Source organism: Tianweitania sediminis, from assembly GCF_017813335.1.
Classification (GTDB): Bacteria; Pseudomonadota; Alphaproteobacteria; order Rhizobiales; family Rhizobiaceae; genus Tianweitania; species Tianweitania sediminis.
The window spans coordinates 1-57671 of record NZ_JAGIYY010000013.1 but is presented as its reverse complement, the minus strand read 5'-3'; the positions used below and the strand labels follow the sequence as shown (position 1 = coordinate 57671).

At 61.7% G+C, this 57671-nt stretch carries 49 protein-coding genes (1 of these 49 running past the window's edge); 29 read left to right on the top strand and 20 right to left on the bottom strand.

Going from position 1 to position 57671, the window contains the following annotated elements; translation table 11 throughout:
- Both J5Y06_RS22100 and pimC read right to left on the bottom strand, forming a co-directional pair.
- Positions 1-813: the 5' portion of an acyl-CoA dehydrogenase family protein gene (locus tag J5Y06_RS22100; RefSeq protein WP_209337373.1), read on the bottom strand. The gene continues 327 nt to the left of window position 1, outside the view; only the first 813 of its 1140 coding nucleotides appear in the window; the start codon lies at positions 811-813; its stop codon lies beyond the left edge, outside the window.
- A 15-nt stretch (positions 814-828) separates the two neighbouring features.
- Entirely contained in the window at positions 829-2031 is a 1203-nt protein-coding gene (pimC, locus tag J5Y06_RS22095; RefSeq protein WP_209337372.1) for a pimeloyl-CoA dehydrogenase large subunit, read from the bottom strand.
- A gap of 147 nt (positions 2032-2178) precedes the next feature.
- Between pimC and J5Y06_RS22090 the strand changes: the two genes are divergently transcribed.
- The 9 genes from J5Y06_RS22090 (at position 2179) to J5Y06_RS22050 (ending at position 12824) form a co-directional block, all read left to right on the top strand.
- Positions 2179-4293, top strand: coding sequence for a 3-hydroxyacyl-CoA dehydrogenase NAD-binding domain-containing protein (locus J5Y06_RS22090; RefSeq protein ID WP_209337371.1), 2115 nt, complete (start codon positions 2179-2181; stop codon positions 4291-4293).
- A 304-nt stretch (positions 4294-4597) separates the two neighbouring features.
- Positions 4598-5461 (top strand): branched-chain amino acid ABC transporter permease, encoded by an 864-nt coding sequence (locus J5Y06_RS22085; RefSeq protein WP_209337370.1) that lies wholly within the window; start codon positions 4598-4600, stop codon positions 5459-5461.
- Positions 5461-6480: a branched-chain amino acid ABC transporter permease gene (locus J5Y06_RS22080; RefSeq protein ID WP_209337369.1), complete on the top strand. Its 1020-nt coding sequence runs from the start codon at positions 5461-5463 to the stop codon at positions 6478-6480. The genes J5Y06_RS22085 and J5Y06_RS22080 overlap by 1 nt, the downstream gene beginning before the upstream one ends.
- On the top strand, positions 6473-7252 hold the full coding sequence (locus J5Y06_RS22075; protein WP_209337368.1) for an ABC transporter ATP-binding protein: 780 nt from the start codon (positions 6473-6475) through the stop codon (positions 7250-7252). The genes J5Y06_RS22080 and J5Y06_RS22075 overlap by 8 nt, the downstream gene beginning before the upstream one ends.
- A complete protein-coding gene (locus J5Y06_RS22070; RefSeq protein ID WP_209337367.1) occupies positions 7239-7946 on the top strand; it encodes an ABC transporter ATP-binding protein in 708 nt (235 codons plus the stop codon). Before J5Y06_RS22075 ends, J5Y06_RS22070 begins: the two co-directional genes overlap by 14 nt.
- 46 nt (positions 7947-7992) lie before the next feature.
- Complete coding sequence (locus J5Y06_RS22065; RefSeq protein WP_209337366.1) at positions 7993-9156, top strand: ABC transporter substrate-binding protein; 1164 nt, start codon at positions 7993-7995, stop codon at positions 9154-9156.
- Positions 9157-9219: 63 nt separating this feature from the next.
- Complete coding sequence (locus J5Y06_RS22060; RefSeq protein WP_209337365.1) at positions 9220-10452, top strand: TetR/AcrR family transcriptional regulator; 1233 nt, start codon at positions 9220-9222, stop codon at positions 10450-10452.
- Positions 10453-10494: 42 nt separating this feature from the next.
- Positions 10495-11733, top strand: a complete 1239-nt coding sequence (locus J5Y06_RS22055) for an acyl-CoA dehydrogenase family protein (protein ID WP_209337364.1) — start codon at positions 10495-10497, stop codon at positions 11731-11733.
- Positions 11733-12824 carry a phosphotransferase family protein gene (locus J5Y06_RS22050; protein WP_209337363.1) on the top strand — a complete coding sequence of 364 codons (1092 nt, stop codon included), beginning with the start codon at positions 11733-11735 and terminating at the stop codon, positions 12822-12824. The genes J5Y06_RS22055 and J5Y06_RS22050 overlap by 1 nt, the downstream gene beginning before the upstream one ends.
- A gap of 21 nt (positions 12825-12845) precedes the next feature.
- Here the strand turns inward: J5Y06_RS22050 and J5Y06_RS22045 are convergent, their stop codons facing one another.
- Positions 12846-14048, bottom strand: a complete 1203-nt coding sequence (locus J5Y06_RS22045; RefSeq protein ID WP_209337362.1) for an acetyl-CoA C-acyltransferase — start codon at positions 14046-14048, stop codon at positions 12846-12848.
- Between the two features lie 166 nt (positions 14049-14214).
- On the opposite strand from J5Y06_RS22045, the gene J5Y06_RS22040 reads away from it, so the two are divergent.
- The 5 genes from J5Y06_RS22040 to J5Y06_RS22020 all read left to right on the top strand — a co-directional run bounded on the left by J5Y06_RS22040 (position 14215) and on the right by J5Y06_RS22020 (position 20787).
- Positions 14215-14976 (top strand): SDR family NAD(P)-dependent oxidoreductase, encoded by a 762-nt coding sequence (locus tag J5Y06_RS22040; RefSeq protein WP_209337361.1) that lies wholly within the window; start codon positions 14215-14217, stop codon positions 14974-14976.
- Between the two features lie 36 nt (positions 14977-15012).
- The gene (locus J5Y06_RS22035; protein ID WP_209337360.1) at positions 15013-16758 is read left to right on the top strand and encodes a class I adenylate-forming enzyme family protein; all 1746 of its coding nucleotides are present in this window, start codon (positions 15013-15015) and stop codon (positions 16756-16758) included.
- Positions 16759-16836: 78 nt separating this feature from the next.
- Positions 16837-17889: an ABC transporter ATP-binding protein gene (locus J5Y06_RS22030; protein ID WP_209337359.1), complete on the top strand. Its 1053-nt coding sequence runs from the start codon at positions 16837-16839 to the stop codon at positions 17887-17889.
- Between the two features lie 115 nt (positions 17890-18004).
- The gene (locus J5Y06_RS22025; protein ID WP_209337420.1) at positions 18005-19015 is read left to right on the top strand and encodes a Fe(3+) ABC transporter substrate-binding protein; all 1011 of its coding nucleotides are present in this window, start codon (positions 18005-18007) and stop codon (positions 19013-19015) included.
- Positions 19016-19059: 44 nt separating this feature from the next.
- Entirely contained in the window at positions 19060-20787 is a 1728-nt protein-coding gene (locus J5Y06_RS22020; protein ID WP_209337358.1) for an ABC transporter permease, read from the top strand.
- An 82-nt stretch (positions 20788-20869) separates the two neighbouring features.
- Here J5Y06_RS22020 and J5Y06_RS22015 read toward each other — a convergent pair whose 3' ends face one another.
- A complete protein-coding gene (locus tag J5Y06_RS22015) occupies positions 20870-21367 on the bottom strand; it encodes a DUF4142 domain-containing protein (RefSeq protein ID WP_209337357.1) in 498 nt (165 codons plus the stop codon).
- Positions 21368-21532: 165 nt separating this feature from the next.
- Between J5Y06_RS22015 and J5Y06_RS22010 the strand changes: the two genes are divergently transcribed.
- Both J5Y06_RS22010 and J5Y06_RS22005 read left to right on the top strand, forming a co-directional pair.
- Entirely contained in the window at positions 21533-21709 is a 177-nt protein-coding gene (locus J5Y06_RS22010; protein ID WP_209337422.1) for a hypothetical protein, read from the top strand.
- Between the two features lie 3 nt (positions 21710-21712).
- Positions 21713-22180: a hypothetical protein gene (locus J5Y06_RS22005; RefSeq protein ID WP_209337356.1), complete on the top strand. Its 468-nt coding sequence runs from the start codon at positions 21713-21715 to the stop codon at positions 22178-22180.
- A gap of 15 nt (positions 22181-22195) precedes the next feature.
- Here the strand turns inward: J5Y06_RS22005 and J5Y06_RS22000 are convergent, their stop codons facing one another.
- On the bottom strand, positions 22196-25843 hold the full coding sequence (locus J5Y06_RS22000; RefSeq protein WP_209337355.1) for a hydantoinase B/oxoprolinase family protein: 3648 nt from the start codon (positions 25841-25843) through the stop codon (positions 22196-22198).
- 168 nt (positions 25844-26011) lie between these two features.
- Between J5Y06_RS22000 and J5Y06_RS21995 the strand changes: the two genes are divergently transcribed.
- Genes J5Y06_RS21995 through J5Y06_RS21975 form a run of 5 tightly spaced genes read left to right on the top strand, consistent with a single transcriptional unit; the run spans position 26012 to position 30363 of the window.
- The gene (locus tag J5Y06_RS21995; RefSeq protein ID WP_209337354.1) at positions 26012-26992 is read left to right on the top strand and encodes a TRAP transporter substrate-binding protein; all 981 of its coding nucleotides are present in this window, start codon (positions 26012-26014) and stop codon (positions 26990-26992) included.
- Between the two features lie 56 nt (positions 26993-27048).
- Positions 27049-27609, top strand: a complete 561-nt coding sequence (locus J5Y06_RS21990; RefSeq protein WP_209337353.1) for a TRAP transporter small permease — start codon at positions 27049-27051, stop codon at positions 27607-27609.
- 1 nt (position 27610) lies between these two features.
- Positions 27611-28915, top strand: coding sequence for a TRAP transporter large permease (locus J5Y06_RS21985; RefSeq protein WP_209337352.1), 1305 nt, complete (start codon positions 27611-27613; stop codon positions 28913-28915).
- Positions 28885-29427 (top strand): winged helix DNA-binding protein, encoded by a 543-nt coding sequence (locus tag J5Y06_RS21980; protein ID WP_209337351.1) that lies wholly within the window; start codon positions 28885-28887, stop codon positions 29425-29427. Before J5Y06_RS21985 ends, J5Y06_RS21980 begins: the two co-directional genes overlap by 31 nt.
- Positions 29428-29430: 3 nt before the next feature.
- Complete coding sequence (locus J5Y06_RS21975; protein ID WP_209337350.1) at positions 29431-30363, top strand: hypothetical protein; 933 nt, start codon at positions 29431-29433, stop codon at positions 30361-30363.
- Positions 30364-30375: 12 nt separating this feature from the next.
- On the opposite strand, the gene J5Y06_RS21970 is transcribed toward J5Y06_RS21975, so the two are convergent.
- From J5Y06_RS21970 to J5Y06_RS21935, 8 genes are all read right to left on the bottom strand, one after another.
- Positions 30376-31575 (bottom strand): phenylacetate--CoA ligase family protein, encoded by a 1200-nt coding sequence (locus J5Y06_RS21970; protein ID WP_209337349.1) that lies wholly within the window; start codon positions 31573-31575, stop codon positions 30376-30378.
- A gap of 25 nt (positions 31576-31600) precedes the next feature.
- Positions 31601-32437: an ABC transporter ATP-binding protein gene (locus tag J5Y06_RS21965; protein ID WP_209337348.1), complete on the bottom strand. Its 837-nt coding sequence runs from the start codon at positions 32435-32437 to the stop codon at positions 31601-31603.
- A gap of 68 nt (positions 32438-32505) precedes the next feature.
- The gene (locus J5Y06_RS21960; protein ID WP_209337347.1) at positions 32506-33819 is read right to left on the bottom strand and encodes an ABC transporter substrate-binding protein; all 1314 of its coding nucleotides are present in this window, start codon (positions 33817-33819) and stop codon (positions 32506-32508) included.
- 66 nt (positions 33820-33885) lie between these two features.
- Positions 33886-34962, bottom strand: coding sequence for a branched-chain amino acid ABC transporter permease (locus J5Y06_RS21955; RefSeq protein ID WP_209337346.1), 1077 nt, complete (start codon positions 34960-34962; stop codon positions 33886-33888).
- Between the two features lie 3 nt (positions 34963-34965).
- Positions 34966-35925 carry a branched-chain amino acid ABC transporter permease gene (locus tag J5Y06_RS21950; RefSeq protein ID WP_209337345.1) on the bottom strand — a complete coding sequence of 320 codons (960 nt, stop codon included), beginning with the start codon at positions 35923-35925 and terminating at the stop codon, positions 34966-34968.
- Positions 35926-35946: 21 nt separating this feature from the next.
- The gene (locus J5Y06_RS21945) at positions 35947-36768 is read right to left on the bottom strand and encodes an ABC transporter ATP-binding protein (RefSeq protein ID WP_209337344.1); all 822 of its coding nucleotides are present in this window, start codon (positions 36766-36768) and stop codon (positions 35947-35949) included.
- Positions 36765-38678, bottom strand: a complete 1914-nt coding sequence (locus J5Y06_RS21940) for an AMP-binding protein (RefSeq protein WP_209337419.1) — start codon at positions 38676-38678, stop codon at positions 36765-36767. Before J5Y06_RS21940 ends, J5Y06_RS21945 begins: the two co-directional genes overlap by 4 nt.
- Positions 38679-38899: 221 nt before the next feature.
- On the bottom strand, positions 38900-39559 hold the full coding sequence (locus tag J5Y06_RS21935) for a Crp/Fnr family transcriptional regulator (RefSeq protein ID WP_209337418.1): 660 nt from the start codon (positions 39557-39559) through the stop codon (positions 38900-38902).
- 335 nt (positions 39560-39894) lie between these two features.
- Between J5Y06_RS21935 and aztC the strand changes: the two genes are divergently transcribed.
- The 5 genes from aztC to J5Y06_RS21910 all read left to right on the top strand — a co-directional run bounded on the left by aztC (position 39895) and on the right by J5Y06_RS21910 (position 45614).
- Positions 39895-40821, top strand: a complete 927-nt coding sequence (gene aztC / locus J5Y06_RS21930; RefSeq protein WP_209337343.1) for a zinc ABC transporter substrate-binding protein AztC — start codon at positions 39895-39897, stop codon at positions 40819-40821.
- Positions 40822-42027: 1206 nt separating this feature from the next.
- Positions 42028-42723, top strand: coding sequence for a ZinT family metal-binding protein (locus J5Y06_RS23510; protein ID WP_385932515.1), 696 nt, complete (start codon positions 42028-42030; stop codon positions 42721-42723).
- 524 nt (positions 42724-43247) lie between these two features.
- Positions 43248-44519: a site-specific DNA-methyltransferase gene (locus tag J5Y06_RS21920; protein WP_209337342.1), complete on the top strand. Its 1272-nt coding sequence runs from the start codon at positions 43248-43250 to the stop codon at positions 44517-44519.
- 272 nt (positions 44520-44791) lie between these two features.
- On the top strand, positions 44792-45127 hold the full coding sequence (locus J5Y06_RS21915; protein WP_209337341.1) for a hypothetical protein: 336 nt from the start codon (positions 44792-44794) through the stop codon (positions 45125-45127).
- Entirely contained in the window at positions 45114-45614 is a 501-nt protein-coding gene (locus J5Y06_RS21910) for a hypothetical protein (protein ID WP_209337340.1), read from the top strand. The genes J5Y06_RS21915 and J5Y06_RS21910 overlap by 14 nt, the downstream gene beginning before the upstream one ends.
- Before the next feature lie 17 nt (positions 45615-45631).
- On the opposite strand, the gene J5Y06_RS21905 is transcribed toward J5Y06_RS21910, so the two are convergent.
- On the bottom strand, positions 45632-46072 hold the full coding sequence (locus J5Y06_RS21905; protein WP_209337339.1) for a hypothetical protein: 441 nt from the start codon (positions 46070-46072) through the stop codon (positions 45632-45634).
- Between the two features lie 94 nt (positions 46073-46166).
- On the opposite strand from J5Y06_RS21905, the gene J5Y06_RS21900 reads away from it, so the two are divergent.
- From J5Y06_RS21900 to J5Y06_RS21890, 3 genes are all read left to right on the top strand, one after another.
- Positions 46167-46376: a helix-turn-helix domain-containing protein gene (locus tag J5Y06_RS21900; RefSeq protein WP_209337338.1), complete on the top strand. Its 210-nt coding sequence runs from the start codon at positions 46167-46169 to the stop codon at positions 46374-46376.
- Between the two features lie 778 nt (positions 46377-47154).
- Complete coding sequence (locus tag J5Y06_RS21895) at positions 47155-48414, top strand: efflux RND transporter periplasmic adaptor subunit (protein WP_209337337.1); 1260 nt, start codon at positions 47155-47157, stop codon at positions 48412-48414.
- Complete coding sequence (locus J5Y06_RS21890) at positions 48411-51656, top strand: efflux RND transporter permease subunit (RefSeq protein WP_245248286.1); 3246 nt, start codon at positions 48411-48413, stop codon at positions 51654-51656. The genes J5Y06_RS21895 and J5Y06_RS21890 overlap by 4 nt, the downstream gene beginning before the upstream one ends.
- Positions 51657-52590: 934 nt before the next feature.
- Here the strand turns inward: J5Y06_RS21890 and J5Y06_RS21885 are convergent.
- From J5Y06_RS21885 to J5Y06_RS21860, 6 genes are all read right to left on the bottom strand, one after another.
- The gene (locus J5Y06_RS21885; RefSeq protein WP_245248284.1) at positions 52591-54084 is read right to left on the bottom strand and encodes a multicopper oxidase family protein; all 1494 of its coding nucleotides are present in this window, start codon (positions 54082-54084) and stop codon (positions 52591-52593) included.
- 45 nt (positions 54085-54129) lie between these two features.
- Complete coding sequence (cueR, locus tag J5Y06_RS21880) at positions 54130-54585, bottom strand: Cu(I)-responsive transcriptional regulator (protein WP_209337336.1); 456 nt, start codon at positions 54583-54585, stop codon at positions 54130-54132.
- Positions 54582-55793: a 2Fe-2S iron-sulfur cluster-binding protein gene (locus J5Y06_RS21875; protein WP_245248282.1), complete on the bottom strand. Its 1212-nt coding sequence runs from the start codon at positions 55791-55793 to the stop codon at positions 54582-54584. Before J5Y06_RS21875 ends, cueR begins: the two co-directional genes overlap by 4 nt.
- Before the next feature lie 30 nt (positions 55794-55823).
- Positions 55824-56648: an NADPH-dependent FMN reductase family protein gene (locus tag J5Y06_RS23505; protein WP_209337335.1), complete on the bottom strand. Its 825-nt coding sequence runs from the start codon at positions 56646-56648 to the stop codon at positions 55824-55826.
- 116 nt (positions 56649-56764) lie between these two features.
- Complete coding sequence (locus J5Y06_RS21865; RefSeq protein WP_209337334.1) at positions 56765-57031, bottom strand: glutaredoxin family protein; 267 nt, start codon at positions 57029-57031, stop codon at positions 56765-56767.
- 66 nt (positions 57032-57097) lie between these two features.
- A partial coding sequence (locus J5Y06_RS21860) for an HAD-IC family P-type ATPase (protein ID WP_209337333.1) occupies positions 57098-57671 on the bottom strand: 574 nt, incomplete at its 5' end.

The window sequence follows — 57671 nt, the reverse complement described above, 5'->3', positions numbered from 1 at the left end:
CGGCACGCCGAACTGCTTTCGCGTCTTGAGGTACTCCACCGTCAAGCCGCTGATCGCAGACATCGCGCCCACCGCTTCGGCGCAAAGGGCTGCGATCGCTTCATCGGTCACCGCCTGGAGCAGGGCGAAGCCGGTTTCGGGACCTGCGATCAAGTTGTCTTGCGAGACCCGCACATTGCGGAACTGAATTTCTGCCGCACGCCGCCCGTCTTGGGTGGCGTAGCCGTTGCGCGTGACGCCCTCTGCCTTCGCATCCACAAGCAGGAGGACAATGCCCCCTTCGTCGCGCCGTTCGCCATTAAGGCGTGCTGTCACCACCAGTGCATCCGCGCTGTCGCCGGCCAGAACGAGCGATTTGTCGCCGTCGAGGACGTAGTGGTCGCCATCGAGCCGCACCCGCGTGGCGACGTCGCTTAGCGTAAAGCGGGCTTGCCGCTCGGCATGGGCGAGCGACAGCAGCGTAGTCCCGGCAATCACGCCTTCGAGCCAGCGCTGTCGGAGACTTTCGGGCGCACGGCGCAGGATGCCCCCACCAAGGATCACGGTCGGCAGGTAAGGCTCCAGCGTCAGTTTGGCGCCCATCGCTTCGGCAACCAGCATGAGCTCTACCGGGCCGCCGCCCAGGCCGCCGTCTTCTTCCGAAAACGGGATGGCGAGAAGGCCGAGTTCTGCGAACTTCGCCCACATGGCGCGGCTCCAGCCTGGTTCATCCTGGCCATGCTGCTTGCGCGCTTCGAAATCGTACTGGTCCGCCAGCAGTCGTTCTGCAGACTGTCTGAGCAGGTTCTGTTCTTCGCTAAGGTCGAAATCCATCTTTGTTCTTTCTGCTCAGAGCCCCAGGATCGCCTTGGCGATGATGTTGCGCTGGATCTCGTTGGATCCGCCGTAGATCGAAACCTTGCGTGCGTTGAAATAGGTGGAAGCGGACAGCCCCGCCCATTCCGGTCCAATCGGAGGCTCGTTGCTTCCTTCTTCACGCTCCGGCTCATAGGCCAGCGCGTAGGGGCCCGCGATCTCCATCAGGAGCTCGGTTGTGCGCTGCTGGATTTGCGAGCCCTTCAGCTTCAAAATGGAGGACAGCGGGTTTGGCTTGCCCTTGCCTTCTGCACGCTCCGCCGCAAGCACCCGCATCTGGGTGATTTCCAGAGCTTTCAGATCGATCTCGACCTCAGCGATCTTCTCGGCAAAACGCGGATCGCTGATCAAGGGCGTGCCGTCGGAAGCATGTTCGCTGGCCGACAATTCGCGGATGCGCCGCAGCCGTTCCTTCGAGACACCGATCCGGGCGATGCCCACGCGCTCGTTGGACAGGAGGAACTTGGCGTAATCCCAGCCACGGTTTTCCTCGCCGACCAACTGGTCGGCGGGAACGCGAACATCATCGAAAAATACTTCGTTCACCTCGCGGCCGCCATCAATCGTCACGATTGGTCGCAGCGTGATCCCGGGCGACTTCATGTCGATCAGGAGAAACGAGATGCCGCTCTGCTTTTTGGCTTCCTTGTCGGTGCGCACGAGGCAGAAGATCCAGTCGGCATATTGGCCGAGCGTGGTCCAAGTTTTCTGGCCGTTGACGATGTAGTGGTCTCCATCGCGAACCGCCGTTGTGCGCACGGAAGCGAGGTCGGAGCCTGCGCCGGGTTCGGAAAAGCCTTGGCACCACCAGTCATCGAGATTGGCAATGCGCGGCAAGAACCGCTTCTTTTGTTCTTCCGACCCGTATTCGGCAATCACCGGTCCGACCATGTAAACGCCGAACGCCAAAGGTTCGGGCGCCGGTGCGCTCTGCAGTTCCTCGCGGAAGATATATTGCTTCACCGGCCCCCAGCCTGTTCCGCCCCATTCCTCCGGCCAATGGGGAACAGCCCAGCCCTTCTCGTTGAGGATGCGCTGCCAGTTCACGATGTCGTCGCGCGTGGGATGGTGGCCGCTTTGGAGGCGTTCGCGCGTTTCGGCCGGCAGGTTCGTCGCGATGAAGTCCCGCACTTCCTGGCGAAACGCCACCTCTTCATCGGTAAAGCGCAAATCCATGATCGTTCCTCCGGCCGCTTTCTTGTGCCCGGAGCTTAAGGGTCCTGCTATCATTTTGTAAAGGTGGAACGCTAAGCCAGGCCCGCGAAAGAGCTTGCGACGACGCTTTTAGAAGATATGGTACGGTTTCTTCAGGGAGGAGGCGACATGAGCGAGATGGTGAAGCTGGAGCGGAGTGGCAAGGTCGGCGTTCTTGTGGTCGACAATCCGCCGGTGAACGCGCTGGGTCAGGCGGTGCGCCAGGGCTTGCTTGATCGCCTGGCGGAAGCGGAAGCGGATCCAGAGATCGCCATCGTCGTGATCCTTGGTGCGGGACGCACCTTCATGGCAGGTGCCGATATTCGCGAGTTCGGGAAGCCGCCGATGCCGCCAGCTTTGGGCGATGTGGTTGATCGCATCGAGGCATCCAGAAAGCCTGTTGTGGCGGCAATCCACGGCACCGCCTTTGGCGGCGGGCTCGAGGTCGCCATGGGTTGCGACTACCGCGTTGCCATTGCCAGCGCCAAGGTCGGGCTGCCGGAAGTCACGCTCGGCATTCTGCCAGGCGCGGGTGGCACGCAGCGCCTGCCGCGCCTTGCGGGCGTCGAAGCAGCCATCGACATGATGACCACAGGCGCGCCGAAAAGCGCGAGGGAGGCGCTGGAACTCGGCATCCTGGATGAGGTTGTGGAAGGGGCCGACATCCGCGGTGTGGGTGTTGCTTTCGCCGAACGCGTTCTGGCGGAGGGGCGTCAGCGGCGCAGGACCGGCGATCTGGACGAGCGGCTTCAAGAAGCGCGCCGCGATCCCGGCATGATCGAAAAGGCGCGACAGGTCGTTGAAAAGCGCTCCCGCAATCTTGTTTCACCGCTACTCATTGTCGACGCCGTTGAAGCCGCGCTCTCTTTGCCGCTTCGCGAAGGCCTGAAGAAGGAGCGGGCACTTTTCGTGCGGGCTCTCGAAACGCCGCAGCGCCGCGGGTTGGTTCACGCCTTTTTCGCCCAGCGCGAGGCCGCCAAGGTGGCGGGGCTTTCGCCGGACGCGCGGCCACGTGACGTCGGGGAAGTGGCGGTGATCGGTGCCGGCACCATGGGCGGGGGCATTGCCATGTGCTTCGCCAATGTCGGAATCCCCGTGACGCTCCTTGAAAGCGAGCAATCGGCACTGGATCGCGGGGTTGCGACCATTCGCAGGAACTACGAGAGCACCGTCAAGAAGGGACGCTTGCAGAGTGCTGACATGGACAAGCGCATGGGGCTGATCCGGCCCACGTTGTCCTATGACGATCTTGCTCAGGCCGATCTCGTGATCGAAGCGATCTTTGAATCGATGGAGGCGAAGAAGGATGTTTTTGGCCGGCTGGACAAGGTGGCCAAGCCCGGCGCGATCCTGGCCACCAACACCTCGACGCTCGACGTGAACGAAATTGCCTCGGCAACCACAAGGCCGCAGGACGTGGCGGGGATGCACTTTTTTTCCCCGGCGAACGTCATGAAACTGCTTGAAAATGTCCGCGCCTCGCAAACGGCGCCGGATGTCCAGGCTACGATCATGGAAGTCGGCAAGCGGATCGGCAAAGTGCCGGTGATGGTTGGCGTTTGTTACGGCTTCGTTGGCAATCGCATGCTGCATCGCCGGACACGCGAAGCAATCGATCTGGTGGAAGAGGGCGCGAGCCCAGAGGCCGTGGACGCCGTTCTGACGGATTTCGGATTTCCCATGGGGCAGTTTGCCATGTCGGATCTGGCCGGGATCGATGTCGGCTGGCGAATCCGGCAAGAGCGACGCAAAGCAGGCGATCCGGACGCGCAAGCGCCGAACTGGCTGGATCGCCTCGCGGAGCAGGGGCGGTTCGGCCAGAAAACCGGAGGCGGCGTGTATGCCTACGAACCCGGTGATCGCACGCCGCGGCCCGATCCTGCCGTGGCAAAGCTGATCGAGGACTGGCGACGTGAGAAGAATGTGGCGCCTCGCATCGTCGAGGAGCAGGAGATCCTGGAGCGCTGCTTGTACGCGATGGTGAATGAGGGCGCCAAGATCCTGGACGAGGGCATCGCGGCCCGGCCTGGCGACATTGATACGATCTGGATCAATGGCTACGGCTTCCCGGCTTATCGGGGCGGACCGATGTTCTGGGCTGATGAAGTCGGGCTTCCCATCATTGTTGAGGCGCTCGAAAAATACGCCGCAAAGCTGGATCGCCCGCACCTTCAGCCTTCGCCCTTGCTCAGGCGACTCGCTTCGGAAGGCAAGGGTTTCGCCAGCCTCACAGCCCCTTCTTGAGGGCTGTTGCCGTGTCCGTACTGGGTTTTCGACAAACTGGGCGGCTAACCCGCTTGCGTTCACACAAATGGCAGAAAGCCCGGGCATTTCGCTGCTTGACGACGTCGCCTGCAGCATGCCATCGTCCCTAAATGCAGTTGGGAGTGCGCTGAGGAACGCGCTTCCAGGCAGGGAGGTTCATAGGTTCTGCGGCGGCCACGAGTGCCTGCATTCGCTTTTCGCCCCGCTGGTCGGAGCGCCTGGAGTGGGCCGCAGAACTGGAAACTGAATTTGGCAGCGCCTTAAAGGGAGGAGACGCGGCCCCATGAATATCTTTTTTCAGCAAGTGCTGAACGGCCTGACGCTCGGGAGTGTTTACAGCCTCGTGGCGCTCGGCCTGACGCTGGTTTACGGCATCCTGCACATTCCAAACTTCGCCCATGGCGCATTCTTTATGGTCGGGGCCTACATCTCGTTCTATGTAGCTGGCGATCTTGGCGCCAACTTCTGGGTGGCCATGATCGTTTCGGCGGCCGCGGTTGCCGTCATGGCGATGATATCGGAGCGCCTGATCTTCCATCCGCTCCGCAACTCGCCGGCCTTGCATGACATGATCGCGGCGATCGGCTTACTGCTGTTTCTGGAAGCGGTGGTTCAGGCGATCTGGGGTGCGGATTTCCACCGTCTGCCAGCGCCTTACACGACGATTCTGCGGTTCGCCGATTTGACGGCCCCTGCGCAGCGCGTCTTGATCATTGGTGCTGCGATCGTCCTGATGATCGGGCTGCAGATCTTCCTGCGCCGAACAACCACCGGCTCCACCATCGTCGCAACGGCGCAAAACCGCGAAGGCGCAGCCCTGGTCGGCATCAGCCCGCTCAAGGTTTCCTTGCTCACCTTCGCTATTTCAGGCGCCCTTGCAGCGGTTGCCGCAACCTTGTTTGCACCGATCAATCTGATCTACCCGGCCATGGGACACCTGGTGATCCTGAAGGCCTTCGTGATCATCATCCTCGGCGGAATGGGTTCCATACCCGGAGCCATTGTCGGGGGCATGGTGATCGGCTTCGCGGAGTCGTTCGGGGCGTTCTACATTTCTAACAACTACAAAGACATCATCGCCTTTGTGCTGCTCGTCTTCATTCTTTCGCTCCGCCCGCAGGGCCTGTTTCCAAGCGAGGTCCGTTGATGCGCGTCGATTATCGTATGGAATACGTCTTTTACGGAATCCTGCTCCTGGCAGCGGTGGCGTTTCCCTTTTTCGCCACCAACGAATACCAGGTCTATGTGATGGCGCTCGCCTTTATCTGGGCGATCTCCGCGATGGGGCTGAACCTGATCGCCGGGTATACGGGACAGCTCAACCTCGCGCATGCCGGCTTCATGGCGATCGGCGCATACACAGTGGGGCTGCTTACGGTAGACTACGGCGTTCCGTTCTGGCTCGCCTTTCTCCTGGCAGGCCCCATCGCAGCTGTTGTCGGCTTCTTCGCGGGCATCCTCTCCCTGCGCCTGAAAACGCACTTCTTTTCGATTTTCACGCTTTGCGTGGGCTACATCATCTACCTCTTGATCGAGAAGGGTGACAGCTTCACGCATGGACCCGTCGGCGTAATCGGCATTCCGGCCCCCTCCATCGGCCCGTTGGTGTTCGACACCACCACCTCCGTGTATTTTCTGGTGCTGGCCTTTCTGGTTCTCACAATCTGGGTGATGCGCCGGCTGGTGCGGTCGATCGTCGGGCGATCTTTTGTTGCGATCCGCAATTCCGATGATCTCGCCGAAGCCCTAGGCATCAACCTGATGCGCACGAAGGTTCTGGCGTTCACGCTGTCCACCTTCATTGCCGGCCTGTCCGGTGGGTTGTTTGCGGGGTTCGTCCGCTTCCTTGGACCGGATCTGGCGCGCGAGTACCACACCTTCGACCTGATCGCCTTTGTTCTGGTGGGCGGTATTGGAACCCTGATGGGGCCGGTGCTGGGCGCGGTCGCGCTCACCTGGGTCACCCAGTCCCTGCAGTTTCTTGAAAACTACAGGATGATCGTCTTCGGGCCGATGCTGATCCTTTTGGTGATGTTCTTCCCTCACGGCATCATCGGGACCTTCGGCATATGGATGGCACGCCGTCGTGCCAATGCCGGAAAAAGGAGCAACACACAGGCGGTTCTGCCTTCGAGGTCCGGCGAGGAGGCGCGCGCGAATGCCTGAGATCATCCTCGAAACAAAGGCCCTGACGAAGCGTTTCGGCGGCCTTGCGGCGGTCAAAGACGTCGATGCGAAGGTAGAGAAGGGGCGCATCACGGCCATCATCGGACCGAACGGGGCTGGCAAGACCACCTTCTTCAACCTGATCAGCGGAACCTTTCCCTCAACCTCCGGAGAGCTTTGGCTCGAAGGCCAGCGCGTTGAGCGCAAGCGCCCGGACCAGATGGCCCAGCTTGGCATTGCCCGCACGTTCCAGACCACCAGCCTGTTTGATGGTGCGACCGTGATGGACAACCTGATCGTCGGCCATCGACTGCGGACGTCATCCGGCTTGATGGACGCGATCTTCCAAACCAGCCGGCTCAAGGCCGACGAACGCAGTTGCCGTGCCAAGGCGGAAGAAGCCCTCGATTTCGTCGGCCTCACGCATGTCGCCAACCGGCTGGCGGCGGATGTGACACAGGAAGAGCGCAAGCGGATTGCCTTTGCGCTGGCGCTCGCGACCGATCCGAAGATCCTGCTGCTCGACGAGCCGGCCGGCGGCGTCAACCCGGAAGAGACCGTCGGTCTCGCCGACCTGATCCGCAAGATCTCGGCGACGGGTCTCACCGTCTGCTTGATCGAACACAAGATGGACATGGTGATGGGACTTGCGGACCACATCATCGTTCTCGACCACGGGGAAAAGATCGCGGACGGCACGCCCGCCGAAATTCGCGCCAATCCGCTCGTCATCGAAGCCTATCTGGGAGCCGGTCACGATGCTGCAGCTTGATCGTGTGATGCTGAACTACGGCAGCTTTCGCGCGCTGGATGGCATCAGCCTCAATGTGCGGGACGGCGAGCTCGTGGTGATGCTTGGCGCCAACGGCGCGGGCAAGAGTTCCATGTTCCTGGCCATCTCCGGCCTCCGGAAGCTCAGTGGTGGTTCCATCAAGCTTGCTGGCGGGGAAATCACGGGTGCTTCGCCGGCCACCATTGTGTCGCGCGGCCTTGTTCATTGCCCCGAGGGGCGCAAGCTTTTCGCCCATATGAGCGTGGCGAAGAACCTTATGCTCGGTGGTTATGTTCACCGCGGCGACAAGGCTGGCCTCAAGGAGCGGCTGGAACAGATCTACGACATGTTCCCGATCCTTCGCGAAAAGCGCGACAACAATGCCGGGTCTTTGTCAGGCGGGCAGCAGCAGATGGTGGCGATCGGCCGTGCCTTGATGGGACGACCGAAGCTCCTGCTTCTGGATGAGCCCTCGCTTGGCTTGGCACCGCTGGTGGTGCGCCAGGTGCTGGACACGATCAAGGCGATCAATGCGAGTGGAACCACCGTTCTGCTGGCCGAACAGAATGCCTATGCAGCCTTGCAAATCGCTGACCGCGGTTATGTCATCGAAAGCGGCAGGGTGGTGCTGGAAGGAAGCCGCCAAGAGCTTCTCAACAACGATACCGTCCGGCGAGCCTATATCGGCGGATAAAATGCAAAGCGGCGGAGGAGCCGCGAAACCGAAGGAGGAACTTGGAATGCGCCTTTTCAAGACATCAACCCGACTGGCAGCGGGCATCGCGCTCGCAGCGTTCATGAGCAGTGCGGCTTTCGCGCAGGAAGTCATCAACATCGGCTTCACCGGGCCTCTTTCCGGCGGTGCGGCCCTTTACGGGCAGAACACCCTGACCGGCCTGCAGATGGCGGCCGCTGAGATCAACAAGAACGGCGGCATCGAAGTCGGTGGCGAGAAATACACGTTCGAAATCGTTGCGCTAGATGACAAATATGCGCCCAGCGAAGCGGCGGTGAACGCCAAGCGCCTGGCAACCCAGCAGAACGCCCCGGTGATCTTCGTGCCGCATTCGGGTGGCGCTTACGCGCTCCAGGAGTTCAACGAGCAGGATGGCTTCATTCTCGGCGCTTACACCAGCGTGCCGGAGATGACCGAGCGCGGCAACACGCTGACCCTGCGTATCCCGCCCTCGTTCGCGGGCTATATCGACACCTTCGTGAAAACCACGATGGAGAAGTCGGGCAAGAAGCTCGCCATGATCGGCGGCGATCATGAATACGCCAAAGCCTGGGCTTCCTTGTTCAAGCCTGCCTGGGAAGAAGCGGGCGGTGAGGTGGTCGCCGAGAACCCAATGTCCTACAACAAGGATACGGACTTCTATTCGGGCGTCAGCAGCGCGCTGTCAGCAAACCCTGACGTCCTGTTCGTCGGCGGTGCGTCCGAGCCCACTGCGCTTGTCATGCGCACGGCACGCGAACTCGGCTTCCAGGGCGGCTTCGTGGTCATGGATCAGGCCAAGCTGGACGAGATCAACCGCGTGATCAACGACATGTCGCAGCTCAACGGCGCCATTGGCGTGATGCCGCTCTCGTCCGATACGCGGGAAGGCGCCAAGGCTTTCGTGGAGCGCTTCAAGGCCGAAAACAACGGCAAAACGCCGGGCTCGGAAACCTCCTACATGTACACGGCGCTCAATGCTGTGGCCGAGGCCATGAAGCTCGCCGGCACGGTGGAAGATCCAAAGGCGATCCACGCCAAGCTCAGCGAAGCCTATGGATCGCTGCCAAGCGAGCGTAATCCGGCCAGCATCGACAGCGTTGACGAGAAGGGCGGCACGAATGCCCGCATCGTCGTCGGCTATGTACAGGATGGTGAGATCATGCCAATCGAGGCAGCCAGCCAGTAATCAAGAACCGCATTTCGCGCTCCGCTTGCAAGTGGAGCGGAGCGCGAAACGAGAACACGCACGATGCATGGATCAGCGGACGCCCTTCGCCAAACCCGACGTTTCGGGGAAAAGCGCGAGCTGATCCTTGGCGCGGCCGCCGGGCTTTTCAACCAGCGGGGCGTGAAGGGTACGACCCTTTCGGACGTGGCGGCGCAAGTCGGCCTCGTAACCAACTCCATCAGCTACTATTACCGCAAAAAGGAAGACCTCGCCGCCGCCTGTTTCCTGCGCACGATCGAAACGATCAGCGAAGCCGCGCTTGCGGCCGCGGAAAGGGAAACCGCCGAGGAGCGTGTGAAGCAGTTCCTTGCGCTTTACTTCACCGTGCTTGGAGAAATCGCTTCCGGACTGCGCGCGGAGCTGCTTTCATCCAACGATCTCCGATCCCTGGAAGAGCCGCATTCAAGCGCGGTGTTTCAAACCTACACCGACATGTTCCGGCAGATCCGGCGCTTGCTGTCCGCTGAAGGGGCTCCCGTCCTGGAGCGCCAGGATCTCAACGCGCGGACGCATCTGCTCGTGTCCGTGGTGCACAGTGCGCAGAACTGGGCCCAGCGCTACGACCTCGAAGATTATCCCCGCGTTGCCACGCGTCTGGCCGACATCCTGCTCAACGGGATGGGGAGCGCGGAAGCAAAGTTCGCACCGCCTGAGCTGCCGGCCCTTCGCAAGCGCCTGGAAGCGGAAGGGGACAGCTCGCGGGAACGCTTTTTGCGCGCCGCGACGTTTCTGATCAACGAGCACGGTTATCGCGGTGCCTCCGTAGACAAGATCTCCGCCCGGCTTTCGGTTACGAAGGGCTCCTTCTACCATCACAACGAACACAAGGACGAGCTGGTCGACGACTGCTTCGAGCGGACCTTCGGGTTAATTCGAAATGTTCAAAGCATTGCTATCGACACCGTTCCGGACGGATGGTCGCGCGCATCGGGTGCGGTCGCCGCACTGACGCGCTTCCAGCTTTCGCCGCAGGGTCCGCTCCTGCGCATTGCAGCGCTTGCCGCCATGCCCGAACCCATGCGCCCAAGGCGCGTGGCGCAGATGAACCGCCTGATGGAGCGCTTTGCCGGCATCATCTCCGATGGCATCGCCGACGGATCGATCCGCACGCTGGATGCGCGCATCGCCGGGCAGCTCCTGTATTCGATTTCCAACTCCGCGGCCGAACTTCATCGCTGGATACCCACCGATGACGTGGAGGCCGCCACCCGCGCTTATGTTCGTCCCCTTTTCACGGGGCTTCTCCGCCCTTGAGGGCCACGGCGCTAGCCGTCAGGAAAATGGAAGGAAGACCACATGGACTTCACGCTCACCGAGACCGAGCGCCACTATCAGTCCCGAGTTCGCGCTTTCATCCAGCAGCATGTCGAGCCGGCGGTGCCGCATTACTACGAGGAAATGGCCGGATTCGGGACCGATCGCTGGCAGATTATTCCGGTGATCGAAAGGCTTAAGGAAAAAGCCCGCGCGGAAGGGTTGTGGAACCTGTTCCTGCCGCCGTCACCGCATCACGACACCGAGGAGTACCACGGAGCCGGCCTCACGAACCTTCAATATGCGCTCTGCGCCGAGGAGATGGGCCGCATTGCCTGGTCGTCGGAGGTCTTCAACTGTTCAGCGCCGGACACCGGCAACATGGAGGTCTTCCATCGCTACGGGACCGAGGACCAGAAAACCCAGTGGCTGAAGCCGCTGATGGCCGGCGAAATCCGCTCTGCCTTTCTTATGACGGAGCCTGAGGTTGCTTCCTCCGACGCAACCAACATCCAGACCGAGATCCGACGCGACGGCGACGACTACGTGATCAACGGCCGCAAATGGTGGTCCTCGGGTGTAGGCGACCCGCGCTGCAAGATTGCCATCGTGATGGGCAAGACCAACCCGGATGCGCCGCGCCACAGCCAGCAAACGCAGATCCTGGTGCCTATGGACACACCCGGCGTGACGGTGAAGCGCATGTTGCCGGTGTTCGGCTATGACGATGCCCCGCATGGCCATGGCGAGGTGATCCTCGACAATGTTCGCGTCCCAACTTCCAACGTGATCCTTGGCGAAGGCCGCGGCTTTGAAGTCGCGCAGGGACGGCTCGGACCTGGCCGCATCCACCACTGCATGCGCACCCTTGGTGCGGCGGAGGTGGCGCTGGAAAAGATGGCGCGCAGGCTCTTGTCCCGCGTGGCGTTCGGCCGGCCCATCGCCGAGCAGTCGATCTGGCAGCAGCGCATCGCCGAAGCGCGGATCGACATCGAAATGACGCGCCTTCTTTGCTTAAAGGCCGCGGATATGATGGACAAGGTGGGCAACAAGGAAGCCCAGCTCGAGATCGCCATGATCAAGGTCGCCGGCCCGCGGGTTGCGCTGAAGGTCATCGATGACGCCATTCAGGCGCATGGTGGTGGCGGCGTTTCCGATGATTTCGGTCTTGCCAAGATGTATGCCAACATCCGCACCATGCGGCTCGTGGACGGTCCGGACGAAGTGCACAATCGCGCCATCGCCCGGCTTGAACTCGGGCGGTACAAGGTGGCGCATTGATGGGAGCGGCAAGCGCCGGCTCCGCAGCGAGCGCCGGGGATGCCTTTTCCGGCGTGAAGCCGGTGGAAGAGCGCCATCGGCTGGATGAAGCCAAGCTTGCCGCCTGGCTCGGGGAACATGTCGAAGGCTATAGCGGGCCGCTGACTATCTTCCAGTTCAAGGGCGGCCAGTCGAACCCGACCTATCGTCTGGATACGCCCGGCCGCTCTTATGTTCTCCGACGCAAGCCGTTCGGAACCCTGTTGCCCTCCGCCCATGCGGTTGATCGCGAGTTCAAGGTGATCTCAGCCTTGGGCGGCGTCGGCTTCCCAGTCGCGCGCGCCTACAGCCTTTGCGAAGATGACACCGTCATTGGCGCAGCCTTCTACGTCATGGAAATGGTGGAAGGGCGGGTATTCTGGGATGCGCGCCTGCCGCAGGTTCCCAGGGAGCAGCGGCGTTCCATCTTCGAGGCCGAGATCGACACCTTGGCGCGGCTGCACTCCTTTGATCCTGAAGTCATCGGCCTCGGCGATTATGGTCGTCCCGGGAACTACTTTGAACGCCAGATCGCGCGCTGGTGCAAGCAATACCGCGCATCGGAAACCGAGCCCATTGCCGAGATGGATCGGCTCCTTGCTTTTCTTCCGCGTAGCATTCCGCCCGAAGAGGGGCGGAACTCCGTTGTGCACGGTGATTATCGGCTGGACAACCTCATCTTCTCGGCCGATGCGACTCAGGTCAAAGCGGTTCTCGACTGGGAACTGTCGACGCTCGGTGATCCGCTGGCCGACATCACCTATTTCCTGATGAACTGGTTCATGGATGCCGACGGGCGCAGCGGTCTCGCTGGCCTGGATCTTGAGTCCCTTGGGATCCCCTCTGCCGAAGAGCTGTTTGCGCGCTACAATGCCGCCACGGGGCGCGAAAACCCGCCGGTGCTCGACTGGTATCTCGCTTACAACATGTTTCGCCTTGCGGCGATCCTCCAGGGCATTGCAGGCCGCGTGCGCGACGGCACGGCGGCGAGTGCGGAGGCCCAAACGATGGCGCGACGCGTTCGCCCGCTGGCTGAGCGAGCCTTGAGCTTTGCGGAAAAGGCGGGCGCCTGAGAGTGGCGCCCGTTTTGGTTCTTACAGAATCTCGAAAAGACCGGCCGCGCCCATGCCGCCGCCGACGCACATCATAACCACCACGCGCTTGGCGCCGCGCCGCTTTCCTTCGATCAGCGCATGCCCCGTCATGCGGGCGCCTGACATGCCGTAGGGGTGACCGATCGAGATCGCGCCGCCAGACACGTTAAGCTTGTCGTTGTCGATGCCAAGCCGGTCCCGGCAATAAAGCACCTGCACGGCGAAGGCTTCGTTCAGTTCCCAAAGATCGATGTCGTCGACCGAAAGACCATGCTGCTTCAGGAGTTTGGGAACGGCGTAAACCGGCCCGATGCCCATCTCGTCCGGCTCGCAGCCGGCAACGGCCACGCCGCAATAGCGGCCAAGCGGTTCGAGCCCGCGTCGTTCCGCTTCCTTTTCTTCCATCAGCACCGACGCGGATGCGCCATCCGAAAGTTGGGAAGCATTTCCCGCCGTTATGAATTTTCCTTCTACGATCTTCTGCCCATCCTTGAAGACGGGCTTCAGCGACTGCAGTCCTTCCAGGGTGGTATCGGCGCGATTGCCCTCATCCTGCGTCAGCCGAACGCGCTTGCGGCTCGTTTCGCCAGTCGCCTTGTCCGTCACCACCATCTCGGTTTCGAGCGGCGCGATCTCCTTGTCGAAGCGGCCTTCAGCCTGTGCTTTTGCGGTGCGCTGCTGGGATTGCAGGGCGTACTCGTCCTGGCGCTCACGCGAAATGCCATATCGGTCGGCAACCACTTCCGCTGTTTCGAGCATGGACATGTAGAGCGCCGGCAAGCGTTCGCGGATCGTCGGATCGCTCGCGCGATATCTGTTCATCTTGTCGTTCTGGACGAGCGAAACGGACTCGAGGCCGCCGCCGACCGCCACGTCCATGCCGTCCAGGATGATCGACCTCGCGGCCGTGGCGATCCCCATCAGGCCCGAGGCACACTGCCGGTCAAGGCTCATGCCGGCGACCGTGGTGGGCAGGCCCGCAGCCATTGCGCATTGTCGGGCGATGTTGCCGCCGGACGAACCCTGCTGCAGTGCCGCGCCCATCAGGACATCGCCGACCTCTGCTGGATCGACGCCCGCCCGCCGCACCGCTTCGGCGATGACGTGCCCGCCCAAAGTTTGCGCCTGTGTGTCGTTGAAGGCGCCGCGATACGCCTTTCCAATCGGCGTGCGAGCAGTGGAAACAAGTACAGCGTTGCGCATTAGGCAGCTCCTCCCGATGATCGGTATGGTCCAGGATGTGTGTTCGTCCCTTATTTTATATGGCTTCCGTCAGCTGTCATCCTTGTTTTTCGAAGAAACGGGTTGCTTTTGCCTTTCGCGCCGATAGGCTGTTGCAACGAGCGGCACGACCTGGGGAGGATGGCTGATGTCTTTGTTCGACTTGAGCGGCAAGGTTGCCATTGTCACCGGATCCTCCCGCGGGATCGGCAAGGCAAGCGCCATGCGGTTGGCTGAAGCGGGCGCTTCCGTAGTGATCTCGTCGCGCAAGAAGGAGCCGTGCGATGAGGTTGCCGAGGAGATCAATCGTTCCGGCGGCAAAGCCGTTTCCATTCCCGCCAGCATCTCCTCGCGCGGCGAACTGGAGAACCTGGTTGCGGAGGCGCGGCGGCAGTTAGGACCAATCGACATCCTCGTCTGCAATGCGGCTTCGAATCCCTATTATGGCCCCATGTCCGGCATTTCCGACGACCAGTTCCGCAAGATCCTCGAAAACAATGTCATCGCCAACAACGCTCTGATCAGTTTGTGCGCGCCCGACATGGAGAAGCGCGGCGGCGGCTCGGTGGTGATCGTTTCCTCGGTGGCGGGTCTTTATGCCTCGCCGAACATCGGTGCTTACGGCGTTTCCAAAGCGGCCGACATGCAGTTGGCGCGCAACCTTGCCGCGGAACTGGGCCCGCAAAATATTCGCGTGAACTGCATCGCGCCCGGTCTGGTGAAAACGGATTTCGCACGCGCCTTGTGGGACGATGAGGCCAAGCTTGAAGCGTCCAACGCCGCGACGCCGTTGCGGCGGATCGGGGAGCCGGACGACATTGCAGGCGTGGTTGTGTTTCTGGCCTCGCAAGCTGCGGCCTTCGTGACGGGGCAGACGCTGGTCGCCGATGGCGGGCGGCTGGTCGCCTAGCGGCGGCAAAGCCTGAGCGGCAAGGGAGACACCCTTATGACGAAGCCTGGATACCCGGCCATCTCGCTTGCAGAAGCGCAGCAGCGGCTTTGTGCGCCGGGAAGCGAGTTCGAGATGGAGGAGATCATTATCCGCGGTCAGCCGACCCGGGTGTGGAAGAACGCGCCTCCCACGCTGCGCGACCTGCTTCTTATTGGCCGCTCGTTCGGGGAAAAGACTTTCCTTGTGCACGAAGAGGAGCGGGTGACGTTTGAAGCTTTCGCCCGCGCCTCGATTGTCTTGTCGCACCATTTCGTTGATCTCGGCGTCGAAATAGGCGACCGGATTGCGATTGTCATGCGCAACATGCCGGAATGGATCACCGCCTTTTTTGCCGCGCAGTTGTGCGGGGCGTTGGCCGTGCCGCTGAATGCCTGGTGGAGCAGCAGCGAGCTTTCGCACGGGCTAAGTGACTCCGGTGCAAAGCTCGTTGTCTGCGATGGCGAGAGGCTCGAGCGCATCCTGGAAGCTGCCAATGAGATCCCGCAGGCAATCGACATCCTTGTTGCGCGCGGCGGTGAAGCTTCGCGCGGAAGCGCACGCACCCTGGAAAGCGTGATCGGCACCCCAGAAACCTGGCATGCCCTGCCGGATGAAGCGATGCCGACCGTCCCCCTCGCGCCGGACGATCCTGCCACCATCTTCTACACATCAGGCACCACAGGCCGGCCCAAGGGCGCGGTGAACACGCACCGTAATCTGTGTTCCAATGTCATGGCCCATCCGTTCAGCCAGGCGCGATCCTTTCTGCGCCGTGGGGACGCCATCCCGGTTCCGCCGCCCAACGCTCCGCAGAAGGTCAGCCTTCTTTCGATACCATTGTTTCATGTGACCGGCTGTTCGGCGACGATGCTCACAGCCCTTCATCGCGGCACACGGCTCGTGTTGACCCGTCGTTTCGACGAGGAAGAAGCGCTCGGCTTGATCGAGCGGGAGCGCGTTACAACCATCGGCGGCGTGCCGACCGTTGCTTGGCGCATCCTCGATCACCCCGCCCGCAGCCGCTACGATCTGTCCTCGCTGCAAGTCGTCTCTTATGGAGGCGCACCTGCCGCGGCCGAGTTGGTTCGTCGGCTTGAAGCCGAGCTGCCGATGGGGCTCGGTGTTGCCACCGGCTGGGGCATGACGGAAACGACCGCTACCTTCACCCATGTCATGGGCGAGGACTACTACGCCCATCCGACAAGTTGCGGCCTTCCACTGCCGGTTTGCGAGGTGCGGATCCGCGACGCGGACGCAACGGTTGGACCGAACACGGTCGGCGAACTGCAGGTGCGCGGCCCCATGGTCATTCCTGGCTACTGGAACAAGCCGGATGCCGACGCCGCGACGTTCGACGACGGGTGGTTGCGCACGGGAGACCTGGCATTCCTCGATGAAGACGGCTTCGTTTATATCCGCGATCGCTTGAAGGACATGATCATCCGCGGTGGCGAAAACATCTACTGCGTGGAAGTGGAGGACGCGCTTTATGCGCATCCAGACGTCGTGGACGCCGCTTTGCTGGCACTGCCTCACCCGACGCTCGGGGAGGAACCCGGTGCCGTCGTGGTGTTGCGCGAGGGCGCAACAGCCGGACACGAGGAACTGAACGCGTTTCTCACCCATCGCATCGCGGCCTTCAAGCGCCCCGTCCGCTACCTTATGCTCGATGAGATGCCGCGCAATCCGGCCGGCAAGATTCTGAAGCCTCAGCTACGCCAGCTTTTCGCTGAGACATTGAGGCGGAACGAACCGGCCTGACGGCGACTGCTGCCCTGTCGGTCGCTTGCCGGCTTCGCCCTGATGCTTATAAACGGCGGCTGCGAAAAGAGCCTGCCAATGCGAAGCCCATCTCCTCATCTCGAACTTCGCGCGGTGACGCGCCGCTTCGCCCTGGTTGCCGCACTGCAAGATGTTTCACTCGAGGTGGCGCGGGGACAGATCGTCTGCCTCGCCGGTCATTCCGGCTGCGGGAAGTCCACGCTTCTACGGGTGATCGCCGGGCTTGATCGGCCAGACGCCGGCGCCGCGCTGATCAATGGGCACGTCGTGTCAGGGAAGGGCATCCATGTCGAACCTGAGCACCGCCGCGTCGGGTTCATGTTCCAGGATTATGCGCTGTTTCCCCATCTCAGCGTCACGGACAATGTGCTGTTCGGATTACGCTCCCTCGAGCGAAAGGAAGCTCACAAGCGGAGTGATGAGATCGTCGGCCGATTGCGGATCCATCATCTCGTCAACCGCTTCCCGCACATGCTTTCCGGGGGCGAACAACAGCGCGTGGCGCTTGCCCGCGCCCTCGCGCCGCGGCCCGATCTTCTGCTGATGGACGAGCCGTTTTCCAATCTGGACCGCGATCTGCGCGATGCGGTCCGCTTGGAAACGCTTGGGTTGCTGCGGGAACTCGGCACGACGGTGATCATGGTGACGCATGATCCGGAAGAAGCTCTTTCAGCTGGTGATCGCGTGGTTCTGATGCGCCGTGGCCACGTCGAACAGAGCGGAACAGGCGCGGAGCTCTACGACCGTCCCAACTCCGCTTATGCCGCAGAATTCTTCAGTGCCTTTAACAAGCTGCCCGGCCGCTGCAGAAACGGTTTCGTGGACACGCCGCTTGGCCGCTTTCCCGCTGCCGGCGTGTCAGAAGGGCAGGACGGCCTGGTCTACGTTCGACCACGGGATCTGCAACTGCGGCCGCAAGGGCAGGGTGCGCAAGCAACGGTTCTCGACCATGAGCTCCGTGGCGAGGTGGAGCAAGTCCGTGTCACGGTTGCTGCTCATCTCCCGCCCCTCGTGGTGCGGTCTAGCGCCAGGCTCATTGTCTCGGCGGGGCAGGAGATCGGCCTCAGCGCTGATCCGCAGCGGGTGCTTGTGTTTCCCGCCAGCGCCTGAGATCGCGTCACGCGAAGCTAACTTGACTGTTCTCATCAACTATGTTGTCCCTCCATTTGGCCTGGAGTGCTTTCGCTCCACCTGATCCACAAGCAAGGGAGGACAACGCGTGAACCTGAAACAGATCCTGATCGGCTCAGCCATCGCTGTGTTCGCTGGCGTGCCGAGCGTCGGTGCCGCCGAGTTGAATCTTTACACCACGCGTGAGCCCGGGCTCGTCCAGCCGCTGCTCGATGCCTTCACCGCCTCTACCGGGACCAAGGTCAATACGATCTTCCTGAAGGACGGTTTGGCTGAGCGCGTCGCTTCGGAAGGCGACCAGTCGCCCGCGGACCTGTTGATGACCGTGGACGCCGGCAACCTCGTTGATCTGGTGGAAAAAGGTCTCACGCAGCCTGTTTCCTCCGATACGCTGAACAGCACGATCCCGGCCGCGCTCCGTGATCCAAATGGACACTGGTACGCGCTGTCGATGCGGGCACGCGCGGTCTATGCTGCAAAGGACCTGGATGTGTCCGCCATCACCTATGAGGATCTCAGCGACCCCAAGTGGAAGGGAAAGCTTTGCATCCGCGCGGGCCAGCATCCCTACAATGTTGCTCTCATCGCAGCCTTCATCGCCAAGAACGGCGAGGACGCTGCGGAAACCTGGCTCACCGGTCTGAAGGAGAACCTTGCACGCAAAGCTGGCGGCGGCGACCGGGACGTGGCACGCGACATCATGGGCGGCATCTGCGACCTCGGCGTCGCGAACTCCTACTATGTCGGCCTGATGCGCAGCGGCAAGGGCGGCCCGGAACAGGAGGAATGGGCCAAGGCGATCAAGATGATCCTGCCGACCTTCGAAAACGGCGGCACGCATGTGAACATTTCCGGAGCTGCCGTTGCCCGTCATGCGCCGAACAAGGAAGAAGCGGTCGCGCTGCTGGAATATCTCGTGTCTGACGAAGCGCAGAAGATCTATGCCGAGGCCAATTTCGAGTATCCGGTGAACGCGGATGCGGCCGTTGCCCCGCTCGTCGGCGAGTTCGGCGACCTCAAGATCGACGAGGTCAACCTCACCGAAGTCGCCGCTCATCGCAAGAAGGCGAGCGAACTGGTGGAAAAGGTCGGCTTTGACAACTGACACACTCGCGGCGCTCGTTGCCCCGGGCGCCGCTGAACGCTTCGATGACCGAAGTAGCCACCCTCAGCGAAAATTGGCGCTTTCGCCGCCCCGTCGGAACGCGTTGGCGTTTAGGCGCGGCGGTTGTGGGCGCTTTCGCCTGCCTGCCGATCGCTGCACTCGTGACGATCGCCTCACAGGGCAGCGAGGGGTTGTGGCCGCATATGTTCACGCATGTGCTGCCGAGCGCGCTTCACCAGACCCTGATCCTTCTGGTGGGTGTCGGCTTGGTTGTGGCCGTGATCGGAACAACCACTGCCTGGCTGGTCAGCGCCTACGATTTTCCCGGGCGCAGCATCCTTGATTGGGCACTGCTTCTGCCCCTTGCTGTGCCAACCTACATCGTTGCCTACGCGTATCTCGACATCCTGCATCCTGTGGGTGCGGTGCAGGGCCTGATCCGCGACGTGCTCGGCTATCAAAGCCCACGCGAATTCCGCTTGCCCGACATCCGCTCAATCTGGGCCTGCATCCTCCTGCTTGGGCTGGTTCTTTATCCCTACGTATACCTCACCACGCGCGCCATGTTTCTCACCCAGGCTGCCAATGTGGTTGAGGTGTCGCGCACCCTCGGCACGGACCAACGTGCCGTGTTCTTTCGTGTGGCCCTTCCCTTGGCGCGTCCCGCGATCGCGATCGGGTTGAGCTTGGCGCTGATGGAAACGCTGAATGACATCGGCGCCTCGGAGTTCCTGGGCGTCAAAACGCTCACCGTGTCCATTTATACGACCTGGGTTACGCGTAATGATCTGCCGGCCGCCGCCCAAATCGCCCTCGCCATGCTGGTGATCGTGGTGCTCCTGATCCTTCTTGAGCGCTATTCGCGCCGCAACCAGCGCTATGCTGCCGGCGCCCAGCGCCCCCGCGCCCTGGTGCCGACCCCGCTTCGCGGCCTGCCAGGCTTCGCCGCCTGCCTGTTTTGCCTCGTTCCCGTTCTGCTCGGCTTCGTCGCGCCGGCGGCATACCTGTTGGTCGAGGCCTTCGGACGCTATCAGTTCGCGGGAATTTCTCCGAGGATTTGGTCGGAGATCGTGAACACGGTCTCCATCTCTGCTTTGGCGACGGCCTTTATCCTGGGCTGCGGATGCTTTCTGGCCTGTTCGCAACGTTCCCAGCCAGGTCGGGTGACAAGCGTCGCCGCCCGCGCCTCCACGCTCGGCTATGCGGTGCCGGGCACTGTGCTGGCGCTTGGGCTGCTCGTGCCGATCGGCTTGTTCGACAGATCCGTGGCACGCGTCAGCGCCGACCTTTTCGGATCGTCGGTCGGGCTCGTGCTTCTGGGCTCGGGGACGGCACTGATCCTGGCCTATACGGCACGCTTCATGGGGATCGCCACGGGCGGCATGGAAGCCGGCATGGCGCGCATTCCCGCCTCGCTTGATCAAGCCGCGCGCATGCTGGGACAAACACAAGCGGGCGTGTTCCGCACCGTGCATCTTCCGTTGACCAGACCGGCCCTCGTATCGGCCGGACTGCTTGTTTTCGTGGATTGCATGAAGGAACTGCCGGCAACGCTGCTTCTGCGGCCGTTGAACTTCGAAACGCTGGCAACACATCTTTATGGCGAAGCCGCGCGCGGGACCTATGAAGAAGCCTCGGTAGCGGCCCTGCTTATCGTGGCGATCGGCATTCTGCCGGTGATCGTGTTGTCGAAGGTTGGACGCACACGGTCGCGAGAGGCGTCTTTGGCGGCAACGCCGTCCAGCGAGCTCGATAGCCAACCTTCCAGATAATAAGACTCGAGACGTCCCTTTCAGCACAACAACGGCCCGATGCGGGGCACCGAGCCGTTGTTCGCAAGCCGGAAGCAGCTAGTTACAGGCTGCCGTCAAGCTTTTTTGCATGTTCAAGGTGCATTTCGATCACCGGCGCGGTTTTTGCGGCATGCGCCTTCGTGGCGCCTTCACCGTTCTGCGCATAGGTCTGCATCAGGTTCAGGGCTTCCTCATGCGCTGCCACTTGGGCGTCCATGTAGGCTTCGTCGAACTCGGCAGCACTTGCACCGTTGAGCGCCTGAACCTGCTCGGCATGCTTCGGCAGCATTTCGGCAGGCACGGTCACGCCGTCCTGAGACGCAGCGGCCTTCAGTTCCTGAGACGCTTTGGTGTGATCATTGATCATCATTTGGGCGAATTCTTTGACTTCTGCGTTCTGCGCCTTTTGCAGCGCAAGTTCGCTCGACTGGATTTCCAGCATGTCCGAGCTTGCCGCCATCGTGGCGAATTCCTGCGGCGTCATTGGCGACTGTGCGTAGGCGAAAGGCGCCATGGCGAAAATCACTGCAGCCGCAGTGGCGGTTTTGACGAAATTCATGGGAGAGTCTCCTTCTTGGTGCCCGCTGTCAGGCTGCTACACAAACAGCCGCTGCGGCGCGATGTTCCCTTCCATGACCCGAAAAGCCGGATGCGGTTGCAGCATTCTTGGAGCGCGCCTGGAACACAGACGGCAGCAATCGGTTCTCCTTCAAAGGAGATCCCCATGGCCGAAACTCCGAATGCGTGGACTCACCCGGACAGCGACCGCGAGGCTGCCGTGAAGCACCTTGTCGAGAATACCGACCTTTCGCCATCACAGGCCAAGGAACTAGTGGCGCAGCACGGTTCCGATCGCGAAACGCTGATGAAGCTCGCCAAGACAATGAAGGCCGAGAGCTGAATCATGGTGCGGGCGCTTCTTCTCGCACTCTTAATGACTGCGCCGGCAATGGCACAGGAATGGCACGTGCTTCGTGACCGCGCCTTTGGCTATTCCGTGCCCGTTCCTCCTGGCTACGAACTTGCCATGCGACCCGAAGCCGGCAATTCCCGTATTTTCCAGAACGCCGGAGGCGGCATCCTGGCGGTGTGGGGAGAAAGGCTGGACGGGCAGGGCTTCGCATCCCTCGTCCGCAACCGCCAGAAGCAGGACGAACGCGGTGGGTGGGATATCACCTACGAAAGGACCACCCGCGATTGGGCAAGCTATTCAGCCGTTCAGGGCAACCAGATCCGCTATGTGCGAGCCATTCGCTCCTGTGGCGACGGAGTGGCCTTTTTCCTGATCGACTACAGCAGATCGGAAAAGAAGCGCTACGACCCCATCGTCACGGGCATGGTGCGCGGCATGAAGGCTTCGCCGCGCTGCTGACCTTGCGGTCTGGCGTCAGGCTTCGCCGTAGCCACCGGCGGTCGGCGTAATCACCGTTACGGCTTCACCGGCTTGGAGCGTCGTCTGATCACAGCCCTTGAGGATTTCGGTCCGGCCATCGAGGCGACGCACCTCGGTGCGGCCGAGTTCCCCATCGCCCCCGCCGGCGAGACCCCGTGGAGGGACGCTGCGATGCGAAGACAGGATGGCGCAATCCATGTCGGTCAAGAAGCGCAGCGTACGGGTCGTGCCATCGCCGGCTGCGAACTTGCCCTTGCCACCCGAACTCTGGCGCAAGCCAAAATTCTCCACCACCACAGGAAAACGCATTTCCAAGATTTCCGGATCCGTGAGGCGTGAATTCGTCATGTGAACATGCACGCCCGAAGTGCCGGCAAAGCCGCGCCCGTTGTTCATCGTGCCTGCCGGGGAGCCCGAGCAGATCGTTTCGTAATACTGGTATTCATTGTTGCCGAAGGTCAGATTGTTCATCGTCCCCTGGCTGTTTGCGATAGCGCCCAGTGCTCCGAAGATCGCGTTGGTCACGTGCTGCGACGTTTCCACATTGCCCGCTACCACCGCGCGCGGATAAGCCGGCTTCAGCATCGAGCCTTCGGGAATGATGATGTGGATCGGCCTCAGGCAGCCGGCATTCATCGGGATCGGCGCTTCTACCATCACGCGGAAGCAGTAGAGCACGGCGGCACGGGCCACCGGTTCGGGCGCGTTGAAGTTGTTTTCGATTGCATCCGAGGTGCCGGTGAAATCGACCGTCGCCGTGCGTGCTTCGCGATCCACGCTGATCTTGACCTTGATCACTTGGCCGGTGTCGGTTGGGTAGCTGTATTCCGCATCCTCCAGGCGACCGACGAGGCGCGCGACTTCTTCCGCCGCATTGTCCTGCACATGGCTCATATAGGCCTGAACGACTTCAAGCCCGAACTCGTCCACCATGCGGCGAAGCTCGGCCGCGCCGCGCTCGTTGGCGGCAATCTGCGCCTTCAGGTCCGCGATGTTCTGATAGGGATTGCGGGCGGGGTAGAGGTGATCCGTCAGGAGCGCGTGCAGTTCCTTTTCCCGGAACTGGCCCTCCGCAACGAGGCGGAAATTGTCGATCAGCACGCCTTCCTCGTCCACGGTGGTGGCGAGCGGGGTCATGGAGCCCGGTGCCGTTCCGCCGACATCGGCATGGTGGCCGCGCGACGCCACCCAGAACAGGATCTCCTTGCCGGTGTCGTCGAAAACAGGGCTCACCACCGTGATGTCCGGCAGGTGCGTGCCGCCATTATAAGGCGCGTTGAGCGCGAAAACGTCGCCCGGGCGGATCGCTCCTTCGTTGAGGCGGATGATCGTTTCCACAGAGCGATCCATGGAGCCGAGATGAACCGGCATGTGCGGCGCGTTGGCAACCAGTGCCCCAGTCTGGTCGAACACGGCGCAGGAGAAGTCGAGCCGCTCCTTGATGTTGACGGAGTGGGCCGTGTTTTGCAGCGCCACCCCCATCTGTTCGGCGATGTTCATGAACAGGTTGTTGAACACTTCCAGCAGGATGGGATCGGCCTGTTTGGTGCCGATCGCCTGCGTGCGCGCCATCTTCTCGTGACGGTTCAGGACGATGTTGTCGGCTGATGTCAGCTTGGCTGTCCAGCCCGGTTCCACCACGATCGTCTGGTTGGGTTCGATGATCAGGGCAGGGCCACGCACGGTGTCGCCCGCCTGCATCCCTTCGCGGCGGTAAACACCCGCCTTGCGCCATTCGCCGCCTGAGTAGATATCGACGGTCCGATCGGTGGAGGCGTCCCGACTTGCCGCTTCGCCAGCCTGCTCCGCCATCGCATCCGTGTTGCGCTGCCAGCCTTCCACTTCAACAGCTTCGATTGTGACCGGCTTGTCCGGCGTGGTGAAGCCGAACTGCGCTTTGTGCATGGCTTCGAAGGTCTCACGCACCGCCGCCATATCGCCGTCGAAGGTGACGTCGAGCGTGGTGTCCGTGCCTGCATAACGCAGGTGCAGCTTCGTGCGGGTGTCGAGCGCCTCTCGCGGCAGCCCTTGTTCGGCGAGTTCGCGCAGCACGGATGCGGTCAACTCGTCCTGGAGCGACGTCATCGCCGCCCGGCTTTCTTCCGCCAGCGGCTGCATCAGACCCTGCTGACGGCTGGCGGTAACTGTGGCGAGACCCATGCCATAGGCTGAAAGCAGCCCGGACATCGGGTGCATCAGGATGTGCTCCATCCCGAGCGCGTCGGCCACGAGGCAGGCATGTTGTCCGCCTGCGCCGCCAAAGGAGTTCAGCAGATAGCGCGTGACGTCATAACCGCGCTGGACAGAGATCTTCTTGATGGCGTTCGCCATGTTTTCCACGGCAATCTTCAGGAAGCCTTCCGCCACCTGTTCGGCCGAACGGCCTTCGCCGACCGTTTCCGCAATTTCAGCGAACTTCGCCGCAACCTTTTCGCGGTCCAGCGGCTGGTCCTGGTTCGGGCCGAAGATTGCCGGGAAGAACTCGGGATTGAGCTTGCCGAGCATGACATTCGCATCGGTCACAGTCAGCGGACCGCCGCGACGATAGCAGGCAGGCCCTGGGTGGGCGCCGGCCGAATCCGGACCCACGCGGAAGCGGCCAGGCTCGGCATGAAGGATCGAGCCACCACCTGCCGCCACCGTGTGAATGCGCATCATCGGCGCGCGGATGCGCACGCCTGCCACTTCCGTATCGAAGGCGCGTTCGTATTCGCCGGCCGAGTGGGCGACGTCGGTGGAGGTGCCCCCCATATCAAAGCCGATCACGCGCTCGAAGCCAGCCTGCTCGGCCGTGCGCACCATGCCGACCACGCCGCCCGCCGGGCCGGACAGGATCGCGTCCTTGCCGCGGAAACGGTCAGCGGCGGTGAGGCCGCCTGACGACATCATGAACTGGAGGGTCGGCCCCGGCTCGCCCGCAGGCGTTGCGCCGAGAATGCGCGCCACGCGCGAAACATAGCGGCCGAGGATCGGCGAAAGGTAGGCGTCCACCACGGCCGTGTCGCCACGTCCAACCAGCTTGATTAGCGGCGAAACCTCATGGCTCACCGACACCTGCTCGAAGCCGACTGCGCGTACGAGCTCGGCGAGTGCTGCTTCATGCGCCGGGTTCTGCCAGGAATGCATCAGCACGATCGCCACCGCACCGATGCCGTCAGCCTTCGCTTGTTCAAGCGCGGGGCGCAGGCTGTCCAACTCGATCGCGCGCTCCACAGAGCCGTCCGCCATCAGGCGCTCGTTCACTTCCTCGACACGCTCATAAAGCTGTTCGGGAAGGACGATCTCCTTGGCAAAGATGTCTGGCCGCGCCTGATAAGCGATGCGCAGCTGGTCGCGGAAGCCGCGTGTGATCAGAAGCAGAGTCCTTTCGCCCTTGCGCTCGAGCAGCGCATTTGTGGCGACGGTCGTTCCCATGCGCACGGTGCCGATCGACGCATTGGGCAAGTCGGCACTGGACTGAGCGCCGACCAGCCGGCGAATGCCTTCGATCGCCGCGTCCTCATAGGCTTCGGCATTTTCGGACAGCAGCTTCAGCGGATGCAGCGACCCGTCCGGCGCACGGCCGATCACATCGGTGAACGTGCCGCCGCGGTCGATCCAGAAATCCCATAAAGCCGCCGACGACTGCTGAGTTCCCGCCATATCCGCTCTCCCGATTGCGCCTTTGCGCCGTGTTGTCTGTTTCAGACGCTGACAAATTGTTGACGAAATGCAAACGAGACGTCAAGGTTCAGTTTGACGCTCAGGGAACGGCGTCAACACGCCACGGACTGAACAACAAGGTTCGAAACTGGAAAGAGGGATTTCACCATGAAGATCTTCCACCGCGCCGCTGTTATGGGCGCTGCCCTGGCCACGATCGTCACCACATCGGCTTTCGCTCAAACCAACTGGGACATGCCGACACCTTATGGCGACGGCATCTTCCATACGCAGAACATCAAGCAGTTCGCCCAGGATGTGAGCGAAGCAACAAACGGCAACCTGACGATCACCGTGCATTCCGCCAATTCGCTGTTCGGTCATGCCGAAATCCGCGATGCCGTGCGCGACGGCCTGGTGCCGATCGGGGAATTCCTCCTGTCGCGCCTCGCCAACGAAGATCCGATCTTCGCGCTCGACTCCATTCCGTTCCTGGCTTCCTCCTATGAAGAAGCAGAAAAGCTCTGGAAGGCGTCGCGTGAAGCCGTTTCGGCGAAGCTCGCCGAACAGGGCCTGACGGTGCTTTATGCGGTTCCGTGGCCGGGGCAGAGCCTTTACCTGCGCAAGGAGGTCACCGATCCCGCCCAGATGCAGGGCCTGAACTTCCGTGCCTACAACGTTGCGACGGAACGGCTTGCCCAGCTGCTCGGCGCAACGCCGACCCAGGTCGAGGAAACCGACGTTCCGACCGCGTTCTCCACCGGTCGCGTGGAAGCCATGATCACCTCGCCATCCACCGGTGCCAATGCAAAGGCCTGGGATTTCACGTCGCACTACATCGACACTCAGGCCTGGCTCCCGAAGAACATTGTTGTGGTCAACACAGAAGCCTTCGAAGCGTTGAGCGACGAAGAACGCACAGCGATCCAGGAAGCTGCTGCCGCTGCAGAAGAACGCGGCTGGCAGATGTCGCGCGATGAAACGTCCGCCAAGATCGCCGAGCTCAAGGAAGGCGGGATGACGATCTCCGAGCCTTCGGAGGCGCTGTCGGCGAAGCTGGCGGAAATCGGCGAAACGATGACGCAGGAATGGGAAGCGTCGGCCGGAGAAACCGGCAAGTCCGTGGTCCAAGCCTACCGCAACCAGTAAAGCAAACAACGGGCGGGTGCCAAACCCGCCCGTTTCTGCTTCGGGATCCATTCTCCATGCGCAAGGCACTCGATGCTCTTTATGGCGTCGCCCTTCTGGGCGCTTGCCTGTCGATGATCCTCATCGCCATTTTTGTCTTCATCCAGGTTCTGGCGCGCGTTGTTGACAGCCTTCTGGTGATGCTTGGCTGGCCCCGCTACGGCTTCATCATTCCGTCGCTTGCGGAGATCGGAGCCTTTTTGTTCGTGGCCTCCGCGTTTCTGGCGCTTCCTGCTGCTCTGCGCGCCGCCGGGCATGTGCGGGTGACGCTGCTTCTGCGCTTTCTTGGTCCGGTCGGAGACAAGGTCGCCACGGGCCTTGTGCTTCTTGTGGCGCTAAGCCTGGCCGCCTTCGCCGCCTGGGCGCTTGGGGTTCAGGCGATCGCTTCTTTTCAGCGCGGCTCGGTGTCTTACGGGATCATCGCCATTCCTCTTTGGGTGCCGCAGGCGATCATGTCGCTCGGGGTCGTGATCTTTGCCGTGGCCCTTTTAGACGAACTTGTTGCGCTGCTGCGCAGCGGGGAGCCGGCGTTCCGGCATGTGGAGCGCACGCGCGAAGCGGGTACGGGAGGGCACTGACATGGAGATCGGCGTTCTTTCCCTTGTTCTCGTTGTTGTTCTTTTCGGGCTGCTCTTGGCCGGGCTTTGGGTTGGCTTCGCGCTGCTGGCCGTCGGGCTTGTTGCCATGGAGGTTGCCACCTCCGCCCCTGTTGCATCCGTGTTTGCCCGCCGGGTCTGGGGCTCCATGAACAGCTGGGACCTGACCGCACTGCCCATGTTCATCTGGATGGGCGAAATCCTGTTCCGCTCGCGCCTGTCGTCCGACATGTTTGAAGGACTTGCTCCCTTCACCCGCCGATTGCCCGGGCGTCTCCTGCATGTGAATGTTTTCGGTTGCGGCCTGTTTGCCTGCGTGTCCGGTTCGTCTGCGGCAACAACCGCAACGGTCGGACAGATGTCGCTGCCGGAACTCCAGCGTCGCGGCTATGACCCGCGGATCGCGATCGGCACCCTTGCCGGCTCCGGCACGTTCGGCTTTTTGATCCCGCCCTCGATCATCATGATCGTTTATGGCGCGGCAACCGAACAGAGCATCGCGCGCTTGTTTCTGGCCGGGATCGGTCCGGGCATTCTGCTGGCCGTTCTGTTCAGCGGCTACATCATGATCTGGGCGCTGCTCAACAAGGGGCGCATGCCCGAACCCGAACCGGCGCCGACCTGGAAAGAGCGCTTCGAGGCGCTGAAGCTCCTCCTCCCGACGCTGCTTTTGATCGTGGCAGTGATCGGCTCCATCTATGCCGGCTTTGCGTCTCCCACGGAGGCGGCCGTGATCGGCGTTGCCGGTGCCATGGCCATCGCGGGCTTTAGCGGCGGTCTGGACCGGGAGGGCTTCGTGACGTCGTTGCGGGGCGCGGCCATCACAAGCTGCATGATCGCCTTTATCCTGGCCGGGGCCTCGTTCCTGACGGTGGCGATGGGGTTCACCGGCATCCCGCGGACGCTGGCATCCTGGATCGGCGAACAGGGCTTTTCCCAATATGCGTTGCTCGCGGTGCTGATGGTGTTCTTTATCGTCATCGGCTGCTTCCTCGACGGCATTTCCATCGTGGTGCTGACGACTTCGGTGATCCTGCCGATGGTGCTCGCAGCAGGCATCGACCCCATCTGGTTCGGCATCTTCCTTGTGCTTGTCGTGGAAATGAGCCAGATCACGCCGCCGGTGGGCTTTAACCTGTTCGTGATCCAGTCGATCACTGGACGCAACATCTTCCAGATCGCGTATTACGCCCTGCCGTTCTTTCTCCTGCTGGTGCTTGCCACCGCTATTCTCACGGTTTTTCCGGGTATTGCCCTATGGCTTCCAAGCACGATGATGAGCAACTGACCGTGGCCTCGGTGGGGCCGATTGTTTCCTCGGCTCATTTGGCCAAGTCCAGTCTGCCGGCGTTGTCCGAAGTCGAGTTCGCGCTGACCATGGCCAACAACGCATTTCAGCGCTGGATCGTGCGCTGCATGACGGCCGCAGGCGGGCCTGCCATGTCGCCGCTCGAGGTGCTGATCGTGCATCTCGTGAACCACCGGGACCGGCCGAAAACCCTTGCCGACATCTGCCTCATGCTCAACATCGGCGACACGCATCTAGCCAATTACGCGATCAAGAAGCTTGTGGAGCAGGGCCTCGTGACGTCGGGCCGCACCGGCAAGGAAAAAACGGTCGCCATCACGCAAAAGGGGGCCCGACTGTGCCAACGCTACGGCGAGGTTCGCGAAGCGCTGGTGGTGCAGGCGGTTCGGCAACTCGGGCATCATCCAGCGGAGATGTCGCAGCTTGCGGCGATGCTGCGTGCCGTGTCCGGGGTTTATGACCAGGCTGCCCGCGCGGCGGCGCCCTTGTAGGGCGTGTCGGTTCTTGCCTTCCTTGCGCGCAACGGGCGGCTGCTGCTTGTTGCCGGGCTGATCGCGGGGATTCTGCTGCCGGGATTGGCGGCGGTTCTGCGGCCCCTGATCGCGCCCATGATCCTGGGCCTGCTTTTTCTGGCCGTGTTGCGCTTGGGACCGGAAGGTCTCGCAGCCGGGTTGAAAGGCTTGCACCGCGCGATCGGCCTCACCCTTGTTCTGCAACTCGTGCTGCCGCTTGCGGCGGCGGCCTTGTTTGCCGCGGCCGGTGTGCTGGCCCACCCCCTGGCAACAGGCGCAGTCTTAGCCCTGGCCGCAGCGCCGATCACCGGCAGCCCGAACCTCGCGTTGATGGTTGGCGGCAATCCGGCACCGGCACTGCGCCAGCTGGTGATAGGCACCGCTTTGTTGCCGTTGACGGTGCTCCCCGTGTTCTTCGTCATGCCAGCGTTTGGCAGCCCGCTGGCAGTGGGCCGTGCGGCGCTCCAGCTTCTGGCGCTGATCGCCGTGGTTGGTGGCGCTGCCCTTGCGCTTCGCCACTTCAAAATCGTTCAGCGAAGCGAGCCAGCCTTCGTCACCATGGACGCTCTCGCCGCGCTCTTGATGGGGCTGGTGGTGATCGGGCTGATGTCCGCAATCGGACCTGCGCTGCTGGACAACCCCCTTGCGCTTGGGGCAGCGCTCATGGCCGCCTTCGCTTTGAACGTGCCGCTTCAGCTTGCTGCGAGCACGATGATGGCCAGGCGGGATCCGGATGCCGCCCCCGCGGTGGGCATTGTCGCCGGAAATCGAAACCTGGCCCTGTTTCTCAGCGTCTTGCCGCCGTCCACCGCGGACGATCTTCTTTTGTTTATCGGCTGTTTCCAGATCCCGATGTACCTGACCCCGTTCTTGTTGGCGGGATGGTACCGCTTGAAGGCGAAGCAGGCACGATAGCAGGGCAGGGCCTCAGCGTTCGTCGGAAATAACCTTGCCGTCCTTCGGTAGCGAACCCGGCGGAACGATTTCCACTTGTCCCTTCAACTTGGTGATTTCCATCAGCTTGTCGCTGGCCTCTCCAGCAAGCTGGGCGTCATGATGCTCTATCTTCAGGACCATGCTGTCCTGTTCCGCGTGTCGGGTCACCACGAGGCGCAGGGCGCCATCCACACCAAGGCGCTTGCGAAGAACGGCGATCTGTTCGGGCCTCACGAACATGCCCTTGACCTTGGTTGCCTGGTCAGCGCGTCCCATCCAGCCGGCGATGCGCCGGCGCTTGTCGGCACCGGCTGGCAGGGTGCGTGACATGTCGCCGGTGGCGAAGCGGATCAATGGATAGTCGCGGTTGAGCCGCGTCACGACGATCTCGCCGACGTCGCCATCCGGCAGCGGCTCGCCCGTGCCGGGCCGGACGATTTCCAGGATCACGCCGTCGTTGACCGCCATGCCTTCACCACCGTCCTCGTAGGCGACGATGCCGAGATCGGCGGTGCCATAGCACTGCACAACCTTGAGGCCACGGCCTTGCAGATCCGCACGCAGGGACGGTGGCAGGGCCGCCCCGGACACAATGGCACAGCGGAATGAGTTCGTATCGATTTCAGCTTCCGCAGCCTTGTCGAGCAGGATCTTCAGGAAGTCCGGCGTGCCGACATAGACGGTTGGCCGAAACTGGCCGATGGCAACCAACTGGTCGGCCGTGTTGCCGGGCCCTGCGGGAATCACTGCGCAGCCGAGCGCATGCGCCGCGGTTTCAAACATCGCGCCGGCAGGCGTCAGGTGGTAGGAAAAGGTGTTGAGCGCGATGTCGCCCTTCTCCACACCCGCGGCAGCCAAAGCGAGCGCGCCACCCCACCAATCCCTGCCATGCCCTTCTGGATCAAAGATCGGTCCGGGCGACATGAAGAGCCGCGCCAGGTCACCAGCGGGCGTTGCGGTCAGGCCGCCAAAAGGCGGTGTTTGCGCCTGCAGGGCTGCAAGGTCGGACTTGCGCAGCACCGGCACGCTACCCAGCGCATCACGGTTCTGGAGCATCTCCGGGTTGATTCCGGCCAGTCGTTCAGCCCAGAACGGCTGACCTCCGATTGCGCGTGCGACCTGCTTCCGCAAGGCGTCGAACAGCGCGTGGTCGTCGGCTGCGTCGGTTCCGCCGTTGAGTTGATCAGTCATGCAAGCAGTCCTTTGAAGCGCGGGTTCACGACAGCCAGCGTTTTCGGCGCTTGTAGTGCTTCACGTCGCGAAACGATTTGCGGCCTTCCCCGCCAACGCCGAGGTAGAATTCCTTCACGTCGTCGTTTTCGCGCAGCGCCGCGGCTTCGCCATCGAGCACCACGCGGCCGGACTCCAGGATGTAGCCGTATTTGGCGTAGCGCAGCGCGACATTGGTGTTCTGTTCGGCCAGCAGGAAGGACACCCCCTGCTCGTCATTGAGCTTCTTCACGATCTCAAAGATTTCTTCCACCAGCTGCGGGGCCAGACCCATGGAGGGCTCGTCGAGCAGGATCATCTTGGGCCGTGACATCAGCGCCCGGCCGATTGCCGTCATCTGCTGTTCGCCGCCGGATGTGTATCCGGCCTGGCTGGTGCGGCGCACTTTCAAGCGCGGGAAATAGTCATAAACGAGGTCAAGGTCAGCCTTGATGGCCGCCGCGCCATCTTTCCGGGTGAACGCGCCCGTCATCAGGTTGTCTTCCACCGAAAGGTGGCCGAAGCAGTGCCGACCTTCCATGACCTGGATGCAGCCTCGCCGCACCAGGAGATTGGAGGAAAGCGCCTGCACTTCCTCCCCATCGAAAACGATGGAGCCCTTGGTCACTTCGCCGCGCTCGGCATGAAGCAGGTTGGAGATGGCCTTCAATGTCGTGGTCTTGCCGGCCCCATTGGCACCGAGAATGGCCGTGATACCGCCGCGCGGCACGGTCAAGGAAACACCCTTCAGAACGAGGATCACGTGATCATAGATCACCTCGATGTTGTTGACCGAAAGGATCGGTTCCACGGTCTGTGTTGCAGGGGCGGGGTTCGGGATCATGGCTTCACCAAACAGTTGGAAGATGCGGCGGCGGCACGGATCGCCCGCGCCGCCGCCGGCTCACGCGCTTACTGCGTGCACTCTTCGTTCATCTGCCAGGGCTGATTGGCCGCCGCGTAGTCCGCCGCTGCCTTCTCGACCAGCGGGTCGATCACCGCGCGGTCGGCGCTGAGCAGATCGGACACCTTGTTGAACTTGGTGCCGTCCCATTCCACCATCCAGGCGCCCGCATGGCCGGTGTGATTGCTGCAGCTCATGGAGAACGGCGCCATCATGCCGGTTGCACCCAGCTCTTCGAGGGTGGCTTCGTCGAGCTTGACGTTTTCGAGGCCCCAACGCAGCTGTTCGCGGTTGATCATCTTTGTGCCAGCATGCTCCTGAGCCGCCTTTACGGCTTCTGCGAGGATCACCGACATCAGGATGCCACGCTGATAGGGCGTGCTTTCGAACTCGCCCGCGCCTTGGTTGAGCTGCGACTTGCCCGCATCCACCACGTGCTTCTTCACGTCCTGCATGAGCTTCGCGTTGGGATCAGCGAAGTTCCAGCTGAGCGCGCGGTAGCCCTTGCCCTCTTCGCCGACCAGCTTGAGGTCGGGCTCATGGGCGCCCCACCAGACGCTGACGAACTGGTCCATCGGGTAGCGCGTCTTGACCGCTTCGGTGATCGCACCGGCGTTCATCGCGCCCCAGCCCCACATCACCACGAAGTCCGGGCGTTCGCGGCGGATCTGCAGCCACTGCGCCGATTGATTCTGCATCTCGCTCAAGCCGACGGGGATCGGCAGCAGTTCGAAGCCGTGGTCGGCCGCAAGCTTTTCTAGAAGCGGCAGCGGCTCCTTGCCGTAGGGGTGGTCGAGATGAAGGAAGGCCACCTTCTTGCCCTTGAGGTTCGCGAGATCTCCATCGGAGATGGCGTTCATGATCATCGAGGCGCCGTCCCAATAAGATGTCGGCGGGTTGAACGCCCATTTGAACGTCTTGCCGTCCTGCATGGCCGAGAAGCCATAGCCCGGCGCGTACATCGGAATCGCGTCAACATTGGTGCGCGGCAGAACCTGCAGGGTGATGCCGGTGGACCAGGGCTGCGTCACCAAAGCGCCTTCGGCCTTCGACTTTTCATAGCACTCAACACCTTTTTCGGTGTTGTAGCCGGTTTCGCATTCATCAAAGGCGACGCGGACGCCGCCGATGCCGCCGTCGCGCTCGTTCAGCATGGTCATGTAGTCTCGCTGACCGTTCATGTGCGGCGTTCCCGTCGCTGCAAACGGGCCGGTGCGATAGGACATGTTGGGCAGCTTCAGGACTTCCTGTGCAAAGGCTGGCATGGCGAGCCCTGCAGCAAGGATCGTCGACAGCAGTGCCGTCTTGAACGTCATTTTCATGTTTTCCTCCACTTCTTGCCCTTGCCGGGCGTTCTCAGACTTCAAGTTGCCCGCACTGCATCCTCCTCAGTGCGGGAATGGCCAGATAATCAGCTTTTCGCGCATCAGGGCCCACAACCTTGCGAGCCCATGGGGCTCCAGGATGAGAAAGCCGATGATCAGCGCGCCAATGATCATTGTGTTGAGATGCTCGACCATGGCGGACGAGATCGGCAGGCCGACCGCGGCAGGTACGGTGCCGATGATCACCGGCAGCGCCACGATCAGCAATGCGCCAAGATAATTGCCGAGGATCGAGCCCAGGCCGCCGATGATGGCGATAAACAGGACGCGAAACGAAAGCTGGATGTCGAATAGGTCCGCTTCGGCGGCACCGCGCCACAAGAACACAAACAAGGCTCCGGCGATGCCGACGATGTAGCTCGACACAAAGAAGGCCGACAGCTTGGCCTTCATGAGGTTGATGCCAACGAGCTCCGCGGCGATGTCCATGTCGCGCACGGCCTTCCAGGTGCGCCCGATGCGGCCGCGCGTGATGTTGATCGCGAAGGCGGTCAAGATGCAGACGGTGATCAGAACGAAGAAGTACTGCGCGAGAACCGGCGCCTGAGCGCCCGTGATCGTGACGCCGAACAGCTGTGTGTTGGGCACCTGGATCGCGCCGGACGCGTTGTAGTTGTAGAGCCAGGCCCATTTCTGGAACAGCCACAGCAGGAAGAATTGCGCGGCAAGTGTCGCGATCGCGAGATAGAAACCCTTGATCCTGAGAGAGGGGAGGCCGAACGCGACGCCGGCTGCCGCTGAAAAGAAGCCGGACAGAACGATCGCGCCGATGATGTTCATCTCGGGAAAGATCGTGATCAGCTTGTAGCAAGCATAAGCGCCGACGCCCATGAACGCTCCGGTGCCCAGCGACAGCTGGCCCGCATAGCCTGTGAGGATGTTCAAACCCAGCGCTGCCAATGCATAGATCAGCACGGGGATCAGCAGCGCACGAAACATGAAGTCGCTTGCCGTCAGCGGAAAAACCACGAATGCAAACACAAGGATCAGGGCGAGCAGCCACGCGTCCTGCTTGATCGGGAAGAGCGCGTAGTCCGCCCCGTAGCTCGTCTTGTATTGGCCGGCAATGCGGTAAAACATGGATCAAACCCGCTCGATGATCTTTTCGCCGAAAAGGCCCTGCGGCCGCACAAGAAGCACCAGGAGCGCCAGCATGTAGGCGAACCAGGCTTCGGTGTTGCCGCCAAGCAGCGGCTGCCCCCAATAGATCTCGAAGACCTTTTCGAGGATGCCGATGGCCAGGCCGCCGACGATGGCACCGGTGACGCTTTCAAGACCGCCCAGCATGAGAACCGGCAAAGCCTTCAGCGCGATGACCTCCAGCGCAAACGACACGCCGGCCCGCGCGCCCCAAACGATGCCGGTGGCCAGCGCGATGATGCCCGAGATGAACCAGACGAGCACCCAGATCGTGGAGAGGGAAATGCCGACCGACAAAGCGGCCTGGTGATCGTCGCCCAGCGCGCGAATGGCGCGGCCCATCTTCGACTTGTTGAGGAAAACCAGCAGTGCAATCACCAGAAGCACGGCGCCAACTACGGCGGTCACGTCCTTCTGCTCGACCGACACGAAGCCCCCGAAAGGTTCAACCACCCAGGAGCCGGTGGGGATTCCCAGCTGTTCGGTGATCATCACCTTGTTGGCGCCGCCGAAGATGGTTTCGCCCAGTCCGATCAGGAACAGGGTGATGCCGATGGTTGCCATGAACAGGATGATGTCGGGCTGATTGACCAACGGGCGCAGAACGGCGCGCTCGATCCCGACGGCGAGCACAAACATCACAAGCAGCGTCAAAGGTACCGCGAGCAGGGCGGGCACGCCGTTTTCATGCAGCCCGACCAGGGTCAGGGCGGCAAACACCACCATGATGCCCTGCGCGAAGTTGAAGATGCGCGACGACTTGTAGATCAGCACGAAACCGAGCGCGATCAGTGCGTATAGAACGCCGGACACCAGCCCTTCCCAGACCACCTGGAGAAAGAAATCCGGCGCGTCGGCCATGTCGGCGAAAGGCGCCACGAAGATCGAATGCAAGTAACTCATGTTCGGTCCTCCCCAACCGGATCAGTGCGGCACGCCGAGATAGGCGTCGATCACCGCTTGGCTGTTCTTGACCTCGTCAGGCGGTCCGTCAGCGATCTTCTTGCCGTAATCGAGCACGACCACGCGGTCGGATAAGTCCATCACCACGCCCATGTCATGCTCGATCAAGGCGATGGTGGTGCCGCGCTGCTGGTTCACGTCGAGGATGAAGCGGCTCATGTCCTCTTTTTCTTCAAGGTTCATGCCAGCCATTGGCTCATCCAGAAGAAGAAGCGAGGGTTCCATCGCCAAGGCGCGGCCAAGTTCGACCCGCTTCTGGAGACCATAAGGCAGCTTGCCCACAGGCGTGCGGCGGATGTGCTCAATTTCCAGAAAGTCGATGATCTCCTCAACCTTTTCGCGATGTTCGATTTCTTCGCGCAAGGCGGGGCCGCGCCACAGCATCTGCCAGACGATATTGCGCTTCATCAGCACGGAGCGCCCGGCCATGATGTTGTCCAAGGTCGACATGCCCTTGAACAAGGCGACGTTCTGGAAGGTCCGCGCAATGCCCTGGCGCACCGCGTCGTGCGGCTTCATCGAACGACGCTCCACCCCGCGGAAGGTGATCGTGCCGACCTGCGGCGTGTAGAAGCCGTTGATGACGTTGAGCATCGAGGTCTTGCCGGCGCCGTTGGGTCCGATGATCGCGCGGATCTCGCCCTGCCGGACATCAAAGGAAATGTCGGTGATCGCCTTCACGCCGCCGAAGGATAGCGAAACGTTGCGGACGTCCATCAGGAGGTCATCCCTGGCGGAGCCCTCCTGGTCGGCCAGCACGGAATGATCGGGGCGCGCGTTCATTCCGCTGCCTCCTTCACAGGCTCGGCCGCTTTGAACACAGGCGCATCGACGATCTTCACGGTAGCAGCGATCCGCCCCTTGCGACCGTCTTCGTAGGTCACCTCCGTCTCGACATACTTCTCGCTGACGCCTTCATAGAGAGCGTTGATCAGGGGGGCGTAGCGTTCGGCGACAAAGGCGCGGCGCACCTTTTGCGTGCGGGTCAACTCGCCGTCATCGGCATCGAGTTCCTTGTGGAGGATCAGGAAGCGCTTGATCTGGGCGGCCGCCATCATCGGCTCGGCGGCCAGCCGCCGGTTGGTGTCTTCCACATTGGCGGCAATCATCTTGTAGACCAGGGGATGCCCGGCGAGTTCCTGGTAGGACGCGTAGGCGATGTTGTTGCGCTCGGCCCAGTTACCAACTGCCTGCAGGTCGATGTTGATGAAAGCCGACGCAAAGTCGCGACCGTTTCCGAACGCCACCGCTTCCTTGATGTTGGGGAAGAATTTCAGCATGTTTTCGAGGTATTTGGGCGCAAACAGCGCCCCGCTCGACAGCTTGCCGACGTCCTTTGCGCGGTCGATGATCTTGAGCTGGCCGTCCGTGTCGAAGAAACCCGCATCACCTGTCTTGACGTAGCCGTCTTCCGTCAGCGTTTCGGCGGTTTTTTCTTCTTCCAGATAATAGCCCGAGAACATTCCCGGTGAGCGGAACTGCACTTCGCCATCCTCGGAAATGCGGATGTCGACGTTGGGCGCAGGCGGTCCAACGGTGTCGGAGCGAACCTCACCGTCCTTCTGGCAGGTTACATAAAGGAAGGCTTCGGTCTGGCCGTAAAGCTGCTTCAGGTTCACGCCGAGCGAGCGGAAAAAGGAAAACAGATCCGAGCCGATCGCTTCGCCCGCGGTGTAGGCCACGCGGATGTTGGAAAGGCCAAGCACGTTCTTGAGCGGACCATAAACCAGGATCTCACCCAGCGCATACGAGACCCGTGCCGAAGCCGGCACAGGACGACCCTCGAGGATCGCTTCGCCGTGTTTCCGCGCGACCTCGATATAGTGCTTGTAGATGCGCTGCTTGAAGCGCCCCGCATCTTCCATGCGGATGGTGATGGACGTCAGCAGCCCTTCAAAAACGCGTGGCGGCGCAAAGTAAAATGTGGGCGCCAGTTCGCGAAGATCCTGCGTGATGGTTTGCCCACTTTCTGGGCAGGCGACGCAGAAGCCAGCGACATAGCCCTGCGCATAATTCAGGTAGTGATCACCCACCCAGGCAAGCGGCAGATAGGCGAGCACGCTGTCTTTCTCTGAAAGCTTGTCGAATGCGACCGTATCCTGCGCCGCCTTCACCGCGTTCTTCGCCTTCAGCATCACGCCCTTGGAGCGACCGGTGGTGCCGGACGTGTAGAGCATGATGGAGATGTCTTCGCCGGAACCGGCGCGTATGTCCTGTTCCCAACGGGTGGCGAGTTGCTTGTCGGCGTGCTGGGCGCTGCGACCCATCTCCTGCACGTCCGCATAATCGTGCAGCATGTGCTTGTCATAATCCCGCAAGCCCCGGGGCTCATCATAGATGATGGCAGTCAGGACGGTCAGCTGTTCGATGAAGCTTTGCAGCTTGTCGACTTGCTCCTGATCCTGCACCACCGCAAACCGCACGCCGGCATGGGTCAGAACATAGGAAAGCTCTTCGGCCACGGCATCGGCATAAACGGGCACCGGAACGCCGCCGACCGACTGCACAGCGCAAACAGCCCAGTAAAGCCGCGGCCGGTTGGCGCCGACAATGGCGACACGGTCGCCCTTCTGCAAACCGAGCCGGGTCAATCCGATCGCGAAATCGCGGATCTGATCGCGCTGCTGGCTCCAGGTCCAGCTTTGCCAGATGCCGCGGTCCTTGTGCCGCATGGCCGCACGCGATCCGAACATCTCCGCATTGCGCAGAAGATATTTCGGAAACGTATCGGGCAAGGGTTGAGCTTGCGCCAATTCCAATCCTCCTCGAACGACGTTGCGTCCGTTCCTCCCGAAGAGTTTGTCCTCTTCTTGGGTTTGGAGAATTCCCCAAATGCTGTCTTGGATCAACCGGCGCCTTGACAGACAAACCGGCTTGTTGTCTTTTCAATCCGCAGCGCGTGTGCGCGCATTTCTCATCCAGAGCCGTAGTTCGACAGGGCCTCCAGGTCGAGCGGGCGTATCGCGCCGGGCTGCAGGTCGATTAGGCCCTCATCGGCGAGTTCCTTTAGGCAGCGGTTCGCGACCTGCCGCGATATGCCGGCCAGCAGCCCGACTTCTTCCTGGGTGATCTCCAGCACGCCGCCCACCTGCGGGCTCAAGACCGGATTGCAAAGCCACGAAAGATTGCGCGCAACGCGGGCCTTGGCGTCGAACGAACGATCATGTTCGGTGATGGCGACGAACTGACCGAGTCTTTCGTTCAGTTGGCGTACAAGGAAGCGGTTGAAGCCGACGCTGTTTTCACACAGCGCCATGAAGGTCGCCTTGTTCATCATGAGAAGCCGGGTGTCACGCAGGGCGACGAGGTCGTATTTGCGCTCCTCGTTCTTGAGCATGGACCCTTCGCCCAGCCACCCTCCGGCGCCAACGCCCACAAAGGTCGTCGCCTTTCCCGAAAGCGAGACCGCGCTCATCTTGACGAGCCCGGTGACGACGCCTGTCCAACTGTCCAGGCGATCCCCGCGATGGCAGATATAACTGTTCTTCGGGTAGAAGCGCTCCGACAAGCCCTTGGCGGCAATCTCCAGTTCAGGCTCCCCGAGTTCCTTCGCCCAGATCAGCGATCGCACCATCTCCTTCTTGTCTGTTGCCACTCGAGATCCTCCCTCGCTGGGGCGCGGCGCTGGCACGACGGTTGCGCGGCAAGGCGAACTCTTTCTCGGTGAAGCAAGGCGCTCTGGCAAGGTCCCGCCCCGGCTCAGCCGACAAAGAACCGGCAGGCGAGGGCGGCAAGGTCCCATATACCTGAATGCGACGCAAGCGGACCGGACCCTATCAGCGATGTAAAGGTATAACATTCATATTGACGAATGTGATAACATAACATACGCAGCTGACCGACGGAGCGCGCCGGGGACAAGCCCCTCGTCAGGGGCAGGCGCGTCCCCAACTGCCACGGAGCCTTGCCATGAAACACTGTCTTGCCGCCCTCTGCTTCATGGCCGCTGCCAGCGTCTGCGCTGGCGCAGAGGCTGAGGAGAAACTCGGCGTAGTTGCGACCTTCTCCATCATCGGCGATTTCGCCAAGGTCGTCGGCGGCGACCGGATCGAACTCAGGACGCTGGTTGGGCGGGACAGCGACGCGCACGTTTATGAACCTCGGCCAGCAGATGCGATGGCTCTTGCGCGCGCCGATGTCGTGCTGGTCAACGGGCTTTCGCTGGAAGGCTTTATGGAACGGCTGGTGGAGGCGAGCGGGACGACGGCACCGGTGACCGTGCTGACGGATGGCGCCGACATTCTCAACGATCCGAACGGCGGGCATTACCACTTCATTGGCGGCGAAGCCGTGTTCCACGCCATGCCCAATGATCCGCATGCCTGGCAATCGGTAAAGAATGCGCTGGTCTATGTGCGCAACATTGCGGACGCCTTCTGCACGGCGGATCAAGCCGGATGTGCTGAGTACCAAGGCAACGCGGCTGCGTACCAGGAGCAACTCATCAGCCTCGACAAGGAGATCAGGCTGGCGATTGGCGAGCTTCCCCAAGCCCGGCGGGTTGCCGTGGTTGGCCACAATGCCTTCCGCTACTTCGAGCGGGATTATGGCGTGACCTTTCTTGCGCCGCAGGGCGTGTCCACCAGTTCCGAAGCGTCGGCGGCCGACGTCGCTTCGCTGATCCGCGAGATCCGTCAGAAGCGCGCAACTGCCGTCTTTGCCGAAAACATCGCTGACTCACGGCTGGTGGAGCAGATCGCGTCCGAAGCGGGTTTGAGCCTGGGTGGCACGCTTTACTCCGATGCGCTGTCGTCCAATGGCGGACCTGCTGCCACCTACATCGAGATGATGCGCGAGAACACCCGCACCATACTGGCCGCGCTCACGACGAATTGATTGCTGCGCCCCAAGCCTGCTTCGCGGCACCGCGCCAAGCTTTTCTGAACAACCACCACAACAAGGAGAGAGACTATGTTGCGGAAGCTCGCCTGCACGACGGGGATCGTGCTTTTGATGTCAGGCTATGCGCTGGCACAAGACAATGACCATGCCAGCGAGAACGTCACGCTTTACCGCGTTTTCGTCGGCGATCATGCTGATCCAAGGGTCACGGCATTCGATCTTCTCGAGCCGCAGAAGCGCTGGACTTTCGAAACAAGGGGACAAACCAAGCTGGTTCCCGTCGATGAAGGCGCCGCAGTTGTCGCCGTACAATCCGACAACGATTCCGTTCAGTTCTTCAACAGCGGTGTGTCGCTCAATGCGCATGGCGATCATGCCGACATCGAGATCTCCGATCCCGCCGCAATCAGCGAACCGTTAACTGGGCCACGTCCCTTCCACGTCATCGATCATGACGGCAAGGTGGTGATCAATTTCGACAGGGGTGGTTATGCCGAAGTCGTGGATGCGCACGAACTCTCGCATGGCGAGCTAGAATCGAACCGTTTGCCGCAGGCGCGGGCCCATCACGGCTTTGCGGCTCCGATCGGCAAGCATTGGGTCACCACGGTCGCATCCGATGCGCCCGTGGAGGGGGATGCCGCGCCCAAGCGCGTTGGCATGCAGACCGTGCAGGAAGATGGCACGCCGGTGGGCGACGTTGCCACCTGCACCGGCATTCATGGCGAGGCCTTCTCCGGCGCTTACCTTGCAGCCGGCTGCGAGGAAGGCATCCTGACGGCGACAGCCGGCAGCGATGGCCCCGCGTTCGAACTGCTGAACTATCCAAGTGACCTGCCAAGCGGCGAGAAGACCGGCACACTGCTGGGCGCCAAGAGCATGCAGGTTTTCCTGGGCGACTATGGCGCCAAGGGCCTGGTGGTTGTTGATCCCGTGGACGAGCCGCACTTCCGGTATATCGAACTGCCCTTCCGCCGCGTTGATTTTGCGCTCGACCCCGCCAATGCGCGCTTCGGCTACGTTCTGACGGAGGATGGCACGCTGCATCAGGTCGATGTGCTTGATGGCAAGATCGCCAACAGTGCGAAGGTGACCGAGCCTCATTCAATGGACGGCCACTGGAACGATCCACGCCCGCGTATCGCCATGGCCGGCGACGAAATCGTGATGAGCGACCCAAAGGCTGGGCTCGTGCGCCGGATTGGCAAAACCGACCTGAAGGAAGTCGGCACGATCAAGGTTGAGGGTATGCCCTACAACATCGCAGTCGTCGGCGGCAGCGGCAAGGTTCACGAAGGTGAGGGGCACGCAGGCCACGGCCATGATCAGGCGGGACACGACCATGCCCATAGTCATGGTGACCCGCAGATCTACAAGGGCTACTTCGAAGACAGCCAGATCACGGATCGTCCGCTTTCCGATTATGCCGGTGACTGGCAGTCCGTTTACCCTTACCTGCGGGATGGCACGCTCGATCCGGTCTGGGCGCACAAGGCGGAGGCTGGTGCCGCAAGCGTCGAGGAGATCCGTGCTGAGTACGAGACCGGCTATAGGACCGACGTCGAGCGCATCACGATCGAAGGCGAGACGGTCACCTTCTACAAGGAAGGCAAGCCGATGAAGGGCGAATACACCTATGACGGCTATGAAATCCTGACCTACAAGAAGGGTAATCGGGGTGTCCGCTTCATCTTCAAGAAAACGGAAGGCGATGCCGAGGCACCGCAGTTCATCCAATTCAGCGATCACAAGATCGCGCAGGAGAGGACCGATCATTTCCACATCTACTGGGGCAATGACCGGGCTGCTCTCCTGGAGGAAGTGACCAACTGGCCGACCTATTATTCATCGTCGCTTTCCGCGCAGCAGATCGTCAGCGAGATGAAGGCGCACTGACAACCTGATCTTTGCAAACCGAAACGCCCGGCCCGTTCAACGGCCGGGCGTCAGCATGTTGTTTTCATTGAGGTCAGGGCATCAGAGCCGCATCCGAGCCGCGCGGATATACACTGCATGGCGGCCGCATGCTCTGCGAGACAAGCCCGGAGGCTGCCACTATCTCAGTCTCGGAGAGGCCAAACCTCGGAAGACACGAAGCAAAGTGGCGGGAATGGAAACTGGCAGGGATAGGAGCCGGATGGTGGTGTGGCCAGTCCATGGCGAACGCGTCTCAGCTCATTTGAAGGCGAGATTGGCGCAAAAATGCGTTTTTGCGCGATAACAGGCGCTTCAGCCACCAATTCTAACCAGCAGAGGCCGTTCTTGCAGACCGGTCAATGACTTAACGGCTCTTCCGTGAATGGGATAAACAGGCGCTTGAAAAGTTCAAACGGGCCCGATAATAGGTAAAGCAGGAACCCTTCCTAAAACGGCGCTGACCGCTGCAACTTGTCAGAGTCGTCTCGTTGCGGGGTTTCGAAATGGTTCAAGCTGAAGAATTTCATCGGCCTAGTCTTAAGGTCGAGTATCTGGCGCCTTCGGTCCTGAAGCCCGATCCGCGCAATGCGCGAACGCACTCCAAGCAGCAGCTAAAGCAGATCGTCGCGTCAATTTCCGAGTTTGGCTTTGCCAATCCGATCTTGGTTGATCAGCACCTCAACGTCATTGCTGGCCATGGAAGGCTGCTTGCGGCCAAGCAAATGGCGCTGGCAAGCGTTCCGATCATCGTTTTGTCCGATCTTTCCGAGACGCAAGTTCGCGCACTCCGATTGGCCGATAACAAGATTGCTTTGAATGCGGGCTGGGACGTCGAGCTTCTTCAGCTGGAGCTTGGCGAGCTGGCCGAACTGGAGATCGACCTCGGAGTAACCGGCTTTTCGGCTGGTGAAATCGATGTGATCTTGAACCCCGTCGACGATCCAAGCGCTGATGAAATACCTGCCATTCGTGCGACGCCGCGCACGAAGGTTGGCGACATCTGGATCCTCGGCGATCATCGGGTGGGTTGTGGCGATGCCAGGGATGAGGGCTTCTTACGAGCTGTGATCGGTGATGGCGCGCAGGTCGATGCCGCCTTCCTTGATCCTCCTTACAACGTCAAGATTAGCGGACATGCGAATGCTCGTGGGCGCCATCGAGAGTTCGCGATGGCTTCCGGTGAGATGACCACGGCTGAGTTCCGATCCTTCTTACACGACACGCTTGGCGCTGCTGCCGCTGTATCGCGCGACGGCGCTATTCACTTCGTTTGCATGGACTGGCGTCACATGGAGGACGTTCAGGTATCCGGCGCTGGCGTTTACGGCGAGCTCCTCAACTTCTGTGTTTGGAACAAGTCGAATGCCGGCATGGGCTCGCTCTACCGTTCCAAGCACGAGTTGATCTACGTTTTCCGCGTCGGGAAAGCTCCTCACTTCAACGCCGTCGAGCTTGGCAAGCATGGCCGCAACCGGACCAACGTATGGGACTACGCCTCAGTGAATTCGTTTGTCGGTGGACGGCAGGAGGATCTAGCGCTGCATCCGACTGTCAAGCCGGTCGGCATGGTCGCCGACGCGCTGATGGACGTAACGCGTCGGGGTGAGTTGGTTCTCGATATTTTCCTTGGATCAGGAACGACACTGATCGCAGCTGACCGCGTCGGACGGCGGTTTCGCGGCTTGGACATCGATCCTGCCTATGTCGATGTTGCTCTCGACCGATGGTCTGCCATGACGGGCAGAGAACCGGTCCTGGTTGGAGGAAGCCGATGAGCGGGAAAGCGCCTCGCAACAACAACGGAACCTTCAAGAAAGGCTTCACAGGCAATCCAAGCGGGGCACCTCGAAAGGCAAACCGAGCTTCAGGTGGGTTGGAGGATATCCTTTTGGACCCACTATTTGCGAGTCCCGCAAGGGACTTGCCGCCTGATGTTCTTCCTGAATACGAGCACGCTTATCGGATGTATCAAGCAGCGCTCTCCGGCAAGAAGCGGCCGAGGCGCATGATCCTAGCGCATATTGAACGTCGGCTACATGAGGGGTCGATGCTAGCCGCAAATGACGCCGCGTTTAGGATCCAGATCATTGGCGAAAACCCGGTTGAGAACGAGCTTGAAGAAGCGCTTCTTCTGCTTGATCTCGCTGCTGAGACGTCGCGCGGTGATGGAAGATCAGAGATCTTGCTGAAGGCATGGGCCGTACAGGCCGCCCTAAAGCATCGACATGGGGGAGCGCGCTTAAATCGAGACGAGCTGTGGTTCGTGAACCGCTTCACGGATGAACGCGAGAACATCCGATGGCCGCGAAACTACACAAAGCTGCTTGAAGAAGCAGGGATCATCGTAAAGGCAAAGGAAGAGGAAGGACATGAGCATGTCTGACTTCCCAAAAGCTGGGCCCAAAAGGCTCAACCAAACGGCAGCTTATGACGCGGTGCTATCGAGAACGGTCATGCTGAAGAAGGGCGATCAGCGTGAAGCGCGGACCGGTGAATGGGCTTTCATTCTGCATTTGCAAAATCGCAGCCGGGCTGGCGACGTTGGTGCGTCCGAGCTGTTGGGTGAATTTTATCAAATGCTGGAAGACACTCGGCCGACGGTGGCTGCTACACAGGTCATCTGGATTGTAGCCGCAGACAAGTGGGTAGCCACAGACGCCTTGAGGATGACGGCAAAGCTCGAGAGCTTTACGCTGCGAGCCGAAAGGAAGTTGGAGCCGTGGGTCGTGGAAGCGGCTCTAAGTCGCTTTGGAAATCGCCGCCTGACCGTTCCAGAGCAGGAGAAGATCGTTCGGGTGACCCGGACGCCGCATAAGGTAAACTGGCCAGAGTGGTGGGAAGCGGAGCCCTTCCAGGCGAAGTCGCACTAGGCCGCCTATTTTCGCTTCTACCCGTTTGCTGTCTCGTGCACGTCCGCTTCCAGAAAGTCCCACCTGTCCTTAAATGAATCGAGGCGGTTGTAAGGGATGCGGCCCCGGATGCCGCAGGGGCTGCGGTAATAGAAGCGATCGAGCATCCCACCAGGGATGACGTAGTAATCGGCACCGCGGCCAACAAAGTCGACAACGATGTAGAAGATCCTGGAGGAGAACTTCGCTTGTGGCAGCGATGTGTCTCCCTTGGCACCTTCCGACCGGGTCTTGACCTGGATCTGGATTGTTCGATCACCCTTGGAAGCAAGGATGTCGAGAAGGGGAGAGTTGCCGTTGATCATAGCGGCCAGCCAGCCTCTTCTGAGAAGCTCGCCGGTTACGAAGTGCTCACCCGCCATTCCAGTCTGCCCCGTGTTGATTAAGGGCAGTTCCGCGAGATTAGACGCTCCATCCATGCTTCGAACCTGAAATCAGTAGCTGTGTCTTCTTCCCCACGATTTATATATTATTGTCTATGGATAGCTAGTCCTTTGTCCGTGTCCCTGCGGCATGGACGTGCGAATTCGAGTGGGGCTCAATCTACAAAGATTGCGCAAGGCGAGGGGCCTTTCGCAGGAAGAGCTTGCGCATGCCGCTGACGTTCACCAGACCTATGTCAGTGACCTCGAACGCGGTAAGCGAAACCCCTCGATCTTAGTGCTTGATCGACTTGCCAAAGCACTTGATGCGGACCTCGTCGATCTGGCCGCCCGCGGGTAGCGCTGGAGGCTATTGTTTCGCCTGCTCCGCCACGTGGATCGGCTCCATCATCGGCACAGGCGATGGCTGAAAAGCCGATCATGCACTAAGACTGAAACCGGGCCACCTCATCGGGGCAGGCCACTCCGAATTGCCGGATATGGTTCTGTCGGTTCGGAGCGAATGAACCGGTCGGTGATGGCGCTGAAGGAAGGATCACTGGTTTCTTCGAAATGCTCTTTCGACCGCATGGTTGTCGCTAGTGAAGTCGCTCGCTGACTGAATGCCTAGACAGTGGGCGCGGTTTCGCCAGCAGGACCCATAAGACAACTTACGAACGTCAGGTCCACTCATCCTTGCGCGCGGTCGTTCCGAAGCAACGGTACGTATCCGGACTGGCGCTGGATGACCTTCACGGCTTGGGCGAGGCGGGCGAATGGGCCGGGAATTGGCGACGGACCTTGCGGACTTTGAAGGCAGGAAAGATCGGCTAGAGCGACGTCGATCGGGGCATCCGCGCCAGTGGGCCGGCCGGGACAGGCAACACGACGTACGCATCCGCCTCGGCCGAACCTGAGTCGTTCCTGTCGTACTGGGAACGTGGCACCTCGGCGATATGCTGAAGGCGATGGCATCCATTTGGCGCCGCATTTCGGGATGGATGCGTCTCGAACCACCCAGGAAAATACTTTCTACGGGCCTTGACCCTTCCATCGTTGGAAACCTCACCTTCGCAACAAATTACCATCGCCTTCTCCTGCTGGCCTGGAGCGCGCGTCCCTTCCGAAGGTGAACGAGAATGACCAATAAAGCCGCCGCCCTGATCCTAGCCGGCGTCGTCATCACGGGTGGCACTCTCGCCGCCGTGTATCGCGACGAAGTCGGACCCTATGCCGCAAGCGTTCTCGCGCTTGTTTCATCGACCGCTGCGTCGGAAGCCGTCGCTCAGCCGTCTCAAATGCCTCTCCCGCAGGTGTCGGTTGCCGAAGTCATTACGCGCAAGGTTTCGCGGTCCTTGGAATTCACCGGCCATCTCGAAGCAACCAAATTCCTTGAACTGCGACCCCGTGTCGGCGGGGCCATCGACGTCGTGAGCGTTCCCGAAGGTGGTCTCGTTCGCCCGGGTCAGCTCCTGTTCCAGATCGACCCCAGGCCGTTTGAGGTCGCTCTGGATTCCGCCAAGGCCCAACTTCAACAGGCGGTGGTTCTTCTCGATCAGGCCGAAATCGATTTCAAGCGCGCCGAAACGCTGGCGCCCAAAGGCACGGTATCGCGTAAGACCTTTGACGAGGCACAGACAGCACGCCGCCAGCGTCAGGCGCAGGTCGAAATCGCGAAGGCAGCCGTGGCTGCTGCCGAACTCGATCTTTCCTTCACGCGGGTCACCGCTCCGATTGCTGGGCGCGTCGACCGGGTTCTGGTCTCCGAAGGCAATCTTGTCGCCGGCGGCAATGCCGGAGCCGCGACACTTCTCACCACAATCGTCTCGACCGACCCCCTCTATGTTTATTTCGATATCGACGAAGCCACCTATCTCGAATTCGGCGCACGTGCGCGGGCGATCGAAAGTGGAAAGGCTTCCGGCAAGTTGCTGGTGCAGGTAGGGCTGATGACCGAGGACGGCTTCCCGCATGCTGGCGAATTCGATTTTCTCGGCAACCGCGTCGACCGGAGCACGGGGACAATCCGCGCTCGGGCCGTTGTGAAGAATCCTGATGGCCGGCTGGCGCATGGCCTTTTTGCACGGGTGAGCCTTGCTACTGCCGAACCAGCTCAGACTGTGCTCATCGACGATCAGGCGATCGGTATCGATCAAGGACGCCGCTACGTCCTGGTTCTCGGAACCGAGGACAAGGCCGAGTACCGTCCGGTCGAACTGGGATCCATGATCGACGGTCTGCGTGTCGTATCAGCCGGCCTCAATCCGAGTGAAAAAATCATCGTGAAGGGGCTGGCAGGTCCGGGTATGCGGGTGGCCCCGCAGATGATCTCGATGCTGCCAAGCCAAGCCGCCGAAGGCGACCGGTCCGCGGCTGAAACACAGGAGGCGCGTCGATGAACATTCCACGCTTTTTCGTCGACCGCCCGATCTTCGCGGTCGTTCTGTCTGTCTTGATGCTGATCGCCGGTGGCCTCACGCTACTGAAGCTGCCGTTGAGCGAGTATCCCCAGGTGACCCCGCCGACTGTGCAGGTCACGGCAAGCTATCCGGGCGCCAATCCCGAGGTGATCGCCGAAACGGTTGCCGCACCGCTTGAGCAGGCGATCAACGGCGTTGAAAATATGCTCTATATGAGCTCGCAGGCGGCAACCGACGGACGCATGACGCTGACGGTGACCTTTCAGCAGGGCACCGATCCCGACATGGCGCAGATCCAGGTGCAGAACCGCGTCTCGCGGGTGCTTCCCCGGCTGCCGCAGGAGGTGCAGCGCATTGGCGTCGTGACGCAGAAGACCTCGCCCGACATCCTGATGGTCGTGCATCTCGTCTCGCCCGACGATCGCTACGATTCTCTCTACCTGTCGAACTTCGCCACTTTGCAGGTGCGCGACCAGCTTGCGCGCCTGCCCGGCGTGGGCGACGTGCTGGTTTGGGGTGCTGGCGAGTATTCGATGCGGATCTGGCTCGATCCGGCCAAGGTGGCGGCGCGCGGTCTGACCGCCTCCGATGTGGTGGCAGCAATTCAGGAGCAGAACGTCCAGGTGGCCGCCGGCTCGGTCGGACAGCAGCCGGAAGCCTCGGCGGCATTCCAAGTCACGGTCAACACCCTTGGCAGGCTTTCGAACGAGGAGCAGTTCGGCGACATCGTCGTCAAGACAGGCGTCGACGGCCAGGTCACCCGTCTGCGGAATGTTGCCCGTATCGAACTTGGTGCGGATTCCTACGCGTTGCGCAGTCTCCTTGACGGCAAGCCGGCACTGGCGATGCAGATCATCCAGAGTCCCGGCGCCAATGCGCTCGAGGTGTCGAGCGCCATTCGCGGCGCCATGGAGGAACTGCAGAAAGGTTTTCCCGAGGGTATAGAGTATCGCATCGCCTACGACCCTACCGTCTTCGTCAAGTCTTCTCTGGAAGCCGTGGTGATGACACTGCTCGAAGCCATCGCGCTGGTCGTACTCGTGGTCGTGCTCTTCCTTCAGACCTGGCGTGCTTCGATCATCCCGCTGGTTGCCGTGCCAGTGTCGTTGGTCGGCACATTCGCCCTTATGTACATGTTCGGCTTCTCGCTGAACACGCTGTCGCTGTTCGGGCTTGTGCTCTCGATCGGTATCGTGGTCGATGACGCCATCGTGGTCGTCGAGAACGTAGAGCGTCACATCGCTCTCGGCGAAACGCCGAAGGAGGCAGCGCGCAAGGCCATGGACGAAGTGACCGGGCCGATCATTGCCATCACTTCGGTGCTATCGGCCGTCTTTATTCCCTCGGCATTCCTGTCTGGCCTGCAAGGCGAGTTCTACAGGCAGTTCGCTCTCACGATCGCAATCTCGACCATCCTGTCGGCGGTCAACTCTCTCACGCTTTCTCCTGCGCTCGCTGCCGTGCTCCTGAGGCCGCACCACGGGGAGGTGAAGCGCGATCTCTTGACCCGCGTGATCGACGGACTGTTCGGCTGGTTCTTCCGGCTGTTTAACCGCTTCTTCGACAGCGCCTCAAATGCCTATGTCTGGACGGTGCGCCGCGCCGTCAGGTTCAGCGTGCTCGTCTTGCTTGTCTATGCCGGCCTGGTCGGCATGACATGGATGGGTTTCCAGGCCGTGCCCAACGGGTTCGTCCCGGCTCAGGACAAGTATTACCTCGTCGGCATCGCTCAGCTTCCGACCGGAGCCTCGCTTGATCGCACCGAGGCCGTTGTCAAGAAAATGTCGGAGATCGCGCTTGCCGAACCGGGCGTGGAAAGCGTCGTCGCGTTTCCGGGTCTTTCGGTCAACGGCATGGTTAATATACCCAACGCCGCCGTGATGTTCACGATGCTCAAGCCCTTTGAAGAGCGGAACGATCCTTCCTTGTCCGCTTTCGCGATCGCGGATCGCTTGATGGGCAAGTTCAGCCAGATACCCGATGGTTTTGCAGGCATCTTCCCTCCACCACCTGTTCCGGGCCTCGGCTCGACCGGCGGTTTCAAGATCCAGATCGAGGATCGGGCGGGGCTTGGCTTCGAGGCCCTCTCGCAGGCGCAGGGCGCAATCATGGGCAAAGCGAAGCAAACACCTGAACTGGCTGGCATGCTCGCGAGCTTCCAGGTGAATGCGCCACAGGTGCAGGTGGACATCGACCGGGTGAAGGCGAAATCGCAAGGGGTGCCGCTCAACACGATCTTCGAGACGTTGCAGGTCAACCTTGGCTCGCTCTACGCGAATGACTTCAATCGATTCGGTCGCACCTACCGCGTGATGGTCCAGGCGGACGCGCCATTTCGTATGCAACCGGAGGACATCGGCCGGCTGAAGGTGCGCAACGCGGCGGGCGAAATGATTCCGTTGTCGGCCTTGCTGACCATCAAGCACAGTTCGGGGCCGGATCGCGTCATGCATTATAATGGCTTCCCGTCAGCCGATGTCAGCGGCGGCCCGGCGTCTGGATACTCGTTCGGGCAAGCGACCGCAGCAATGGAACGGATCGCATCGGAAACGTTGCCACCCGGCATGGCCTTCGAGTGGACGGAACTCGCCTATCAGGAGAAACAAGCCGGGAACACAGCTATGTACGTCTTCCCACTGTCTGTTCTGCTCGCGTTTCTGATTCTTGCGGCGCAGTACAACAGTTGGTCATTGCCGTTCGCTGTGTTGCTGATCGCGCCGATGGCATTACTTTCCGCGATCGCAGGCGTCTGGTTTACGGGAGGCGACAACAACATTTTCACGCAGATCGGGTTCGTCGTGCTCGTGGGACTTGCTGCCAAAAATGCGATCCTGATCGTCGAGTTCGCCAGAGCGAAGGAAGATGAAGGCGTCGATCCGTTGAACGCCGTGCTTGAAGCAGCCCGGCTTCGCCTGCGGCCAATCCTGATGACCTCGCTCGCCTTCATCGCAGGCGTCGTTCCGCTTGTGATCGCAACGGGGGCTGGTGCCGAGATGCGGCATGTCATGGGTGTTGCCGTGTTCGCCGGCATGCTTGGCGTCACGCTGTTCGGCCTCGTGCTGACGCCGGGGTTCTACGTCTTGGTGCGTCGTATGGCGATCGCCCGGCAGGCGCGGGGCGATGTCGCCGCAGCGTTGGGGTCGCGCGTCTACGACACGATGTCGGAGGGCGGTAGCAAAAAGGGGCGATCTGCGCCACCTGCCAACAGCAGAATGACATGAATAAAAGAGTGCCAGGCAAGGGGCGAGCATAGCGTTTGAAAGGAAGCTGTGCGACGTTGAGCATTGGATCCGTCTGCCAGGATCGGCCGTCTGCCACTCACCGCGCGGCGGTGAGCTTGGGTTCGACATGGACGCGAGCGGAGACCTGCTTCGCATCGGCTCCTTCTCGGCCAGGCAGGCATCCGCGGTTTGGATTGCGCAGGTCCAGCTTGTTGCCGTCAGACAGTGAGATGCGAAGGTGGAGAGGCTGCAAAGAGTCCTGGGTTAGCGTTGACGGAGGTCAAAGCGCGAATCCACGGCTGGGCACTCTGCTCTGACTGGCTCACGAAACCCACGTGCCGTATTCGTCCGGCAGATGCCGCCACTGCGCCCCGGGCAATCCATATCATGCCATCAATGTAGCGCCGCTTATCCGGCGTCGGAGGGCAGCCGCGTCCGCGCTCCCGCGCAACAGCGGACCAAGCAGCGCTTACTCTTCATCCGAAGCACCGATCCGCTCGCCCAATGCCGCCTCCAAAGGCAGCCTAAAATCAACGGCTGAGTCTTTCTTCGAGCTTCGTCCACGAAGCTTTGAGAAAGCGCAATTGGTCCCGCCCGGGAGCTTTGACTTGTCGTGGACGGCGATAAGCGTAATCCCCGACTGGGTTTTCTTTCTTTGTTCAAGACAGTCAACAAATGTCCCGGATGAGCGTATCCATTCGTTGGCAGCGCATCGCGTTCTTGGCGCCGGAGTAGAAGTTGGCTATCGGCGTTCCCGATAGGGCACCTCTGAATGGCGGTAGTGTCGCGCCCACGACGCGAAACTCGCAAGCGCGCTTCGCGGAATCCGTTGGTCAAACGCGAAAAAGTCGTCTGACGCGCGGTCGGAGCAAGAAACGAGCCGAGCCAGCACGCCATGATAGGTTCCAGGACGCTCTGAGCGCCCTGAAAGGCATCAGGCATACTGAAGCGAAGTCATCATGCCGCCCGCCATGTGGTAGAGGTGGTGGCAGTGCAGCGCCCATTTCCCAGGGTTGCGGGCATCGAATGCGACGGTCACGCTGCCCATGTTCGCAGGCACGAGGACAGCGTCGCGGACCGCCCCTCTGATGCGCATGCCATTCACTGCGACGACCTGGAAATGATGTCCGTGCAGGTGCATCGGGTGGGACATGCTGGAGTGGTTCATGAAGGTGAGTTCAAACCGCTCGCCTTCGGAAACCCTGAGCGGCGCGTCTTCACCATGCATCTTGCCATCGAGCGTCCAGACGTAGCCCGCCGCTTCTCCAAGCATCATCGTGTGCTTGCGGTCGGCAGGCCTGTCTGAAAGCGGCTCCAGCGCTCTCAGCCTGTGCTCCAGGTCGGCTTCGACGGCAGCATAGTTCTCCGCCGTCAAGGCTTTGAGCTTCGTGATCTCTGCACCCGTGGACGCGAGGACGAATCCCGTGCGGTTGCGGCCGCCCTCCTGGACTGCGAATACGGGCCACGCGCCGCCGCCGCGAGGGATTTCGAGGACGATGTCCAGACGTTGGGCGACGGCGCACTCGAACCGAGAACCCTCGATCGGCTGGACAGGCATGCCGTCCACGGCGACGAGGCGCCCCCGCAGCGAGTCAAGGTCGATCCACATGTTCGTGGTGGCCGCGCCGTTGATCAGGCGCAGGCGCACCCGGCCACCGCGCTCGACGGAGAAGACCTCGGGATCGTCCAGCGTCCGGTCGTTGGCGAGCAGCGCGTCGTATTCGACGTCCTGGAGGTGGCTCATGCCGCCCGTCGCGGAATCCCGCGCAGGCATTCCGGACATTCCATGCCTCCCGTGCGCGCCCGGCCCCGGAGAAACTGCTCTCGGCGCGCCGTGGCCGGCATGCCCGCCTGACCCCGATTGCGGGCCGTGGCCGCCGTTCCTCAGTCCGGCGAGGACTTCCTCCGGGTCGCGGAAGGTGAAGTCATGGAACATCACCACAACGTCCTGCACGTCTTCGCCCGCCTCGGCCGGATCGCGCACGATGAGGGGCGCCGCGAGAAGCCGCTGTTCCTGGAGTCCCGCGTGCGAGTGCATCCAGTTGGTGCCCGGGGCGCCGACGACGAAGTCGTAGTCATGGCTCCGGCCTGCCGCGATCGGATCCTGCGAGATGCCGCCGACGCCGTCCTGCTGCCAAGGCGGAGTAAGTCCGTGCCAGTGGATCGTCGTGTCTTCTCCCGTCTGGTTGTCGAGCCGCACCTGGAACCGCTGGCCCGCGTCGAGAACGAGGCCATGCCTCCCGTCTGGCTGCATCAACCCGAACACGGTCGCCGGTCGGCCGTTGACCTCTATAACCCGCGTGCCGGCCCTGATCGTGGTCAGGGAAGCGGCCGATGCCGGGGTTTCCGGGAGTAGCAGCGAAGGCGCTGCGGCCAGTCCGCCAATTGCTGCGGTGCCAGCCACGAACTGTCGACGTGAAAGCTGCATAATCGTTCTCCTGAAATAGGTTGGTCGTCCACTGACAAGGCTCGGTTAGCTGACCACTTCGAATCCTCGCCCGAGCGTCCGCTGGCGCTTCGGCGGGACTGGGTCGGCGCAGTCGGTGCAGCCGAGCTCATGCAGGATCGGGCAGTCGGGCATGTCGTCGCCGTGGCAGTTCTCTGCCAGGTGCCGGAGCGCCGAGGTCATCTCCTTCAGTTCCTGCATCTTCCTCTCCAGTTCGGCGACGTGCCCGAGCGCCATCGCCTTCACGTCGGCGCTGGCGCGGTTGCGGTCGCGCCAGAGTTTCAGGAGGCTGGAGATCTGCTTCACAGAGAAGCCGAGGTCGCGGGCTCGGCGCACGAAGCGCAGGGTGTGGATCTCGGGATCGGTGTAGACCCGGTACCCGGAGGATGTCCTCAGGGCCGATTTGATAACCCCGATCTCCTCGTAGTACCGGATCATCTTCGTCGAGATCCCGGTGGCGGCGGCTGCCTCCCCGATATTCATCGTGCTTGCTCCCTCTGAATTGTCGTCTCTTCCGGCGTGAAGAACACGTCGGCGTGGATGTCGCGGGCGGACACGCCCCGGTCAATCAGGACCGATAGCGAGGCGTCCACCATTGCGGGCGGGCCGGCGACGTAGGCCTTGGCTCCGGCCAGGTCGTCATGGTCCTCTGCCACCGCTGCCGATACGTAACCGGACCGCCACCCGGCGCCTTGGACGCGGGAAAGGACGGGGAAGAAAGTGAAGTTCCGGAACCGCCGCATCAGGGCCTGGAAATGCTCGACGAGATAGAGATCACGTTCGGTGCGGGCGCCGAAGTAGAGATGCACGGGCACCTCCATCCCGGAGTTCAGCGATGTCTCGACGATGGATTTCGCTGGGGCTAGTCCGCTGCCGCCCGCGATGGCGACGATCGGACCTGGATGGGCATCTCGGAGATAGGCGGATCCCGCCGGACCCTCGACCGCTACACGCGCGCCAACCTGGAGGGACATGATCCTGCTGCTCGTGCGTCCGCCAGGGACGGCGCGCACGTGAAGATCGACCAGCTCCTCGTCGGGCCTGCTCGCCATGGAATACTGCCTCGCCGGCGCGCCCTCTACCTCAAGTCTGAGATACTGCCCTGCGGCAAAGCGGAACGTGGAGCGGTCGCGGAACTCCAGCCGGACAAGGCGGATGTCGTCGGTCATGTGTTCGACGGCGATCACCGTTGCCTCCTGCCTAGCGGTGCGCCCGGCGGGTACTGTTTCGTCCAGCCACGCGACTGTCACGTCGGTGGCCGGCACGGCCCGGCAGGCGAGGATGAGACCTCCGGCGCGTTCCTCGTCCGTCAGGGCGAAGGGCGAGTGCTTGCCCAGCGTGACTTCGCCCTCGACCAGCCGCGACTTGCAGGCGCCGCAGCGTCCCGAGGTGCAGCTGTGCGGGTAGGGTACGCCCGCTTCAAGCGCCGCCGAGAGCAGCGTGAGGCCCTGGGGAACGGAGATTCGCCGCTCTACCTGCGGGAGCTTTAGGAGGGGCAGGTTCAGGCCGTCAGGCTGCGTAGGGATCGGCTCGGGGAAGCCTTGATGGGCGTTCATCGTGTGGACCTCTCTTCGGTGTTGCTGAAGTTGTAAGGGTTCCAGCGAATGGAAGGTCAACAGGAAAATCGAGGCCGATACATCAAAGGGCAAGGGCCGTATCCACGGCCCCAGCGAGCCCTCCTGTTTGGTCATGGTCCTCCTCACACGGCGGCGAGATCGGGCCTATGTATGCTCCCGCAACTGATTGCTCGGCACTTCTACACGTCCGTTGCGGAGAACCTGGCGGCTTCGAATCCCGTCTCGGCTGCGATGGAGACCAGGACCTTGGCGTCGCCCACGTTGCGGCTGTCGGTCAGGTGGGCTTTCTGAACCGCGCCGAACATGGTCCAAGTGCCCCGGCTGTCCGCCCTGTGCTTCAGCGGCCTTGCGGGCGAGGGCGCCGAGCAGGCCGGAGGGGTACTCGAACGCTTGCGCCCGCCTGCCGTCGATGCCGATCGTGCCGGGGTCGTCGGCCGCCTGCCTGCACGCTCCCCAGTGGCCGAGGATCACATCATTGGCGCGTTCCATGGAACCGAACACACGGACCATTTCCGCGCGCGAACCTGCAGTGCCGGGATAACGCCTTGGCAAAGGACGCGAAGGCGTGGGGACGGCACGAAGGACCAGCCGCAGACCACGGCGTGGCAGAAGTCCACGGTCATTCTCTTCGAGGTCATGTTCAGGCCCCTTCAAGTCCGCAAAAGGTGGCAGGCTGACGTTCGAAAGTCGCGGCGGCGAGGCGGGCAGGCAGTTCGGCGAAGTGCCGCCCCTGGAACCGCGCTCCTGCGAGGTCGTGGCGTCGGCGAAAAGCGAATCATCGCCGCCGGCGGCGGTGCCGGCTCCGTACGGCGAGCCGCCGATGACGCACGAGTTGTCGGTCTGCTCCTTGAACGAATAGGGCAGGCCGGGGATTCCCATGCCGAAATGCAGGAGCACCGTGTGTACCGAGAGGATCGTGCTTTCCTGGTCGCCGTGCTGGGTGGCGCTGGAGGTGAAGACGGCGCCCATCTTGCCGATCAGGCGGTCAGAAACCGAGAGTCCTCGTGGCCTTGACGAAGCTGCCGCGGTCGACGATGCGCTGGAAGGACCGCATGGCGGCGATGAGGTCCATGCGCTGATCCCTTCTAGGCAGCGATCCGCATTCCGAGCGCAGCCTCGATCCGAGGGATCTGGTCCCGGAAGGTTCCGAAGAAGATATCGCCGCCGATGACGGTGATCGGAGCGATGCGGACCCCGGTCCTGCGGCGCGCCTCTTCGGCGACCGCCGGATCGCGCAAGTCGCGTTCGACGAAGGGAATTCCTTGCGCGGTGAACCAGCGCTTGACCGCGATGCAGTCCGGGCAGGTGGGCGTGGTGAAGATTTCGATCCAGAGAGAGGCTGCTGCGGTCATGGCAGGTTTGTCCGATTGGAGAAGAGGAGGAAGCTGGCCCGCGGCGTGCGCGGGCCAGCAGCTTGGTCATTCGGCCGGGAGGGGCTTCAACGCGGCTCCAGAGCCGTGCGTGACTCTCAAGGGCGCCTGGAAGCGCTTCAGTCGCATGGCGTTGCCGAGCACAAAGACGCTTGACAGCGCCATTGCGCCAGCCGCCAGCATCGGCGACAGCAAGGTGCCGCCGAATGGGTAGAGCGCGCCGGCAGCCACCGGAATCAGGCTGGCGTTGTAGGCGAAGGCCCAGAACAGGTTCTGGCGGATGTTGCGGATCGTCGCCTTGGACAGACCGATCGCGTTGGCCACGCCCGTCAGCTCGCCAGACATCAGGACCACGTCCGCGCTTTCGATGGCGACGTCCGTCCCGGTGCCGATCGCCAAGCCAACATCGGCCTCGGCGAGCGCTGGCGCGTCGTTGATGCCATCGCCGACGAACGCCACCAGGCGGCCGCCCTCGCGCAGGCGCTTGATCGCTTCGACCTTTCCTTCCGGCAGGACTTCGGCGACGACCTCGTCGATGCCGAGTTCGGCCGCTATCGCCTCCGCCGTGCGCCGGTTGTCTCCCGTGATCATCGCCACCTTGAGGCCGAGTTCGTGGAGGGCG

Excerpts from the sequence above, each read along its gene's own strand:
- J5Y06_RS22045 (WP_209337362.1), bottom strand. The coding sequence starts at position 14,048 with ATGCGCAACGCTGTACTTGTTTCCACTGCTCGCACGCCGATTGGAAAG.
- J5Y06_RS22010 (WP_209337422.1), top strand. The coding sequence starts at position 21,533 with ATGGCCGAAACTCCGAATGCGTGGACTCACCCGGACAGCGACCGCGAG.
- J5Y06_RS21895 (WP_209337337.1), top strand. The coding sequence starts at position 47,155 with ATGACCAATAAAGCCGCCGCCCTGATCCTAGCCGGCGTCGTCATCACG.
- J5Y06_RS22000 (WP_209337355.1), bottom strand. The coding sequence starts at position 25,843 with ATGGCGGGAACTCAGCAGTCGTCGGCGGCTTTATGGGATTTCTGGATC.
- J5Y06_RS22075 (WP_209337368.1), top strand. The coding sequence starts at position 6,473 with ATGCCTGAGATCATCCTCGAAACAAAGGCCCTGACGAAGCGTTTCGGC.
- J5Y06_RS22090 (WP_209337371.1), top strand. The coding sequence starts at position 2,179 with ATGAGCGAGATGGTGAAGCTGGAGCGGAGTGGCAAGGTCGGCGTTCTT.
- J5Y06_RS22085 (WP_209337370.1), top strand. The coding sequence starts at position 4,598 with ATGAATATCTTTTTTCAGCAAGTGCTGAACGGCCTGACGCTCGGGAGT.
- J5Y06_RS21905 (WP_209337339.1), bottom strand. The coding sequence starts at position 46,072 with ATGGATGGAGCGTCTAATCTCGCGGAACTGCCCTTAATCAACACGGGG.
- J5Y06_RS21950 (WP_209337345.1), bottom strand. The coding sequence starts at position 35,925 with ATGAGTTACTTGCATTCGATCTTCGTGGCGCCTTTCGCCGACATGGCC.
- J5Y06_RS22050 (WP_209337363.1), top strand. The coding sequence starts at position 11,733 with ATGGGAGCGGCAAGCGCCGGCTCCGCAGCGAGCGCCGGGGATGCCTTT.
- J5Y06_RS22035 (WP_209337360.1), top strand. The coding sequence starts at position 15,013 with ATGACGAAGCCTGGATACCCGGCCATCTCGCTTGCAGAAGCGCAGCAG.
- J5Y06_RS21935 (WP_209337418.1), bottom strand. The coding sequence starts at position 39,559 with ATGGTGCGATCGCTGATCTGGGCGAAGGAACTCGGGGAGCCTGAACTG.
- J5Y06_RS21945 (WP_209337344.1), bottom strand. The coding sequence starts at position 36,768 with ATGAACGCGCGCCCCGATCATTCCGTGCTGGCCGACCAGGAGGGCTCC.
- J5Y06_RS21900 (WP_209337338.1), top strand. The coding sequence starts at position 46,167 with ATGGACGTGCGAATTCGAGTGGGGCTCAATCTACAAAGATTGCGCAAG.
- cueR (WP_209337336.1), bottom strand. The coding sequence starts at position 54,585 with ATGAATATCGGGGAGGCAGCCGCCGCCACCGGGATCTCGACGAAGATG.
- J5Y06_RS21990 (WP_209337353.1), top strand. The coding sequence starts at position 27,049 with ATGCGCAAGGCACTCGATGCTCTTTATGGCGTCGCCCTTCTGGGCGCT.
- J5Y06_RS21940 (WP_209337419.1), bottom strand. The coding sequence starts at position 38,678 with ATGTTCGGATCGCGTGCGGCCATGCGGCACAAGGACCGCGGCATCTGG.
- J5Y06_RS23505 (WP_209337335.1), bottom strand. The coding sequence starts at position 56,648 with ATGGGCGCCGTCTTCACCTCCAGCGCCACCCAGCACGGCGACCAGGAA.
- pimC (WP_209337372.1), bottom strand. The coding sequence starts at position 2,031 with ATGGATTTGCGCTTTACCGATGAAGAGGTGGCGTTTCGCCAGGAAGTG.
- J5Y06_RS21890 (WP_245248286.1), top strand. The coding sequence starts at position 48,411 with ATGAACATTCCACGCTTTTTCGTCGACCGCCCGATCTTCGCGGTCGTT.
- J5Y06_RS21965 (WP_209337348.1), bottom strand. The coding sequence starts at position 32,437 with ATGATCCCGAACCCCGCCCCTGCAACACAGACCGTGGAACCGATCCTT.
- J5Y06_RS21915 (WP_209337341.1), top strand. The coding sequence starts at position 44,792 with ATGCTAGCCGCAAATGACGCCGCGTTTAGGATCCAGATCATTGGCGAA.
- J5Y06_RS22005 (WP_209337356.1), top strand. The coding sequence starts at position 21,713 with ATGGTGCGGGCGCTTCTTCTCGCACTCTTAATGACTGCGCCGGCAATG.
- J5Y06_RS21995 (WP_209337354.1), top strand. The coding sequence starts at position 26,012 with ATGAAGATCTTCCACCGCGCCGCTGTTATGGGCGCTGCCCTGGCCACG.
- J5Y06_RS22070 (WP_209337367.1), top strand. The coding sequence starts at position 7,239 with ATGCTGCAGCTTGATCGTGTGATGCTGAACTACGGCAGCTTTCGCGCG.
- J5Y06_RS21970 (WP_209337349.1), bottom strand. The coding sequence starts at position 31,575 with ATGACTGATCAACTCAACGGCGGAACCGACGCAGCCGACGACCACGCG.
- J5Y06_RS22030 (WP_209337359.1), top strand. The coding sequence starts at position 16,837 with ATGCGAAGCCCATCTCCTCATCTCGAACTTCGCGCGGTGACGCGCCGC.
- J5Y06_RS21980 (WP_209337351.1), top strand. The coding sequence starts at position 28,885 with ATGGCTTCCAAGCACGATGATGAGCAACTGACCGTGGCCTCGGTGGGG.
- J5Y06_RS22065 (WP_209337366.1), top strand. The coding sequence starts at position 7,993 with ATGCGCCTTTTCAAGACATCAACCCGACTGGCAGCGGGCATCGCGCTC.
- J5Y06_RS21955 (WP_209337346.1), bottom strand. The coding sequence starts at position 34,962 with ATGTTTTACCGCATTGCCGGCCAATACAAGACGAGCTACGGGGCGGAC.
- J5Y06_RS22080 (WP_209337369.1), top strand. The coding sequence starts at position 5,461 with ATGCGCGTCGATTATCGTATGGAATACGTCTTTTACGGAATCCTGCTC.
- J5Y06_RS22055 (WP_209337364.1), top strand. The coding sequence starts at position 10,495 with ATGGACTTCACGCTCACCGAGACCGAGCGCCACTATCAGTCCCGAGTT.
- J5Y06_RS22020 (WP_209337358.1), top strand. The coding sequence starts at position 19,060 with ATGACCGAAGTAGCCACCCTCAGCGAAAATTGGCGCTTTCGCCGCCCC.
- J5Y06_RS21910 (WP_209337340.1), top strand. The coding sequence starts at position 45,114 with ATGAGCATGTCTGACTTCCCAAAAGCTGGGCCCAAAAGGCTCAACCAA.
- J5Y06_RS22040 (WP_209337361.1), top strand. The coding sequence starts at position 14,215 with ATGTCTTTGTTCGACTTGAGCGGCAAGGTTGCCATTGTCACCGGATCC.
- J5Y06_RS21885 (WP_245248284.1), bottom strand. The coding sequence starts at position 54,084 with ATGCAGCTTTCACGTCGACAGTTCGTGGCTGGCACCGCAGCAATTGGC.
- aztC (WP_209337343.1), top strand. The coding sequence starts at position 39,895 with ATGAAACACTGTCTTGCCGCCCTCTGCTTCATGGCCGCTGCCAGCGTC.
- J5Y06_RS22060 (WP_209337365.1), top strand. The coding sequence starts at position 9,220 with ATGCATGGATCAGCGGACGCCCTTCGCCAAACCCGACGTTTCGGGGAA.
- J5Y06_RS21920 (WP_209337342.1), top strand. The coding sequence starts at position 43,248 with ATGGTTCAAGCTGAAGAATTTCATCGGCCTAGTCTTAAGGTCGAGTAT.
- J5Y06_RS21865 (WP_209337334.1), bottom strand. The coding sequence starts at position 57,031 with ATGACCGCAGCAGCCTCTCTCTGGATCGAAATCTTCACCACGCCCACC.
- J5Y06_RS21960 (WP_209337347.1), bottom strand. The coding sequence starts at position 33,819 with ATGAAAATGACGTTCAAGACGGCACTGCTGTCGACGATCCTTGCTGCA.
- J5Y06_RS22015 (WP_209337357.1), bottom strand. The coding sequence starts at position 21,367 with ATGAATTTCGTCAAAACCGCCACTGCGGCTGCAGTGATTTTCGCCATG.
- J5Y06_RS21985 (WP_209337352.1), top strand. The coding sequence starts at position 27,611 with ATGGAGATCGGCGTTCTTTCCCTTGTTCTCGTTGTTGTTCTTTTCGGG.
- J5Y06_RS21875 (WP_245248282.1), bottom strand. The coding sequence starts at position 55,793 with ATGACCAAACAGGAGGGCTCGCTGGGGCCGTGGATACGGCCCTTGCCC.